The 57,671-nt window shown below is 41.8% G+C and carries 52 protein-coding genes and 1 pseudogene (1 of these 53 running past the window's edge); all 53 read right to left on the reverse strand.

What is annotated here, in order from left to right:
- Positions 1-657 (reverse strand): annotated as a pseudogene (locus RDW05_RS00005) (glycosyltransferase family 2 protein); the annotation flags it as partial.
- A gap of 9 nt (positions 658-666) precedes the next feature.
- Positions 667-1,686, reverse strand: a complete 1,020-nt coding sequence (gene rfbB / locus RDW05_RS00015; RefSeq protein WP_374110986.1) for a dTDP-glucose 4,6-dehydratase — start codon at positions 1,684-1,686, stop codon at positions 667-669.
- Between the two features lie 3 nt (positions 1,687-1,689).
- The gene (gene rfbD, locus RDW05_RS00020) at positions 1,690-2,586 is read right to left on the reverse strand and encodes a dTDP-4-dehydrorhamnose reductase (protein ID WP_307977379.1); all 897 of its coding nucleotides are present in this window, start codon (positions 2,584-2,586) and stop codon (positions 1,690-1,692) included.
- Positions 2,587-2,635: 49 nt separating this feature from the next.
- The gene (rfbC, locus tag RDW05_RS00025) at positions 2,636-3,181 is read right to left on the reverse strand and encodes a dTDP-4-dehydrorhamnose 3,5-epimerase (RefSeq protein ID WP_307977380.1); all 546 of its coding nucleotides are present in this window, start codon (positions 3,179-3,181) and stop codon (positions 2,636-2,638) included.
- A 15-nt stretch (positions 3,182-3,196) separates the two neighbouring features.
- Positions 3,197-4,075 (reverse strand): glucose-1-phosphate thymidylyltransferase RfbA, encoded by an 879-nt coding sequence (rfbA, locus tag RDW05_RS00030; protein WP_307977381.1) that lies wholly within the window; start codon positions 4,073-4,075, stop codon positions 3,197-3,199.
- A 344-nt stretch (positions 4,076-4,419) separates the two neighbouring features.
- Positions 4,420-5,916, reverse strand: coding sequence for an AAA family ATPase (locus tag RDW05_RS00035; protein WP_307977382.1), 1,497 nt, complete (start codon positions 5,914-5,916; stop codon positions 4,420-4,422).
- Positions 5,917-5,952: 36 nt separating this feature from the next.
- Positions 5,953-6,978 (reverse strand): glycosyltransferase, encoded by a 1,026-nt coding sequence (locus RDW05_RS00040; RefSeq protein WP_307977383.1) that lies wholly within the window; start codon positions 6,976-6,978, stop codon positions 5,953-5,955.
- Positions 6,979-7,004: 26 nt separating this feature from the next.
- Positions 7,005-8,582: a phosphoethanolamine transferase gene (locus RDW05_RS00045; RefSeq protein ID WP_307977384.1), complete on the reverse strand. Its 1,578-nt coding sequence runs from the start codon at positions 8,580-8,582 to the stop codon at positions 7,005-7,007.
- Between the two features lie 175 nt (positions 8,583-8,757).
- Positions 8,758-9,849: a hypothetical protein gene (locus RDW05_RS00050; protein ID WP_307977385.1), complete on the reverse strand. Its 1,092-nt coding sequence runs from the start codon at positions 9,847-9,849 to the stop codon at positions 8,758-8,760.
- 425 nt (positions 9,850-10,274) lie between these two features.
- On the reverse strand, positions 10,275-11,222 hold the full coding sequence (locus RDW05_RS00055) for an MBOAT family O-acyltransferase (RefSeq protein ID WP_307977386.1): 948 nt from the start codon (positions 11,220-11,222) through the stop codon (positions 10,275-10,277).
- A 178-nt stretch (positions 11,223-11,400) separates the two neighbouring features.
- Complete coding sequence (locus RDW05_RS00060) at positions 11,401-11,952, reverse strand: hypothetical protein (RefSeq protein WP_307977387.1); 552 nt, start codon at positions 11,950-11,952, stop codon at positions 11,401-11,403.
- Positions 11,942-13,222 carry an ATP-binding protein gene (locus RDW05_RS00065; protein ID WP_307977388.1) on the reverse strand — a complete coding sequence of 427 codons (1,281 nt, stop codon included), beginning with the start codon at positions 13,220-13,222 and terminating at the stop codon, positions 11,942-11,944. Before RDW05_RS00065 ends, RDW05_RS00060 begins: the two co-directional genes overlap by 11 nt.
- A gap of 25 nt (positions 13,223-13,247) precedes the next feature.
- Positions 13,248-14,429 carry a glycosyltransferase gene (locus RDW05_RS00070; protein ID WP_307977389.1) on the reverse strand — a complete coding sequence of 394 codons (1,182 nt, stop codon included), beginning with the start codon at positions 14,427-14,429 and terminating at the stop codon, positions 13,248-13,250.
- Positions 14,430-14,450: 21 nt separating this feature from the next.
- Entirely contained in the window at positions 14,451-15,578 is a 1,128-nt protein-coding gene (locus RDW05_RS00075; RefSeq protein WP_307977390.1) for a glycosyltransferase, read from the reverse strand.
- Positions 15,579-15,589: 11 nt separating this feature from the next.
- Positions 15,590-16,348 carry a glycosyltransferase family 2 protein gene (locus RDW05_RS00080; protein WP_307977391.1) on the reverse strand — a complete coding sequence of 253 codons (759 nt, stop codon included), beginning with the start codon at positions 16,346-16,348 and terminating at the stop codon, positions 15,590-15,592.
- Between the two features lie 359 nt (positions 16,349-16,707).
- The gene (locus RDW05_RS00085) at positions 16,708-18,516 is read right to left on the reverse strand and encodes an LTA synthase family protein (protein WP_307977392.1); all 1,809 of its coding nucleotides are present in this window, start codon (positions 18,514-18,516) and stop codon (positions 16,708-16,710) included.
- A gap of 525 nt (positions 18,517-19,041) precedes the next feature.
- Positions 19,042-19,719, reverse strand: a complete 678-nt coding sequence (locus tag RDW05_RS00090) for an RloB family protein (protein ID WP_307977393.1) — start codon at positions 19,717-19,719, stop codon at positions 19,042-19,044.
- Complete coding sequence (locus tag RDW05_RS00095; protein WP_374110988.1) at positions 19,710-20,918, reverse strand: ATP/GTP-binding protein; 1,209 nt, start codon at positions 20,916-20,918, stop codon at positions 19,710-19,712. Before RDW05_RS00095 ends, RDW05_RS00090 begins: the two co-directional genes overlap by 10 nt.
- Positions 20,919-21,199: 281 nt before the next feature.
- Positions 21,200-22,558 carry an MATE family efflux transporter gene (locus tag RDW05_RS00100; protein ID WP_307977395.1) on the reverse strand — a complete coding sequence of 453 codons (1,359 nt, stop codon included), beginning with the start codon at positions 22,556-22,558 and terminating at the stop codon, positions 21,200-21,202.
- A 145-nt stretch (positions 22,559-22,703) separates the two neighbouring features.
- Complete coding sequence (locus tag RDW05_RS00105; RefSeq protein ID WP_307977396.1) at positions 22,704-24,596, reverse strand: ABC-F family ATP-binding cassette domain-containing protein; 1,893 nt, start codon at positions 24,594-24,596, stop codon at positions 22,704-22,706.
- Between the two features lie 99 nt (positions 24,597-24,695).
- Positions 24,696-24,965 carry a barstar family protein gene (locus tag RDW05_RS00110; protein WP_307977397.1) on the reverse strand — a complete coding sequence of 90 codons (270 nt, stop codon included), beginning with the start codon at positions 24,963-24,965 and terminating at the stop codon, positions 24,696-24,698.
- 10 nt (positions 24,966-24,975) lie between these two features.
- On the reverse strand, positions 24,976-25,506 hold the full coding sequence (locus RDW05_RS00115; RefSeq protein WP_304098010.1) for a ribonuclease domain-containing protein: 531 nt from the start codon (positions 25,504-25,506) through the stop codon (positions 24,976-24,978).
- A gap of 15 nt (positions 25,507-25,521) precedes the next feature.
- Positions 25,522-25,992, reverse strand: a complete 471-nt coding sequence (locus RDW05_RS00120) for a hypothetical protein (RefSeq protein ID WP_307977398.1) — start codon at positions 25,990-25,992, stop codon at positions 25,522-25,524.
- Positions 25,989-26,444, reverse strand: a complete 456-nt coding sequence (locus RDW05_RS00125; protein WP_307977490.1) for a DUF3990 domain-containing protein — start codon at positions 26,442-26,444, stop codon at positions 25,989-25,991. Before RDW05_RS00125 ends, RDW05_RS00120 begins: the two co-directional genes overlap by 4 nt.
- A gap of 529 nt (positions 26,445-26,973) precedes the next feature.
- Positions 26,974-28,560, reverse strand: coding sequence for an FAD-dependent oxidoreductase (locus RDW05_RS00130; protein WP_374110989.1), 1,587 nt, complete (start codon positions 28,558-28,560; stop codon positions 26,974-26,976).
- Positions 28,561-28,595: 35 nt separating this feature from the next.
- Positions 28,596-29,270, reverse strand: coding sequence for a 4Fe-4S dicluster domain-containing protein (locus RDW05_RS00135; protein ID WP_276706372.1), 675 nt, complete (start codon positions 29,268-29,270; stop codon positions 28,596-28,598).
- 569 nt (positions 29,271-29,839) lie between these two features.
- Complete coding sequence (locus RDW05_RS00140) at positions 29,840-30,676, reverse strand: FAD/NAD(P)-binding protein (RefSeq protein WP_307977400.1); 837 nt, start codon at positions 30,674-30,676, stop codon at positions 29,840-29,842.
- Positions 30,669-31,727 carry a 4Fe-4S dicluster domain-containing protein gene (locus RDW05_RS00145; RefSeq protein WP_307977401.1) on the reverse strand — a complete coding sequence of 353 codons (1,059 nt, stop codon included), beginning with the start codon at positions 31,725-31,727 and terminating at the stop codon, positions 30,669-30,671. Before RDW05_RS00145 ends, RDW05_RS00140 begins: the two co-directional genes overlap by 8 nt.
- Positions 31,720-32,709 (reverse strand): 4Fe-4S dicluster domain-containing protein, encoded by a 990-nt coding sequence (locus tag RDW05_RS00150; RefSeq protein ID WP_307977402.1) that lies wholly within the window; start codon positions 32,707-32,709, stop codon positions 31,720-31,722. The genes RDW05_RS00145 and RDW05_RS00150 overlap by 8 nt, the downstream gene beginning before the upstream one ends.
- Positions 32,697-33,134, reverse strand: coding sequence for a hydrogenase iron-sulfur subunit (locus tag RDW05_RS00155; protein ID WP_021719456.1), 438 nt, complete (start codon positions 33,132-33,134; stop codon positions 32,697-32,699). The genes RDW05_RS00150 and RDW05_RS00155 overlap by 13 nt, the downstream gene beginning before the upstream one ends.
- Complete coding sequence (locus RDW05_RS00160; protein ID WP_307977403.1) at positions 33,128-35,116, reverse strand: CoB--CoM heterodisulfide reductase iron-sulfur subunit A family protein; 1,989 nt, start codon at positions 35,114-35,116, stop codon at positions 33,128-33,130. The genes RDW05_RS00155 and RDW05_RS00160 overlap by 7 nt, the downstream gene beginning before the upstream one ends.
- Positions 35,117-35,127: 11 nt before the next feature.
- Positions 35,128-35,517 (reverse strand): 4Fe-4S dicluster domain-containing protein, encoded by a 390-nt coding sequence (locus tag RDW05_RS00165; RefSeq protein ID WP_307977404.1) that lies wholly within the window; start codon positions 35,515-35,517, stop codon positions 35,128-35,130.
- Positions 35,517-36,320: a CoB--CoM heterodisulfide reductase iron-sulfur subunit B family protein gene (locus RDW05_RS00170; protein ID WP_304134309.1), complete on the reverse strand. Its 804-nt coding sequence runs from the start codon at positions 36,318-36,320 to the stop codon at positions 35,517-35,519. Before RDW05_RS00170 ends, RDW05_RS00165 begins: the two co-directional genes overlap by 1 nt.
- A gap of 244 nt (positions 36,321-36,564) precedes the next feature.
- Positions 36,565-37,620, reverse strand: a complete 1,056-nt coding sequence (locus tag RDW05_RS00175) for a WYL domain-containing protein (RefSeq protein WP_307977405.1) — start codon at positions 37,618-37,620, stop codon at positions 36,565-36,567.
- A gap of 78 nt (positions 37,621-37,698) precedes the next feature.
- Positions 37,699-38,961, reverse strand: coding sequence for an MBL fold metallo-hydrolase (locus RDW05_RS00180; RefSeq protein ID WP_307977406.1), 1,263 nt, complete (start codon positions 38,959-38,961; stop codon positions 37,699-37,701).
- 19 nt (positions 38,962-38,980) lie between these two features.
- Positions 38,981-39,298, reverse strand: a complete 318-nt coding sequence (locus RDW05_RS00185; RefSeq protein WP_307977407.1) for a cytoplasmic protein — start codon at positions 39,296-39,298, stop codon at positions 38,981-38,983.
- 172 nt (positions 39,299-39,470) lie between these two features.
- Positions 39,471-40,211: a hypothetical protein gene (locus RDW05_RS00190; protein WP_307977408.1), complete on the reverse strand. Its 741-nt coding sequence runs from the start codon at positions 40,209-40,211 to the stop codon at positions 39,471-39,473.
- Positions 40,212-40,598: 387 nt separating this feature from the next.
- Positions 40,599-41,792: a hypothetical protein gene (locus RDW05_RS00195; RefSeq protein WP_307977409.1), complete on the reverse strand. Its 1,194-nt coding sequence runs from the start codon at positions 41,790-41,792 to the stop codon at positions 40,599-40,601.
- 83 nt (positions 41,793-41,875) lie between these two features.
- A complete protein-coding gene (dnaB, locus tag RDW05_RS00200; RefSeq protein WP_307977410.1) occupies positions 41,876-43,237 on the reverse strand; it encodes a replicative DNA helicase in 1,362 nt (453 codons plus the stop codon).
- Positions 43,230-43,754, reverse strand: a complete 525-nt coding sequence (locus RDW05_RS00205; RefSeq protein WP_307977411.1) for a hypothetical protein — start codon at positions 43,752-43,754, stop codon at positions 43,230-43,232. Before RDW05_RS00205 ends, dnaB begins: the two co-directional genes overlap by 8 nt.
- 573 nt (positions 43,755-44,327) lie before the next feature.
- Positions 44,328-44,999: a hypothetical protein gene (locus tag RDW05_RS00210; RefSeq protein ID WP_293724966.1), complete on the reverse strand. Its 672-nt coding sequence runs from the start codon at positions 44,997-44,999 to the stop codon at positions 44,328-44,330.
- Between the two features lie 293 nt (positions 45,000-45,292).
- Positions 45,293-46,879, reverse strand: a complete 1,587-nt coding sequence (locus RDW05_RS00215) for an AAA family ATPase (protein WP_374110990.1) — start codon at positions 46,877-46,879, stop codon at positions 45,293-45,295.
- 223 nt (positions 46,880-47,102) lie between these two features.
- Positions 47,103-48,506 (reverse strand): sodium:alanine symporter family protein, encoded by a 1,404-nt coding sequence (locus tag RDW05_RS00220; protein ID WP_293827747.1) that lies wholly within the window; start codon positions 48,504-48,506, stop codon positions 47,103-47,105.
- 154 nt (positions 48,507-48,660) lie between these two features.
- Positions 48,661-49,305 carry a hypothetical protein gene (locus RDW05_RS00225; RefSeq protein ID WP_307977413.1) on the reverse strand — a complete coding sequence of 215 codons (645 nt, stop codon included), beginning with the start codon at positions 49,303-49,305 and terminating at the stop codon, positions 48,661-48,663.
- 2 nt (positions 49,306-49,307) lie between these two features.
- Entirely contained in the window at positions 49,308-50,354 is a 1,047-nt protein-coding gene (locus RDW05_RS00230; protein ID WP_021719467.1) for a glycosyltransferase family 9 protein, read from the reverse strand.
- A complete protein-coding gene (gene waaC / locus RDW05_RS00235; protein WP_307977414.1) occupies positions 50,354-51,397 on the reverse strand; it encodes a lipopolysaccharide heptosyltransferase I in 1,044 nt (347 codons plus the stop codon). The genes RDW05_RS00230 and waaC overlap by 1 nt, the downstream gene beginning before the upstream one ends.
- Before the next feature lie 2 nt (positions 51,398-51,399).
- The gene (gene gmhB / locus RDW05_RS00240; protein WP_307977415.1) at positions 51,400-51,906 is read right to left on the reverse strand and encodes a D-glycero-beta-D-manno-heptose 1,7-bisphosphate 7-phosphatase; all 507 of its coding nucleotides are present in this window, start codon (positions 51,904-51,906) and stop codon (positions 51,400-51,402) included.
- Positions 51,896-52,870 carry an ADP-glyceromanno-heptose 6-epimerase gene (rfaD, locus tag RDW05_RS00245; protein WP_009145598.1) on the reverse strand — a complete coding sequence of 325 codons (975 nt, stop codon included), beginning with the start codon at positions 52,868-52,870 and terminating at the stop codon, positions 51,896-51,898. The genes gmhB and rfaD overlap by 11 nt, the downstream gene beginning before the upstream one ends.
- A complete protein-coding gene (rfaE1, locus tag RDW05_RS00250) occupies positions 52,867-54,357 on the reverse strand; it encodes a D-glycero-beta-D-manno-heptose-7-phosphate kinase (protein ID WP_374110987.1) in 1,491 nt (496 codons plus the stop codon). The genes rfaD and rfaE1 overlap by 4 nt, the downstream gene beginning before the upstream one ends.
- The gene (locus RDW05_RS00255; protein WP_304276814.1) at positions 54,347-54,910 is read right to left on the reverse strand and encodes an SIS domain-containing protein; all 564 of its coding nucleotides are present in this window, start codon (positions 54,908-54,910) and stop codon (positions 54,347-54,349) included. The genes rfaE1 and RDW05_RS00255 overlap by 11 nt, the downstream gene beginning before the upstream one ends.
- An 11-nt stretch (positions 54,911-54,921) precedes the next feature.
- Positions 54,922-56,400: an OstA-like protein gene (locus tag RDW05_RS00260; RefSeq protein WP_307977416.1), complete on the reverse strand. Its 1,479-nt coding sequence runs from the start codon at positions 56,398-56,400 to the stop codon at positions 54,922-54,924.
- A 123-nt stretch (positions 56,401-56,523) separates the two neighbouring features.
- Positions 56,524-57,453, reverse strand: coding sequence for a hypothetical protein (locus tag RDW05_RS00265; protein ID WP_307977417.1), 930 nt, complete (start codon positions 57,451-57,453; stop codon positions 56,524-56,526).
- Between the two features lie 197 nt (positions 57,454-57,650).
- Positions 57,651-57,671: the end of a type IV secretory system conjugative DNA transfer family protein gene (locus tag RDW05_RS00270; RefSeq protein ID WP_307977418.1), read on the reverse strand. The gene runs 1,299 nt beyond the window's last position; 21 of the gene's 1,320 nt are visible here — the last part of the coding sequence; its start codon lies off the right edge, out of view — the gene reads right to left on this strand; it ends in the stop codon at positions 57,651-57,653.

Consider the following 57,671-nt stretch of genomic DNA (forward strand, 5'->3'; position numbering starts at 1 on the left):
TGGAATTTTATTATAGCAGCTTTGTCATATTGAGCTTTTGTTGACCTTGAATTTTCTCTAATACGATATTTAAATAAAATTTCTGGTATACGATATACTTTAGTCCCATTTTCAATAAGTGATAACCAAAAATCATAATCTTCCGTTGAATTTCTCACATATTCTTTATAGCCACCAACTTTTATCCAATCAGTACGCTTAAAAAGAGCTGTAGCAAAAATACAATTATCCTTTAACATATTTGCTATTGTAAATTCTGGTAAATCCCAATATCCTGTTTTAACACCAATAAACTCAGCTTTACAATAAACAATACCTATTTTATTATCTTTAGTAATGATATCAACGGCTTTCTCTATATAAGTTTTTTCAATAATATCATCACTATCAACAGGAAGTATATACTCCCCTGTTGCTTTAGTTATGCCGTCATTGCGAGCAGCTACTACCCCCCCCATTTTCTTTTTCTATATATACAATTCTATTATCTTTAGATAGATATTTTTTACAAATTTCTTTGCTATTATCTGTACTACCATCATTTATCAATATGATTTCTAAATTCCGATAGCTTTGATTTATTATAGATTCTATAGTCTCCGCTACAAACGCTTCTGAATTATATACAGGTACTATAACACTTACTAATGGTTTCATAACTAATATTTACCTATTTCCATACATCTTCTCATAGTACTTTTTGTACTCACCATTAATGATATCCTTCCACCACTTCTGGTTTTCCAGATACCACTTAATCGTCTTCTTAATACCGTCAGCAAACTTCGTCTCTGGCAACCAGCCAAGTTCGTTATGAATCTTCGTCGGATCGATTGCGTAACGCATATCATGTCCTTTTCTATCAGTTACGTGCGTAATCAAGCTCTCCGGCTTACCCAGTTCCTTACAGATGAGCTTCACGATATCAATATTGCGCATTTCGTTATGACCGCCAATGTTATAAACCTCGCCTACTCTCCCCTTATGAATGATCAAGTCAATCGCCTTGCAATGGTCTTCAACATAAAGCCAGTCACGCACGTTCAATCCTTCACCGTACACAGGTAGAGGCTTATCTGCTAAAGCATTCGCAATCATCAAAGGGATAAGCTTTTCAGGAAAATGATACGGACCATAGTTATTACTGCAACGAGAAATTGTCACTGGCAGGCCGTAGGTTCTTTGGTACGCCATTACCAGCAAATCTGCGCCAGCCTTTGAGCTACTGTACGGCGAGCTAGTATGAATAGGCGTTTCTTCCGTAAAGAACAGGTCTGGTCTGTCAAGCGGCAAATCGCCATATACCTCATCAGTAGATACCTGATGGTAACGCTTAATACCATACTTACGACAAGCATCCATAAGCGTTGCCGTGCCCATGATATTTGTCTGCAAGAAAATACCAGGATCTTCAATTGAGCGGTCGACATGAAACTCTGCCGCGAAATTTACCACTATATCAGGATGCTCTTCTTCAAAAAGCTTATTCACTGCTACTATGTCGCAAATATCTGCTTTGACAAAACGAAAGTTTTTGTTGTCCATGGCAGGTGCAAGTGTGGACAAATTGCCTGCATAGGTCAGCTTATCTAGGCAGATAATACGATAGTCTGGATACTTCGCCAGCATGTGAAAAATAAAGTTGCTGCCAATGAAGCCAGCACCACCAGTTACAATTATATTCATAATTTATTCCTCAATTTCCTTTAAATATCTTCTCAAAGCATCTTTCCAGTCAGGTAGTGGTTCAAACCCTTTTTCTAGTAGCTTGCTTTTATTCAATCTGCTGTTGAACGGCCTCTTCGCCTTACTCAATCTATACTCCTCAGTTGTCACAGGCACAACCCTCGTTGCATATTCTACCTGCTTAAAAATCTCGCAGGCAAAATCATACCAGGAAATATAGCCACCCTCATTTGTCGCATGGTAGTAGCCATATTTTTCTGTCTCTATCATGTCGACTAAAAGTCTTGCCAAGTCAAACGTATAAGTCGGTGTGCCAATCTGATCATTTACTACACGCAAGGTATCGAACTTCTTGCCTACGCTTAGCATTGTCTTAATAAAATTGTTGCCGTTCTTGCCAAATACCCAAGCAATGCGCACGATAAAGTATTTCTCCAAAGTTTCAGCTACTGCTAATTCTCCTCGTAGCTTACTCTCTCCATAGATATTTAGGGGAGCATACTTCTTGCAATCTGGCTGCCATGGCGCTATACCCTGTCCATTGAAGACATAATCTGTACTAATGTACATCATCTTACAGGAACACTTTTTGCAGGCTTCTGCAATATTTTTTGTACCATCTACATTAATAGCAAAAACCTTTTCCCTGTTCTCTTCTTCCTCTGCTGCATCCACAGCAGTCCAGGCAGCACAGTGAATCACTGCCTCTGGTTTGATTTCAGAAATCACCTTGTTCACTGCCTCTGTATTAGTAATATCCAACTGTATATATTGATAAGGCAGATTAATATTTTCCTTTGGCTGGATATCACTGCCAAAAGCCTCGTGACCACGCTTCGCCAACTCGTTCATCACATCATAACCAAGCTGTCCACCTACACCTGTAACAAAAACCTTCATTTTGCATACTCCATTTGCAATAGTTAATTAAAAAGCAGTGGTATCCTTATTAAAATACTTCTCCTAATTCCTTCAAAAACGGATTTTTCTCATCCTTCGCAGAAAGAATAGGCTTCTCAATACCCCACTCAACTCCAATATCTGGATCATTCCAGCGAATACCACCATCTGCTTCAGGAGCATAATAATTGTCTGCCTTATACAGAAATTCAACTTCATCCGTCAGCGTCACAAAGCCATGCCCAAAACCACGTGGAATTAAAAGCTGCTTTTTATTCTCAGCGCTTAAAATAACTGCTTCCCACTGCTTATACGTCGGACTGTTATGTCGTAAGTCAACAGCTACATCTAGCACTGCACCACGTACACAACGTACTAATTTTGCCTGTGCCTTATCACCCTTTTGAAAATGGATGCCACGCAGAGTTCCCTTTACTGTGCTCAAGGAATGGTTATCCTGTACAAAGTTATAGAACAAACCAGCTTCTTCCATTTTTTTCTGACTCCAGCTCTCCATGAAAAAGCCTCTATTGTCGCCAAAAACATCAGGAGTAATAATGACTACACCTGCTAATTTAGTGTTTTCTATCTTCATATTTACAGCACTTCCTTAGTATTGAATTTTCCCGTCTGCCACCTTTTGCAGATACTGCCCATAAGGAGACTTGCCATAAGCCTTTGCAGACTCAAGCAGTTGCTCCTTAGTGATCCACCCATTATTATAAGAAATCTCTTCCAATACTGCAATAGGAATTCCAGCGTTCTCCTGCACTGCTTTAACAAAATCTGCCGCTTCGTTAAGGCTGGCAACGGTTCCCGTATCAAGCCAAGCATATCCACGACCGAGAGTTACAACAGAAAGTTTATCGTTTTCTAAATAAATTTTATTCAAGTCAGTAATTTCCAACTCACCACGAGCAGAGGGCTTCAAGCTCTTTGCATACTCGCAAACTTTTTCGTCGTAGAAGTAAAGTCCAGTTACTGCATAATTACTCTTAGGCTGCACAGGCTTTTCTTCCAAAGATACTGCCTTACCATTTTCATCGAATTCTACTACGCCAAAGCGCTCCGGATCATTGACATAATAGCCAAAAACTGTTGCAACTTCAGCATTCGCCACAGCCTTTTGCAGATGCTGCGTCATGCCTGCGCCATAGAAAATGTTGTCGCCAAGAATCATAGCGCACTTGTCCCCAGCAATAAATTCTTCACCAAGAATAAACGCCTGCGCCAAACCATCAGGAGAAGGCTGCACCTTATAGCTCAAATTGATGCCATATCTGCTGCCATCGCCAAGAAGACGCTCAAAGTTTGGTAAATCTTGCGGTGTAGAGATAATCAGTATATCCTTAATGCCAGCGAGCATCAAGGTCGACAGCGGATAAAAAATCATCGGCTTGTCATAGATAGGTAAAAGCTGTTTGCTTGTTACCATGGTTATTGGATATAAACGTGTGCCGGATCCTCCGGCGAGAATGATACCTTTCATAATTAGAAGTCACTCCTCATATAATATATGTAAGGAAAATACACCAAACCAGTAATACATATTCTGTTCTTCGATAGCTAATGTTAAAATATTCTTAGTAAATTATCGCAAAGGCAATCTCTTATCTCTCCTATATAATATACTCTAAATGCTACCGATAGTTAAATACTAATATTTTATCTTTACTATAGCAATATCTTAAATAGAATTCTATAGTTTTTATCGTAATATCTGAACCACAACTGTGAACTAAATCAAGTGAACTTTTTTAAACCAAACAACAAATTAGAACTAATAGTATTTTATTTACTATAATGACGACAATAAAAACATTCTAAGATTTTTCATTGTGCTATTGTTTCACTTTTAGGAAGATGTATTTTTATTTTATCAACAATTACCTCCATCTCTTCTTGATACTCCTCACACCAAGTAGCTAAAAATGCACTTCTAATTATATTTTCATTTATAGCTACTAATTTCTTACCAATTTGAGAAAACAAGTTATGATGATCCATAGTAGTATTAGCTACATCCTTAATGATATTCTCAATTTTTTTAGAGTCTTCATAGACCAAACCACATCTAATTGCTATTTTCGAGGAACACTTATCTAAAATATCTTTGATACCATAAAATATAAATATTTCCGGTGCTTCTCCTGGCAACTTAAAAATTAAATCAGTTTCACTTTCTTCATATCTGGAATCGCCATCTAATATACAAATAGATTTAATCTTATTACTAGGATCTTGATTATGATATTTATTAGCTTGTACTGCACCATTTTCTCCATTCATTGGGTAAATATCAATACTATTTAATGCAATATTCTCTGTATGTCTAAATACATGTAACAACCAATCCTTAGCAAAGTCATCTTCAACATAAATAATTAATTGAGCCTTAGACTCACCGTTAAATGTTCTTAATGACTCAATTGTAAGTTTTCCTTGTGCTGCTTTTCCATTTATAGATGCCCAAATAGCACTACTAGGCAATGATTTAATAGCATATTCTGAATGTGTTGTAAATATAACTTGAAGTTTCTTTCTCCTTGCAACATTAATTAAATAGTCTACCAACCTACAAATTACCAATGGATGTAATCCATTCTCAATTTCTTCAATTAAAATCAAACTTTGAGAGCTTGCTCCTTCTATACTCATTATCATTTTTATAATGCTAGACTCGCCAGCACCAAAATGAAATTCTGAATAACTTTTCCCCTTATCAGTTTTACCAGAAAGCAAAGTAATGTTCCCATGATTATTAGGCTTGATAACAATAAATTCACTCACGTCTTTTCCTAAGACTTTCGTAATTGCATTAGCTGTTTCTGGGCTTAAATTGCGAGATTCTTTATCTGAAAAATGAACATTTTGCGTAGCAAATTTAGATAAATCTTTTCTTTCAACCGCTGGTATGGTTCTAGAAACTCCAAAAAATAAAACTTCTCTTTGAAGTGATTTTCTATTCCACTTTTTACTTATATATGATGCGGATCTTTTCACCAAATCATTTTTACTTACATCTCTATCTATTGCCCAGTATGAAATTGACCAATTTTCCATTTCTTCATCTAATTGAAGATTCTTAGTGAAAAATTGTCTCGGAGCAATTGAACTATATAGTATTGCGCTAGCACCTAAAATAGTAGTCTTTCCTCCACCATTAGGCCCAATTAAAGCTGTAACAGGAAAATCAAATTTGATAGTTTGATCTTCAAAAGCTCGACACCTATTAATATTTATCTTTTTAAGATATTTTCCATAATTATCATTTTGAACTTTATTTTGCAAATCCTTTATAATCGAATCACTAATTCCACTTTTATACATAAGCTCTCCTCCTTTTGTATTTTTACAAAGTTTATTTTATATATCTTTTAATATTAATTGTATCGTATTGAAAAATGTATATTTAATCTTTGTTTTTCTTTCACCTTCTTCTGCTAGCATTATCCTACTTTTCTCGTTTTTTAAATAATAATCTATTAATTTCACCATATAATCTGCATTATTACTCATAATGAAATCTTCATTATTGTTTATATCAATCCCCTTCAGATCTTCTTCATCTGTAATAAGTAGTCTTCCCAAAACCATAATATCAAAGTTTCTCGTGTTAAAGCTATGATGCTTTTCAATATTAATATTTAAGCAAATCTTACTGTCAATATACACTTGCGCTAACTGTTCTGGTGTTAAATATTCATTCTTAACATACTTATATAATATCGGATGTTTTCTTCTGAACTTAAATGCTCCTATTAATCGCTGTAAAAAATTTCCATTATGCCAAAAATGTCCCGCACAAAATAAAATTCTATTATTTTTATAACAGTAGTCTGCTATTTTATCAAGATATGCAAGACGCTTTTCAGAAGCCAAGCATACAAATGAAATATCGTATTGCGGCTCTCTATTTATTACATTATAAAGATGATATGATGTTCCTATTGGCGTATAATTAACCGTAATACCCCATTTTTGTTTTGCATATTTAATATCATTGTATTCAAATGAGTAGATGTTTCTAAATTTTTCTAGTCCTTGTATTTCTTTTAAGTCACGCATTGTATCAACGAACAAGATATTCTTATCCTCGTTCTCTGATAATACACGTAACAACTCTTTACTTTCCTCAGGAAAATTTATAAACAAAAAACTATCATATTCTTTTCTAACAGTCTCTAAATATCTACTTTGTTTTGCATTAATATTATCTCGATATCCTAAAATATTCTTCTTATATGCTTTTCTATATAAAATATTGTCATCATCGCAATCATGCAATTCGAAAAACTCTATTATAACACCTTGTTCTTTAGCATAATTCAAGAAGCCATTTCTATATAATTTTAAATGATACTTAGATAATATGACTAATATTTTTTTCATTGAATCATTGTCCTTTTCTTCTACTATTATTCCTCAGAGATTTCTCTTCTTCCATAAGAAGTTCTAAAGCGTTCTTTAGAATTATCATATTCCTTGCTCCATATTATATTGTTTTTTTCCTCAAACTTTTTTAGTTTAATATCCATTAATCCTAACATAGTATTGAAAATCAAATCATTAGTGAAATATCTATTGTTAGATTTTTTTATTTTATCATAAGTTTCGTGCTGTTCATTCTCAAATGATTTAGATAGATAAACAGCAAATGGTATCCTAGTCATCTGTGGAATATAATTATTACTATCATGTTGTAAGTTTTTATCAATACCTTCTCCATGATCAGAAAAATATACTATACTTTTCAAATTGTCTATATTAGATAGTTTTTGAAATATATTCTTTAAAACGCTATCTGTGTACAATATACTATTATCATAATAATCTATATAACTTTTATCTCTACTATCATTGAAAATAGCATAACTAGCAGGATACCTTAACTTATAACTATTATGGCTTCCCATTAAATGAATCACTATTAACATTTTCTTAGTAAAATGAATAGAATCTATTGCTGGTAAAATTTTTTCATCATAGTAATCTGGTAAATCTAAATACCTACCATCTTTTAAATGTCCAACTTTATCTCGAATCCAAACCTGTTGCTTAGAATCTGCTGCTATTGACGTAATTGGCGTATCTGCTAACCCATATTGCACTTGATTGCTTAACCAAACTGTATCATAACCCGCAGCATTAGCCGCCTCTATTATTGAAACTGCTTTTTTTAATTCCACGCTATTATACTGATTTTTTGCCGTCAATGCATATGTTAAAGCACTAACTGTATCATTAGCACATGACCATGCATTATTAAACTGAACAAAATTTTTATTGTTTTTCATGCTAGAAAACCACGGTGTAGTATTTCTACTATAGCCATAACAACCCATATGATCCCTAGTAGCTGATTCACCTATAATCAATACATAAACACCATCTTCACCACTATTAGTTACGCCTTCTAATTGCTTTAAATTTTCTTGCCTTTCTTTTCTTGCCTGTAAATATTCATTATAGGTATTGGAATAAATCCAAGTATCATAAACTATATTAGTGACTAAATTTTCTCTGCATCTATACAACAAGCTCATATTCAAAAGGAAAAAAATCATAACTATACTCGTTCTTTTATATCGTGTAAGTTTTTCTTCTTTCACAACTTTCACTAACAAAATAATCACTACGAATATAATCGAAACAATAAAAATGTTTGTCAAAGAAGTATGGTCTGATATATAATTCTGTGCTTCCATTGGATTAGTTTGTAAAATAGCCATACATGATTCTACACTGATCCAAGAATTTGCAGCTACATAATATCCCCAGCATATCAATATAGGTATACTACTTCCCAAAATAAGTAATATATCTATTCCAAAGGTATAACCCCCCCACATGTTTTTTAACAAATTAATTGTTAACATTATTAATTGTATAATGCATCCTGAAAATGCTATCCATGTTAAACATTCCTTCCCTTCTATTGGGTTAACAAGCTTAACAGAAAATATAATAATGAATATTGATACACAGATAGTCATAAACAAAAAAATACATTGATAATATTTTTTTAAATCTTTATAAAATGTACTTCCCAATATAGTGAGAGCACACGAAATAATTGGCAATAGCAAGTGCTTAATATTTAAATCATTAAATTTAATATAAAGAATATAAGTAATGATACTATATATAATTACACAAAAAAAATTGCATCTATTGTTTACCATTTTTTAACTTTTCCTCCGGTATATATTGTTTCTTTATTTCTCTACCATACTTTTCCCTATCCTCTAGCATTTGCTCTAAATGCTCCTCTACATTTTCCTTGGTCACTAAATCATATAGTTTGTTCTTAAGATTTTGATTTTCTTCTTCTCTCCCACTCAACACATTTGCAACCATTTCTTCAAACATCGCACTAGCATGAGATGTTTCTCCCCAAAAATAATTGTTAGTAGTATAGAAGTTGATAATACTAAAATCATAAAAATCACCTATATTAGTCAATGCATACTTAAATTCATTGAGATTTCTTATATCATCACTTAAATATGTAGTTATATGCGTAGGTGTCATAAACAATACTAGCTTAATATGGTTATTATCACAAATTGATTTAATTTCCATCAATTCCGCAACAGTTTCTTTAATTCGTTTATTTTTTTCTGGATAAAATGTCGGCTTAGAAAATCGCTCATCATTAACATATTTATTCCAATCAATTTTTTGCTCTTTATATTCTCCAACAATACTTCCATCTATATCTATTTTATACATACACTTCGGTTCATTTAATCTGCCAAATATATAACGAACAGTATCATTAGTCGGTTTTCTAAACAATAAGGCCAATTTATATTTTATATTGTCACTGTAGCTTCCATACCCAATAAAATTAATATTTCCATGAACCTCTTCTGGTAACCGCTTATACGAAAAGTCATCTATACCTATATATATTGTTTTAGGTATAATCCCATTACTTACCAAAGTCTTCAAATCTCTTACATAATCATTAGGCACTCCAGCAGAATACGCTAAATTATAAGTAGTATTCGAAAACGTCTTTGGATTTAATCCTTTACTTCTACTGGAACCAAATATGAAAGTATCATACTTTCCCTTGCCTTCATATAATAAATAATCAATTTTAGCATACCTTTCATTCACATAACAATATCTATATTTACTAAAATCTTTTTCAAAAATCCCATATAAGTCATATTTATAATTTATAGCAGCATTAGTGCCTAATATCAAAAGCGCTAGTATAAAAAATATACTTAAAAATTTTTTACTATTCATCTTCTATCCCTTCAACTCAGAACTGAAAATACAAAAATGCACTCAACTTATTCAACTGTGATACAGCATATACGAATCCTAAAGCTAGTACTACAGCTGTAACCGCCTTAGGTTTAAAGTGCTCTTTCATCCAATCCTCTGTACTGTAATAAACTATACTGATAATCAAAAATAAAATAATCCATAATACATCATTAGAGGAAAAAAGAAAATCTTTATTATAAGGCAAATTGGGCAACCATTTTACTACAATTTTACTGTATGGATAACAAAACGACGATAAATCTCCCATCGCCTTTATGATATTAAATGCTTGCTCAAAACTCTCTGCTCTGAAAAATATCCAAGCCAAGTTTACAACATTGAAAGTTAATAACCAGTTAACAACTTTAGGAAGGCTGAGCTTAGTTTTTCTCCACAGATGATTAATACAAATACAGCATCCATGAATCCCCCCAAATTACAAATGTCCAACCTGCTCCATGCCATAAACCACCCAATAACATCGTTAGCATAATATTGCGCATATGATGCCCATTTCGATTACCTCCAAGAGGAATATATAAATAATTTTTCAAAAAAGCTGATAAGGTAATGTGCCAACGTCGCCAAAAATCAATAATACTACAAGCCTTATAAGGTGCGTTAAAGTTTATAGGTAAGTTATAATTCAACATCAAAGCAATACCTACTGCCATCTCTGAGTAACCGGAGAAGTCAAAATACAGTTGTAAAGTATATGCTAATGATCCACCCCATGCTTCTAAAATTGAAAGGTGCTCTGAATGCTCAAATACTAAATTTGCTACATTGCTCATCCAGTCAGCTATAACAACTTTTTTAAATAAACCTATAACAAACCAAGTAACACCCTTAGCAAAGTTATCAAAATTAAATTTATATCTGCTTTCCTCAGAAAACTGCGGTATCATATCCTTATGATAGATAATCGGTCCTGCAATCAAATGTGGAAAGATTGTTACAAATAACAAATAATCACTTTTTGAATATGCAGTAGTTTCACCTTTATATGCATCTACAAGGTAAGCTGTCTGTGTGAAAGTAAAAAAAGATATACCTAGAGGTAAAACTATATCTAAATGAGGAAATGATGTATCCAATAATGCATTGGCATTATCTAAGAAAAAGTCTGCATACTTATAATAAGCTAAAAACAATAAATTGAATGCAATTCCAGTTATCAGCCAAGCTTTTTTCTTTGTTTCTACTATTCTACGTCCAACAAAAAAATTTACTGCAATTGATACCAAGAGAATTGGTAAATTTCTTATATCCCAATAAGAATAAAATGCTACAGAAGCTAAAATCAAGAAATACTTAGCGTATATACTACCTATCTTTTTGGCAATCAAATAGTATAACAATAACGTTATAGGTAAAAAAATAAAAATAAACTCGTATGAATTAAATAACAAAATTATCTCTCCTAGCTGATTTTAATAAATAGCTGAATTCCTGCCATTATAAAAATCTGTCCAAATCATCATCTTCTAATTTGCTAAACTTAAAGCAATACATAATCCTATCTTGCTATTTGAACTTTGAAATATATTCCTCAAACTTTTCCACATTATATGTATGCACTTTTCTAAAATATACTCTAGCATATCGACTAATACCAAAACGAACTAACTCTTTTCCACCTAATTCCATTATTCTGTCATTAATATAATCTTTTGATTTATTACTTTTAGATGGATTTTTTTCTTCATTATACACCAAAATAAAATCCAAGCATTGGCGTAACTGACTGATATGGTTATCAGTAATATCACAAAGCATTAACAAGCTATCTTGAATTTTACTATAAATCCCTAAGCGTACTTCTTTCTTAGCAAGGCTGCCATTTTTAAATTCAATAAACACATTACAATTTGCCTTTGACAATAAAGCATCAACTGATGTTAAGCTCTCATCTTGACACCCAATCCTTTGCAAATACTGCTCCTTAACATTATCAAAATCAATTACAGGTACTTTGAGTTCTGTCATGTACTCAGAATTCCCATCATCGTATGATGTTTCCGTCAAAGTTGACTGATTCTCAGTAAATATTTCAATATTATCCCAATCATTTATCATCAGCATACCTCAAATTCTCTAGCACCTGCAAAGGTCTTGCTAACTTAGCATAAATCTCTTCCAAATTCCCTGTTACTCTCTTCACAAAAGATTCTTCATGGACATTGTAAGACAAATAATATTCGCACTTGTCATCTATACCATACTTTTCAGCAAAAACTTCAATGGCTTGCAAAAAATATGGACTGTGAGTATTAAGCAGAATATGCAGATTAAATTCTTTTTGCAGCATTACAATCAACTCAGCAAACAGCAACTGCCACTCTGGATGCAAATGGATTTCAGGCTCATCTAAAATGATAAGGCTACCGTCTTTAATGGCACCACTTAAAAGTAAAGTCTGTAAAATAACAAACGTCTTTAACCCAGTCGATAAATTAGCAACCTTGAAAGCAGTTTTCATATTATCCTGCTGATACATAAGATCATTATTATTTTTGAAGAAAGTTCTGCCCCTACAAGCGCCATGTACCTTATCAATAATCTTCTGCAGACGCTCTTCTATTACTATTTTGTCTACTAAATTATTGCTTTCTACCTGCTTATAAATCAAGTCTCCAAGCTTATCCTTATGTCTGTAAAATTTTCCATTACTATAAAAAAAAGTAGCCAAAAAGCCATGACTCGGACGCTCATCCAAGATAAACGGATCATCTAAATAAATAGCATCAGAAAAAATATCTATTTGTTTATTGACAAAAACCACAATATTATCGTCGAACTTCACAGAAGATACCTTCTGTTTAATTGTCAGATCAATTTCTCCATTAGTATTTTCTAATATATTGTTAATTTGCTGATTGAATTCCTCACTAAAATTTTTCTGAACTAAAATTTTTAAATAGTTATCATTTGCAACGCTAAGAACGCGTAATATATTATTTATACTAGGTTCTAATCTACTATAATTATTCTCAATGACACTGGTTTTTAAATTTAATTCATCAGCCAATACCTGTATTATTTTTTCCTTATTAAATTCGTTTTTTATATCATTTAATTTAGTTGCCAACGCATTGCCATCAACCTGAGGGAACCCCATATTAGAACCACTAATTTCTTGTAAAAAAGTAAATATACTTCTCTGCAAGCTGTCTATGCGTTCTTCTTCAACCTTTTTTGCAACATCAACAAACGAATTAAATATAGCATACAAAGCCTTGCCAACTGTACTCTTACCAGTATTATTTTCACCAGCAATAACCGTTATGCCATTAATAGCCACATCCGCTTCTTTAATTTTGCCGATATTAGATATTTTAATTCGCATTTCTAGCAGTTCCTTTCATAGACAATTATTTTTCTTTAATCACTTTTTCCATCAGCTCTTCCCACTGATCCCAGATTTTTTCAGGTGCAAATTGTGCCATATCTGCTTTCGCAGCCTTACCCATTTGTACACGTAGCTCCTTATCGCCCATAAGCTTATCAAGTGCCTGTGCTAGTGGTTCTACACCGTCATCGCATAAGAATCCAGTTTCTCCATCCTTAATTAACTCGTTTACAGCCGGACAATTTTTATAACCAACAGAGGGCAGTCCAACACTCATGCCTTCTGCTAATGCCATACCAAAGCCTTCAAAAGCACTTGGGAATGCAAAAATATCTGCTTCACGCAGCTTTTCAGGAACTTTATCAGTTGCACCCTTTATAAAAATTCTATCAGATAAATTAGCTGAACTAATCATATGCTCTAATTCTTTATAATAAGTAGCCCTGTCCTTTGCTCCCCACAATTCAAGAATCCAATTTGGATACTTAGCAGCAAGCTTTGTAAATGCCTGAACAAGTAAATGCGGACGTTTATGATTCTTTGTCAATCTCCCCACAAAAATAACCTTATACTGCTTTTTATCTGCTACTAAGTCAGCACTAAAAACAAACTGCGGGATAGCATTACCAATAGTAATTGTTTTTACATCAAGCAGATGATTTTTTATATGCTGCTCAAATGAAGGCATAAGTACCTGACAAATCGTACTTTTCTCCAATGCCGGAAGCTCTTTTACAGGATAGATATGAAAATAATCTTCTGGATCTCCATGAGACATAGTAATAACAGGAATATCACACTTTACATCACATAACAATAGTTTACTTGCCGCAGGTTGATAGCTTACGATTATATCTGGTTTTATAATCTCAAGATAATACTTAAGATTATCCAATAAATTATTTTCTTCAAACCAACTATTAACTGTACGTGCCGGACGCTTCCCTAAAACACGTAAACACTCACGCACAGCCTTCAAATATATGGGAAATTTTATAATACTACCGTCTTGATTAAGCTTCAGATTGTAGCAATGAACCTGCTCCACTACAGGATAAAAAAACACCCCCGCTCTTTCATCACTATATATAAGGCTGACATCATGTCCTCTCTTAACCATTTCATTAGCAAAGGCACTTGTTACCTTAGCTAATCCCCCACTATCATTAACCATCTTTGTAAAATTAGCTAATAAAATCTTCATATTTCCCATCCTCTACACAATTTATCTTAAAATTGCCTTCACTAAATTCTCATGACTATAAGCCTTATTTGCTTCCACAAGTCCCTGCTTATACTGCTCATGCTTTTCAGGATAGCTATTCACAAACGCTTCTAGTTGCCTTATAAAAGCAGGAATACTATCCAGCGCGACAGCCTCGCCAACATTATATGCCTGCAAAACCTCCGGATTCATTTCCGGTGACTGCAAAATCGGCTTATAAAAACCAATAGCAGTAAACAACATCGCACTCCAATGATAGCGATAACGCTCTGCAGCATAAGGCGCTATTATAACATCAACCCCAAGCAACGCCTTTTGCCACTCTTCACCAATCAGATTCTTATGCCAAAATTCAATACCAGGAACATCCCTGTATTCACTGATAATCTTTTCAAACTCTTCGCTGTCCTCTGTACGTGCCGTCGCTCCCTGCATAATCAGCTTTACAGGAACAGTAAACTTAGCACGCTTAAATGCATCTAAAAAGAAGCGTACATTCTTTTCACGACGATATTGACCAAAAAAACCCAGGGTCAATGGCTCCTTATAAGTCAAATTTTTATCTACAGGCAAATCCTGTGGCTTAAACACCGGTGGGGCAATCAGGTCTACATTTTTCAAGCCATCATTTACAAAATCATTACGCAAAGTAATAACCTTCAGATGAATATTAGGATAGCGTTCACAACGCTTTGCCTGTTTCACAAAATTAGCTTTTTCCTGAGGGTTAATACCATGGAAAATAATATATACAGGTATCTTGCTGTTCTTTAAGTCAGTATCTAAAATTGCGCGCAAATATCTGTAGGTTGCTGTAGGAATAATGATAGCATCATAATTATTTTCGCTGCTTTTTTTATAAGCAGAATTAAACCACTTTCTGCGCCTGCTTTCACGCTTTACAGATAACCACAGCTTTTGAAACTTATTAGCGCCGGCATAGGTTACAACCTCTCCGCCTTCAAGGTAATCTACCTTAGCATTGTATTTTATTTTAAACGGAAAGTTTTCCGGCACCAGCATTACCGGTTCGTGCCCTTGGTTATTCAGCTCATCAACCAAGATACGGTCAAACTCAACTTCATGACCTGCCGGCATAATAATACTTTCTAAAATCGCTATTTTCATTTTATCACATCCTATAGCTTGCCATTGCTCTTATATAAATAATACAATTTCACATATTTCGTCATAGTATAAAAATAATGATCTACAGACAAAATCCAACCAAGGCGACCATCTTTAAAACCGCCATTTAAGAAGTATACCTTTATAAATGCCCATAACGGACGACAAACTATATCCCTAAAAAAGCTTACTCCCTTACCAGCCTTTTTGTATTTTTCAGCAGCAAGAGTAGTATAATTATTAAATTTATTAAAATACTGCTGCCAATTATCGTACGTATAATGGTACATATGGCCTTGCATTTTTTTATTAGGATAGGGAGTGATAATTGCCGGATGCACATATCCCTCAACATAAGAGTCCTTAGCAGGCATTACACGGCATACATAGTCAGGACGCAAAACACCATGTTCTGCTTTATCATAATGAAATTTATTAATACGTTTTATCCAATAGGCAACCTGCTCATTTTTCACAACAGCTGCTTCAATCTCTTTTGCTAACTCCGGTGTGCAACGTTCATCTGCATCTATAAAAAATATCCAGGGGAACTTTGCTTGCTGAATTGCAAAAGTCTGCTGCCCTCCCCAATCGCCATTCATACTACGATGAATAACACGAGCGCCCAAACTTTCAGCAATCTCTTGTGTTTTATCTGTACTGCCATCATCTATAACCAAAATATCCTCGGCAAAGCTACAACTGGTAATGCAGTCCCCAATATTCTTTTCTTCATTTTTTGCTAAAATTAAAACGCTTATCTTGGCCATTCAGGTCACCTTTCCTTATATACTATTTTAGATTTTCATCGCTATCCTTATCAGATGAAAAATACTTCCTTCATCTGATAAAAAATTTACTTGCCTAAGTAATATTTTTTCATTTTAATAATATTCACTAATTACTGTCAGAATGCTTCATCATAAGTCTTTCTTGTGTTAATTATCAATAACTCTCTCTATTAACGAACATTAGTATCTTAAAATATTCGTATTTGTAATTTTATACAAAACAATAAGTGTTTTTATGACTTTTTTATTGAAAGCTCTTTTTTATTATACCATATCTGCTATCATATGTGTTAACAACAAGGCCATAGACCGCAATAAATTACGTCTATGGCCTTTTTTTACTTCACCGCATCACCCTTAAGCACACGCCAAGCACCCACTCCGCGCACACTGTTGATATAATCCGTTATTTTTTTATCAGCACTGCTATCTTGCGTATAAATCTTGCCATCTGCAGCGTAAAGCCTGTGATTAAACACTACATCTTGATTGTCAAACATATTTGATTGCAATGCAGCATAAGTAAAGCCAACGGGTCCAATAATCTCTGCTAAAGTTCCTGCCAACTGCATATGATCACCAACAGACTTATCATTAAACCATGCTTGCTGCACACCGGCACCATAAAAAATACACGGTATGGACGACAAAGTGCGCGTATCCTGTTCCTTAGCAAAGCTGAAGCGCTCCGAGTGGTCACCGGTAATCACAAAAAGCGTATCACTATACATGCTTTGCGCCTGCTTTACAAAATCACCCATCGTTTTATCCGCATACCAGATATGACCAAGCTCGGTAAGCGTTTTTTCATCATTGGCGATATCTGCAGGCAGCTTGCTCTTAACCTTTGCTCTTGGGAAGCCCATACCATCCACATCAATGCTGTAAGGAGGATGATTACTTGTTGTTAATACCACATGGAAAACCTTTTCCTGCTCTTTTTCCTTACTCATATAAGCTTCAATCTGCTTAAACAAAACAGCATCCGAACAGCCCCAGGCATTACCGCTATTATCACTGAACTCATCTGCACAATGGAATTCATCAAAGCTTTGCGCTTTAGTAAATTTGCCGATATTTTGCCATCCGGAAAAACCACCATACCAAAAAACAGTTTTATAGCCAAGCTGCTTCATAATATAACCAATACCGGTAGCATACTTGCCATTAAAGCTGTTTGCCTGATAGTTTTCATATAAACCCATATCAGGAATACCGCTTACCAAACCATTAACAGCAGAAATGGTTCCGCTGCCATGCGGCAGCATAGTAGCAATGTGAGCAGCGTCAACGGAATTTTGCAAAGCCAGCATATTATCAACTAATCCCAAATCCTTGTACTTTGGTAAAAATGGCCAATTACCGAAGCTTTCGCCAACTATAAGCACAATATTACGTGGCTGCTTAGCAAGCTTAGGCTGTTTAACAGTATGCATAAAAGCCTTATCAATGCTATCCGCAGCTTTGTTACCACCGCTTGCAGCAATTTTTTCACGCAGCTGTGCTACCGTAATATTAATATTTGTCACTTTATCAATTTTACGCTTCATATCACGCACACGATATAAGGCCTGTCCATCATCCAAAATTGCTTCATTCAAAAGATTGGATTTTAAGCGTGCAGCACTTTCCCAATTAATGGAATGAGCATAGTTAAAAGCACCGCCATAACGCACAAATACGCATAAAACCGCAAGAACAGGTAACGTCAATACGGCAGTCAGTTTTTTATGCTGTACAGCTTCAAAGGATTTTCCAGGCAGTTTGCTTAACCATATACGCAGGCCATAAGCCAAAGCAATGCCAAAAACAAGAGCTAACGGAAAACGCCACAATAATTGGTACTCTTTAACTGCAGTTACAAAGATTGCATAAATATCATCATGCGCACCATTGATAAGCATCATATTAAAAGCTGCATTAAAAATTTTGTAATACGGTATGCGAGTCATAAAGCAAAGTGCAAAGAAAACTAAGTTCACAGCGTGCCATCCAAAACGTAGCTTGTCTGCCGGCCATTTTTTCAAGATAAGCTTCGGCAGTGTTGCAAACACAAAGCCAATCAAAGCTATCATACCCGCAGTCTTTAAGCTTAAGCGCAGTCCCAACAGCAAAGCCATCGGAATATCGCTATAATCTCCATTCAATTGTCCGCTATAAATAGCAATAAACGCTATACGAAATACCGTAAAAACCAAGCACCAATAAATAAATGCCTTGAGATCCTGTTGCAGGTTCTCAAAAAATCTTGCGTAAGAATTCATATAAATCTTTCATCTCCCCATATTTTATGCAAATATAACTAATTATACCATACTTTCGCTTAGCATCTGCTTATGATTTAGAAGAATTCTATTTTTTAATTAGAATAAGCAAATGATTCATTCGTCAAGAAAAATGTAATTTATTGCACTTTTTCCTACGAAAAAATGCAATTTTTGACATTTTTTCTAACGAATATTGTATGCGCACATTTTTCTATTCTAAAGCTACATTCCGAATGCAAAATAAGGAATTGGGAAACTTAACTACAATCCTCAAAACAGATATTTTCATTAAGAAATAAATTAAATTACTACTAAATCTCACCACTTGCCTCTCTCCAATGCCAATCGCACTAAAAATCCCCTTGACAAATCAATGGCAAGGGGATAATACTGTATAAACTTATATTATTTCAGATACGGAAGCAGCTTTTCTATTAGGCGATATACTTCTGTTCCGGGCGTTGATTGAGAAGCCTTCTTGCCTTTATTGATATTGGCAAGCTTCTTGGCATTGCTAATAGCCTGCTCCATATAAGGTTCCAAAAGCTGGTACATATCAGATCTGTTTTTCTTATATTCACTTGTGTTTAATTTAGCCAGGCATGAACTGAGCTTTGCCCAATATTCCTGACGATGTAAATTTGAGTGAATAAACGAGAAATGCAGCAGGAACCATAGTTCAATGCATTGATTTGACCAAAGCGCGTGATAAGTAGTTTCTTCGTTACTATAAGTATGGCAAAGGTCGACAACCTTATCAATGTTTTGCGCAGGAAAATCGTCAGTATCATAGATAATCCATACGTGCTTATAGATATTGGAGCTTTTGGCAACTTTTTGCTTTACTTTCTGTAAAAGGTTGAGAGTATTATCACCTACACCGATGATATCTAACTGCACTCTGCCACGATATTTGCTGTTGATAGTGTTTTTGACACCTTGGAAGTAAGCCGGCTCTGTGCTTATACCTTCGGTAGTTATAAGATGATACTCAGGTTGAATCTTTTTAGGTGTGTCACGTCTGGGCTTAAGCCAGGATTTCTTCAAGTCGCCTTTTTTCGGAGGTTTTAAGCTCATTGCCATTCACCATCCTTCAGCATATTCTGCAAGTATGGGTCTGCACCGTAACGTCCTTCAAGATACTGCTTATCATAAGCTGCAGTATTGTTGATACGCTCGTTGTTTTCTTTGCGGATCTCATAAAGTGAGTACAGCTCACTGCTGTGGTTATCTCCTTCAGCGGCAAACCAAATCTCATCACGGCGGTAAACAGTGTTTTTCATAGTTGCTATATCGTGAGAGGTGAAGATTAATTGCGCTCCATGCGTATTTAGCTTAGGATTTTTAAACAGAGCTATAATGTAACGCAGCAGCTTCGGATGAAGCTTGGCATCTAATTCGTCAATAACTGCTAGCCGGCCTTCTGCTAAAGCCATCAGTAGTATTGGCAATGCAGCAATGAGCTTTTTAGTACCATCGGATTCATCTTTATAGGATAACTCGTAGGTTTTTCCATGCAGCGTCCTTTGCATGATAAGTTGCTTACTATCGTTGTCGTAGCGATAGCCGTTGATATCAATACCCATATCATTTAAAGCACTGATAATTTGCCGGCGTATGGTTTTGTTATCAGACAGCATTATCTGTAATTCAGCTTCAGGATTAGCATAGCTGCGGATAATGCAGCTTTCAAACCATTTTTGAGCGTCATTGATGGCAGGAATATCATAGTTGATTGCTAAGAACGATAAGTAGGGCATCTTTGGATTTACATCTCTATTTATTGATGCTTTATTTATACTGGAGCCTAAAGTAATAACTTTTTCTTCACGGTCAAAAACATGGGCAGTGCGTTTGCCGCCTATTTTTTTTCTGTCCAGTGCTTCGGCCATGATTTCATCATGAAGCATAGAAAGGTAATAGCGATACTCATAGCCATTGGTACGGAAGTAAAGCAGGAATTCTGTAGGCTCACTAGAGGTTTTTTCATCAAACAGGAAGGGCGTGCAAGATACTTTTTGCTGTACTATAAGCTTAGTACGAGTTTTTTCCATATCGTAGATGGGTTTTACCACGGTGGAGATAAGGCAGGTTAAAGCCTGCAGCATATTTGTTTTACCGCCGCCGTTAGGTCCATAGATAGCTGCTACAGGTAAAAGATTACTCGCTGGCTTGCAGTAAATAATATTTTCGGCAAACTCAGGCAGATTAGCTGCCTGCATATCAAAAACTGTTTCATCTTTATATGATTTGAAATTTTTAAATGAAAATTGACAGAGCATGAAATCAACTCCTTTCATGCTCATTGTAACATTAAAAACGCCAAAAATCAATTTTATAAGCCTGTTTAGAAAATATTTTACTGAAAACGGCATATAAAATTTCAAATTTGCTTTTTTACCTGCTACTAGAAGTGCGTTTAGGCGTTTTTCACCCAAAGTCTAAACTATTTGCATTGTTTAATATTCTATCATTTTCCCTAACAAACATCATACGCGTACATTATTCTACTATACAACTACATTTAAAGCATAAAATAAGGAGCAGCTTGGCCGCTCCTCAATCATTCTTCATCCTTCTTTATCCTGCGCTGCAGCAAAACAAGACGCAACGACAAAACAACAGCACTGCAGATTACACCGATATCCAGGCTCTGCCAATAAGCAAAGGCACCATTATCGAACTTGTAATCCAAAAGCAGGCCCACCGGCAGGCAGATTGCCCAATAGGCCAGCATGCTGCACCAAAACGTAGCATTAACGTCCTTGTAGCCACGTAAAATACCCTGAATCGGCGCCGCTATTGCGTCGCCTCCCTGCCACATAATAGCGTAGATAATAAACACCTTCACCAGCTCAATAACGTGCGGATTCGTTGTATAAATGAGCGCAATATACTCGCGTGCCACCAGCTCCAGCGCCATATAAACCATAGCGATAAAAAGGCTCATCTCCAAGCCCAGCGCCGTATAATCACGCGCTCCCTGATAGTTTTTCGCACCATATTCAACGCCCACCACGATCGTCAGCGCCAGCGAGAAGCTCATGGGGAACATATAAATTAGCGAAGAGAAGTTAAGTGCCGCCTGATGCGCAGCAATAACCTCTGTACCGAATTTGGCAATAAACAGCGCCACAACGCCAAAAATGCTTGTTTCCATAAAAATGGCCACGCCCATAGGCACGCCAATGCGCAGATATTCCGCTACCAGCTGCTTAGCAGGACGCACAAAGCCAAGCACATCATACTGCTTGAACGGTTGCAGCTTCGACACCACCACCGCGAACATCACCAAAAGCAGCCAAAAGGTGATTCCCGTTGCAACGCCGGCGCCAATGCCGCCCAGGCGCGGTAAGCCCAGCTTGCCGAAAATCAGCACATAGTTCAGGCAAGCATTCACCGGCAGCGCCAAAAGATAAATCTTCATTGAAAGCTTAGTATAACCCAAAGTATCTACAAGACTGCGCAGCGGCGTGATGAGAAAGAACGGCAAGACACCTATGCCCAAGCCGGCCATATACCAAAGCGCGATGTGATAAACCTCCGGTGCCAGGCCCATGCCCTGCAAAAACGACGGCAGAAAGATAACACCGCCGACAATTATCAGCACGGAAAAGGCTACGGCCAACAGCATGCCATGTCGTACTACTGTAGAGATTTTTTCTTTTTCACCTGCACCCAAAAGGTTGGCAATCAACGGCATCGCCGCCAGCAAAATGCCTGCAAAGCAAGTCTGCACCGGCATCCAGATATTACCGCCAATCGCAGCGCCGGCCAAATCAGCATCGCCAGCCTGACCGGACATACTGGCATCAAAAAAGTTCATGCCCATAATCGCAATCTGCGTGCCGATAATCGGCAGCATCACGCTCAGCAGACGCTTAATCTTGTCCTTATAATCCTTGTGTAAAATTTTTAGCATATCCTTACTCCCATTTTCCCTAATATAACAAAAGCCACACGGCTGCAAACACAGTCGTGTGGCGAAAAGATGACTATTGAATCAGAAAAAATCCACAACAATTTTTCAAATTTCATTTTAACAATAAGCAGCCTGCTTGTCAAGCTCAGTCTTCTGCTTCTGCCAATTCGGAAAGATATGCCCAGCGGTCCACCATCTCCTCCAGCTTTTGCTGCACTGCCTCCTGCTGCTTCGTTAAATCAGCCAGACGGGTAAAGTCACTGCCGCATTGGTTGATTTCCGCACCCAGCATTTTCAGCTCTGCCTCGCTGCGTGCAATCTCCTGGTCAAGACGCTCCAGCTCCAGGCGCTCGCCATAAGTCATTTTCTTCTTCGCAGGCTCTTCGGCAGGCTTTGCTGCAGCCACCGGCTTAGCCTTTGCAGGCTGCGCCTGCTGTGCGCTTTCCTCCTGCAGAGCTTCTGCATAATCGCTGTAGCCGCCGATATAAGGCTTAATGCTGCCATCCTGCTCCAATGCGAAAATCTTTTGCGCAAAGCGGTCGAGGAAGTAACGGTCATGGGACACGGCGATAACCGCACCGGCAAAGCTGTCGAGATAATCCTCCAAAACAGAAAGCGTAGGGATATCCAGATCATTCGTCGGTTCGTCCAAAAGCAGTACGTTCGGTGCCGTCATCAGCACGCGCAACAGATACAGACGGCGTTTTTCACCGCCACTGAGCTTGGACACCGGCACCCATTGCAGCTCCGGCGGGAAGAGGAAGCGTTCCAGCATCTGCGCCGCACTTATACGCTGACCGTCGGCCGTTTCAATATAATTATTCGCTTCCTTAATATATTCCAGTACACGCATATTGCTGTCCGGAAACTCGCTGTGCTGTGCAAAATAACCAATCTTCACAGTCTGGCCCACGCGCATTTCGCCGCTCGTAGGCTGCAGCTTACCGGCGATAATATCCATCAGCGTTGATTTGCCTGCGCCGTTAGGACCGACGATACCGATGCGGTCGTTACGCAGCAAGATATAGCTGAAATCCTTGATATAATCCTTGCCGTCCCACACCATGCCGATATCTTCCAGCTCAATAATAGTTTTGCCAAGACGACTGCTAACGGAGGACATCTCCAGATTCGCTTCCGTCTTGACGTTCTTTACTTCCGCTTCAATCTGAGCAAAGCGCTCCACGCGGTCCTTCTTTTTGGTACGACGTGCTTCCGCGCCACGACTGATCCATGCCAGCTCACGACGATAGATGTTGCGCAGCTTTTGCGCAGCAGAGGCCTCCGCAATACGGCGTTCCTCACGCTTTTGCAAAAACAGGCTGTAGTTACCGACATAAACATAGCCCTTGCCTCCATCTATCTCCAAAGTGCGGTTAACTACACGGTCAAAGAAATAACGGTCATGGGTTACCATCAGCAAAGCGCCCTTGCGCGCCAACAGCTTTTGCTCCAGCCAGGCAACAGTAGCGTTATCCATATGGTTGGTAGGCTCGTCTAAAATCAGCAGATCCGACGGACGCACCAGCACGCCTGCCAAGGCCACACGCTTGCGCTGGCCGCCGCTCAGCTCGCCCATCTGCTGCTGCAGATTAGTGATACCAAGCTGCGTAAGCACAGCCTTCGCTTCGCTTTCCAACTGCCAGGCGTATTTATCATCCATCTGCTGCTGCAAATCAAGCAAATGCTTCTGCAGCTTTTTTTTATCAGGCTCCGCTGCAGACTGCTCCACCGCAGTTTCGTAATCGCGCAACAGCACCATCAGTGGGGAATCACCTTTAAAAACCTGCTCCAATACAGTTGCATCTGCCTCAAACGGCGGGTCCTGCGGCAGATATTCCATCACTACGCCGCCTGGAATCGTCAGCTTGCCGTCACCGGCCTCATGACTGGCAATCATGCGCAGCAAGGTACTTTTACCAGTGCCATTGACACCGATAATACCATACTTGTCGCCCTCTTCTACGTTAAAGGTAATATTTTCAAACAACAATCTGTCGCCATAGCTGTACGACAAATCCTCTGCACTTAAAATCATTTTACTTATCTCCCTGTAAAAAATTTACACTCTAAAATTATAACACGCCTGCGGATAAAAGTAAAAAGGACGAACCGCCAAGGCCCGTCCTTCGTATTGCTATTTCACTGTTACCTGTAAATTTTTGTTTTCCTCCGCTGCGTCCTGCAATACCTGCAGCAGCTGCTCGCCATACCAGCCCAGCTTTTCATTATCCGTAACGTTGGCAGGCACAATGATCTGCGTCGGCTCGGCAATTTCTGTCAGGCAATCATACAACGCGTCTAAATTGGCACCATAGTACACAGGTAATGCCAGCGCGCTGCGCAGATATTTATGCAGCGCAGACACAGATGTCATGCGCTCAAGGTCTAATGTGATTGTTCTCATAATAATCTCCTTATTTTCCGTAAAGCTTGCTGAAGGACTTGTAGTGATCACCGGTATAGTAAATCAGACCATCGTTGGAAAAGACAATTCGCTTCGCGTTACGATTGCCTTTCACATAATCAATGTCGCATTCCTTCCAGTTGCGGCCGTTTTTCTTAGGCAGCTTGCCTTCGTAATTGCCGTAGCGGTCGCCGCCGATGGATTTACCCGGCGCAACCTTGTCGAGTGTGCCTTTTGTCTGCCAGCCCAGCTTTTTGGCTTCGTTTTTCGTAATATAGTTGTGCGGCAGACGCTTATATTCGTTGATATAGGCAGCAACGTGCTCCTTATCGGTGTAGGCAGCGCTTTCGCTGATTTTGATTTTGCCGCTGTTGGCCTTGACGTTGGCCGCAGTGTTCTGGCCATTGTTGCTCTTGGTTGTATTAACAGTTGTTGTCTGGGTTGTCTGTTTATCGTTGGTCTTAGGGCTATTACTGCCGCAGCCGGCAATTATGCTGACGCTAAGCAGCATCGCCAGGAAGAACGCTAAAAGTTTTTGCATAAGGATGCTCCTTTCTTAAAAACCACCATCATTATAAGCTCTTGCGATTACATACGAAGGCTCATAATAGGCGCTGGCATTATAATTATCAATCACTTCGCAAATAGGATTATTATATACCCGCCGCATGCCCTGAACGTAATCTTCATCAGGCTGCAATGTAGCAAGAATAAGACGCGTATATACCTTGCCCATCGCAGTAGCCGCCGGAATCTGCTCGCATAAATTCTTATCAACCGCAGTGATATCAAAAGTACCCTGCTGCAGGTTATACTCTGTAATCCAATCAGCTTCAACCTGCATGGGATTAACGCTGTGCAGCACGTTAGCCACGCTGATTAAATGACGCAGCTCAGCCTCTCCTATGGTATTAACTACATAAGCGTTATGTTGCTTTAGCTTACGGGCCACACGCTCCACCATATAACACATAAAGTACAAATCATTTTTTGTTATTTCTTCGTCAGGAAAGTAAAGGTTTGTCATAATGCATAACTCCTTACAAACTGCAGCGTTGCCAGAGCACGCTCTGTGCAATAAACAATCTGGTGAGTGGGATATTTAAATTTTACCAACACCCAAAAGGCTTCTTTGGTAATACTGCCATCTACGTAGCTTTCAATATAATCCCAAATCGTATCATCCGCCATTGGCCCTTCCACAATATCATAATGGTGTTCAATGCCACGCCTGCAGGCAACAACAAATTCCAGCCATTCATCAGTCATAGTAGTAAATTTTAGGATATTCAGTGTGCTGTCAGGTTCATAGCTATAGATATTCACTACATGCTTATTACGCTTAGTCAAAGCCCAACGCTGCGCTTGTTTTTCTAAATTGGTACAATAAAAGCCGTAGCCAAAATCTTTATAAAAGCCATTAGTTAATACTTGAGGATTTTTTACAATGACGTTACTGCCATGGTAAAGGGTAAGCATATCTGCCACGCTAAAACCTCCTTATTCTATACTTTCACTTAGCATATAAATCAATTATAAACGCTCAGAATTATCATTGCTTTCTTCTCATTATATCATATACAAAAAATCGGCGCACCATATCATGATACGCCGCACAACCAAAAGTTCACAAGTAATTCCTTGAAAAAAACTATGCTTTATGTTATATTATAGATAAAGAAGACAACCGCCCACAAGGTGGGTTGCCGCTTAAATTAGGTTTGAAAAACCGCCTTGTAGCTGCAAATTACAGAGGCGGTTTTTCTATGTCTAGACTATCTGCTGTACTGAAAGATAAAAGTCAGCAATGCCAGAATGAACATGCCAAAAGCCATCAGGTCTTTGAAATCATAGTTCCTCATAGACATCACCTCGATTCTCTTAGAGAATTTCGGCAATGCCACCCCGTAAACGGTTGTCTTAAAACATATTTTAACATATAAAACAAAACATACAACGAACAAACTGTGAAGTTTGCCGTTGTATGTTTTTTATTTCTCTTCTGTTTTTACCTTACATCTCTGCCATGAGTATAAACCGGCAGCAACTTCGGCGACAGCTCGCCCTGCACGCCAGCAGCCTTTTCTTCCTCAGCGTAGCGACGTACATGCTCCAGGCTCAGCTTGCCCAGCTTGACGCTCTTCGCTGCTTCGGCAGCCTTAGTACCAGCAATGCGGCCAAAGACGATGATATCTAGCAGGCTGTTGCCCATCAAACGGTTAGTACCGTGAATGCCGCCAACAGCTTCACCGGCAACAAACAATCCCGGCAGCTTAGTTTCCGCATCCTTGTCAATAAGAATACCGCCGTTTTGGTAATGCAGCGTCGGATAAATCAAAATCGGTTCCTTGCGCAGGTCAATGCCGAACTTAGCATACATGCGCAGCATACCCGGAATGCGTTTGGCAATCGTGCCTTCGCCGTGCAGCATTTCAATCAGCGGTGTGTCGAGCCACAGCGCCACGCCGTCGAGCGCCTTCACGCCCTTGCCGCGGGCAGTACACTCACGAATAATAGACGCAGCCGCCACATCACGGGTTTCCAGCGGATGCATAAAGATTTCGCCTTCGCTGTTTACGAGCTGCGCACCAATCGAGCGCACCTTTTCGGTAACCAGCGCACCATAAATCTGCGCCGGATAAGCAACACCCGTCGGATGATATTGAATAGCATCCGCATAAATCAGCGGCGCACCGGCACGGTATGCCATAACAAGGCCGTCAGCAGTTGCACCGTAATGATTAGATGTCGGGAAACCCTGATAATGCAAGCGTCCTGCACCACCGGTTGCCATGATTACGCATTTTGCGCGTACAACCTTGTACTCCTGCGCGTCAAAATCCCACAGCACCGCACCGGCAGTTTTGCCCTCTTCGTCGAGCAGCAGCTCGACTGCGGGTGAAAACTCCAGCACAGGAATACGGCGGTTCTGCACCTCGTCACGCAGCACACGCATGATTTCAGCACCGGTGTAATCGGCGCAAGCATGCATACGCTTACGGCTCGTGCCGCCGCCATGCGTCGTCACCATAGTGCCGTCCTGTTCCTTGTCAAACATTACGCCCAGCTTGCTCAGCCAGTCAATCGCCAACGGTCCGTTGGTTACCAGTTCTTCCAACAGCTCGGGAATATTTTTGTAGTGACCGCCGCCAAAGGCATCCAGATAATGCTGCGCCGGGGAATCGTTGCCCTTATCCGCAGCCTGAATACCACCTTCGGCCATCATGGTGTTGGCATCGCCCATACGCAGCTTGGTAACTACGAGGACGTTTGCACCGCCGTTATGTGCTTCCAACGCAGCGGAAGCACCGGCGCCGCCGCCACCGATAACCAGAACATCAACGTCATAGTCCACTTTTTCCAAATCAAGCTCCACATCCTGCAGACGGCTTTTGCCCTCCAGCAGCTGTGCCAATTCTACCGGCACCTTCTGTCCCTTGTTGGGACCAACCTCCAAAACCTTGAAGCCCTTTGAGCTGTAGTCCGGATGGAACTCCTTCAGCAGCTCTTCCTTTTCATCTGCCGTAAAGCGTTCGATAGAAGCGTGCAGACGTTGGGCACGGGTAGCTTCAACCTTAGCCATAGATTTTAACATATCTTCAGTAAATGCACTCACCTTGCCGCACCTCCTTATTTTTCAATCTCACGCTTGTTATACAGGTCTTTGATTTCGTCCAAAGGCATATTTTTCAGCTTTTCCAGCAGCGTTACATAATCGCCGTTTTCAATTTCGGCAACACGTTTAGCCAGATGCTCGCACTTCGGCGCAATATATTTGCCCGTCAGGCGACGGCACAGCAGGCCGACAGCGCTGTGGCTGATTTGCGCCGGGCAGCGGGATGCGCAGATATTGCAGCCAACGCAGTCAAAGGAAGCATGTGCTGCCTTCTCATATTCGCCGCGCTGAGCGTAAGCAATATACTGCATAACATTCAGGCCCTGCGGACAGCCCTTCGTGCAGGCATTGCAGCCGATGCAGCTGAAAATTTCCGGATACAGTTGACCGACAATATTATCGCTTGCCTTAATCTCTTCGATATTAAAGGTGCGCTTGTTAATCGGGAAGGAATCAATCTTGCCAACGCACATGCCTTCCTCAACCTTCGTCTGGCAGGAAAGCACAACCTTCAGCTCCGTACTGCCCTTCAGGCGATAAATTACTGCACAGGCTCCGCAAAAGCCGCTGCGGCAGCCGCAGCCGCGCACCAGCTTAAAGCCTGCATATTCCATGGCATCCATAATGGTCAGGGTTGCCGGGACACTGTACTTTTTGCCCAGCAGGTAAACAGTTACCATTTCTTCCATATTTTTGCTCCTTATATTTTCTTCTCCAAAAAATGTATTTCAGAATTACAACGCTAAAATCCGCTATAAACGAAATAGTTTCATTACGAGCCATTAATATATCGTGGATTGCTTCTGATAGAAACGATATATTTATGGTGACGCCCCCTTCCGCCTCGCTACGCTCGGCACCTTCCCCAAGGGGCAGGCAAGACTAATAGCTTTTTCGTTAAACTTCATTAGCACATTCTTGGTTCCCCCTCGGGGGAACTGTCGCGCTAGCGACTAAAGGGGGCATGCATAGCAATTTTAGCAAATAAGTGCTTGGAAGCACAGGAACAAGGGTACGTAACTTTCTGTTACCATCTGACAAATTTTACCGAAGTTCCGTCTTGCTTCCGCACGAAATTTGCGTTATGCCAAAAGGCATAGGAAAATTGCTTCTGACTGGAACGATATATTTATGGCGAGGCACAAAATTTATTTATGACTGGCAAGAGTGCGTCAGATGCGAGTAAAAGCGACGACGGCGTACTGGAGGTACGTCGAGGAGCTTTTGGGAAGCAGATGGCGTGCTATCGCCGGTCATATCAATATTCGTCCGGCATCTCGTCCAGCTCATCGCAAGTAAATACCGGCCCGTCCTTGCACACATACTTCTTGCCGATATTGCAGCGACCGCACTTGCCCACGCCGCACTTCATGCGCAGCTCCAGCGTCGTATAAACCTGCTTCTTCTCAAAGCCCATCTCAATCAACACCGCCAGGCACAGCTTAATCATAATCGGCGGACCGCACAGCAGCACCGTCTTATCCGGCGTAAACTTCAGGTCCTTCAGGAAGTTCGGCACAAAGCCTACATTGCCCGTCCAGCCCTCCTGCGCACGGTCAATCGTCAGATGCACGCGCGTATTCTTTTGCGACGGCCACACATTCGTCAGCTCATCGTAACGCACAAAATCTTCCTTACTGCGTGCGCCGTAAACAACATCAATACTGCCGTAATCGTCACGCTTATCCAACATATAATTGATGACACTGCGCAGCGGCGCCAAACCGATACCACCGGCAATAAACAGTAAATCCTTGCCCTTCAATTTATCCTCGACAGGAAAATGATTGCCGTAAGGTCCGCGTACCGCTATCTGCTGACCGGGTTCAATATCAAAATGCAAAAAGTTCGTAATCGAGCCGCAGCGTTTAATGCTGAACTCCATATATTTTTCGTTCGTCGGAGAGGAGGTAATGGAAAAAATCGCCTCACCCTTACCGGGAACAGAAAGAATAGCGCATTGTCCCGGCAGATGCTCAAACAGCTTACCACCGCCGATTTTCTCCACGCGGAAGGTTTTTACATCAGCTGTTTCCGTGCAGATATCCATCACCACGCCAATCTGCGGAATCAAGGTATCCTGACAATTACACATCCTGCTTCACCTCCGCTTTTTCCAAGGCCTTGGCAACCTTGACAATATTCAGCTGCACCGGACACTTTTGCAGGCAACGTCCGCAGCCGACGCAAGCATATTCACCCTCATTGTTTTCAGGGAAATATACCAGCTTATGCATATAACGCTGGCGGAAGCGCTCCACCTTCGTCTTACGCGGGCTGCCATGCGCCATCAGCGTAAAATCCTTCGCCATGCAGCTGTCCCAGCAGCGATAGCGTTGCGTGCGCTCTTCCGTCTCCTGATAATCGCGGATATCATAGCAATGACAGGTGGGACACACATAGGTGCAGGTGCAGCAGGACAAGCAGCCTGCAGCCAGCTGCTCCCAGATTTTGCTGTTGAATATCTTCAGCTCATCCTCAGTCAGCTCGTCATTTACCTCGAAATCATGCAAAGGCAGTACACTCAAAATTTTCTGCGTCTGCTCCTTTTGTTCGCCGACTGCTTTTGCAGAAGCAGCTTCCGCCTCAGCCAGCACACCGCCATCAACAAGCTGCGCTGTCAGCTCCTCGCCCTTGGCAGTCACAGCCTGCCAGCAAAGCTCCTCGCCTGCCAGCCAGGTCTGCACATCCGTCTCCGGAGCGCCTGCGTCAATGCCAAAGGCATGGCAGAAGCAAGTTTCTTCGGGAGCACTGCAGCCTAAGCCGATAAGCACACATTGCTCGCGTCTTGTTTTGTAATATGTATCAACAGGCGCTTTCAAAAACACCTTATCCAAAATTTTAAAGCTGCGCGCATCGCAGGCACGCACGCCCATGACGATAGTCACGCCGGCAGGCGGAATATTTTGCTCTAGCGCCAGCTCCTTGCCGCTCGTCTTAAAGGTCAGCAGATTTTCTACCTGCGGAAAGAAAACATCCTTCACGCTACGGTTTGTCAGCGGCGCATCCAGTGCAACCTCCGCATCCTCGCGATACGGTGCAAAGTCCACATGACCGCTCTTGTTCTTGCAGGGCAGCAGTAGCGTACCGATATTTTGTAAGGCTGCATATAACTTCGGCAGCTTCTCCTTTGCTATCTTATACATGCTGCTCCCTCCCTTCTACCGCACTGTTGGCCTCGGGATCATTCTGCTTAAAGCTTACCTGCGGTGCAGGTGTTTCACTGTCCGCACCGGCCTGATACTGGCCGAAGAAGCTGTTGATATCCTTCATAAACTTCATATTCAGCAGCTCCAGATGAATTCCCTGCGGACAAACGCGCGCACATTCACCGCAGCCGGTGCAGCGACCCGCAACGTGGAAGGCACGGATGATATGATACATCTGCTCTTCAACATCGTCGGCATACGCCTTCCCTGCTACCGGAGTATCTGGCTTATCAAAAATGCATTGCTCACAGCTGCACGCCGGGCAGATATCACGGCAGGCATTGCAGCGGATGCACTTGGAAAGCTCGCTTTGCCAAAAGGAGAAGCGCTCCTCGGGGTTCATCGCTTCAATCTCCTTGACCTTAGCGAATTTATCGCCGGTGAACTGCGGTACAGGCAGCGGCTCGGCCAGCTCCTCGTCCGCAATTTTATAAGCTGCGCCCTTGCACATCAGACATTTGTTCAGCAGCACGTCAGCCTTTGCCAGACGCTTTTCGCCATAGGCAGTGTTGACAACAACCTCGTCACCGTCCACGCTCACGCTGATGATGCCCTTAACGCCGGCAGCCTTAATCTTGTTGATATCCAGCATCCCGCTGCAGGGAGTGCCGATGGCGTAAACAAGCTCACGCTTAATACGGTTATCCTTCAGCAGCTGGTTTACTCCGTATGTATCACAGGGCTTTAAGAAAACTGCTGTCTTCTTTCCTGCATGGCTTGTTTCGATTAAATATTTGCAGAGATTGGCAGGGCAGAACTCGTTATAGACAAGCTTGTCGCATTCGTCCGCACTGCTTACGGCTGCAGGTGTGTTATCGTAAAAGAATTCGCCTGCCTGCCATGCCAGCACACGCTCTACTGTGCCCTCTGCCAACAGCTCAGCTGCACGCTTCTGCAGCAGCTTTTCTATTTTTTGCATCGCAAATCCCTCAACTTTACATTCTCACCCAATGCCGCAATATGCTCGGCAAAATCGTTCATCACCTGTGCAAAGCGTGCGCCCTCGGCCGCACTAACCCATTCCACACGGAAGCGTTCACCAGCCACTCCCAGATAATCAAGCATACTGAGCAGCAGCGTCATACGACGACGCGCATAATAGTTGCCGGTAGAATAATGGCAGTCACCGGGGTGACAGCCGCACATGATTACACCGTCCGCGCCACGCTGAAAAGCGCGCAGGATAAAGAGCGGATTCACTCTGCAGGAGCAGGGAACCTTGATGATTTTGATATTAGCAGGATAATGCTTGCGAGCCGTTCCGGCGCCGTCAGCACCGGCATAGCTGCACCAGTTGCAGCAGAAGGCCACGATTTTCGGTTCAAAATTTTTCTTCTCTAGCATAATGCATCCACCTCTGCCAGAATTTGTTGATTAGTAAAGCCCTGCAAATCCATAGCACCGCAGGGGCAGGCTACCGTGCAGGCACCGCAGCCCTGGCACAGCGCATTGTTTACCACAGCAACGGTGCGTGTTTCGCGCACGCCCAGCTTAGTGATAACCTGCTTGCTCTCGCCAGTAATCGCACCATAGGGGCAGACATGCGTGCAAGCCAGACAGCCGCTGCAAATGCTTGTATCGCACTGCGCAGTGCAGGGGTTCGTCAGCAGCTTATCCTTCGCCAGCAGGCCGACCACCTTAACAGCCGCTGCACCGGCCTGTGAAACAGTTTCCGGAATATCCTTCGGTCCCTGGCACATACCGCTCAGGAAAATGCCTGCTGTCGGACTTTCAACCGGACGCAGCTTCGGATGCGCCTCTACGTAAAAGTCATCGTTGTCAATGCTGGCAGTCAGCATCGTCGCCAGCTTGCGCGCATCGGGAGAAGGCTGTACAGCCGTTGCCAGCACTACTAAATCAGGATTCAGCATCAGCTTGCGGCCGCTGTTCAAATCGCTGGCAAAAACCGTCAGCTTGCCATCGCCGTCAACAACAACCTTGCCTACCTGACCGCGTACATAATGCACACCGTACTCCTCCACTGCACGGCGTTGGAACTCGTCAAAGCCCTTGCCCGGAGTACGTACATCTATATAAAATACAGTTACATCCACATCAGGATATTTTTCGCGGATATACATCGCATGCTTGGCATTATACATGCAGCAGATTTTGCTGCAGTAGCTCTTGCCGCGACCGCTCACATCACGCGAGCCTACGCAGGAAACGATAATAACCTTCTTCGGCTCCTTGCCGGTAGACGGACAAACAAGATGTCCTTCGGTCGGACCAGCCGCATTCGTCAGACGCTCCAGCTCCAGTGAGGTGATAACATCCTTGCTGGCACCGTAGCCATATTCGCCAAACTTATCGAGAGAAATCGTTTTAAAGCCTGTTGCCAATACAATTGCACCGTATTTTTCCGTGATCAGCTCATCGGTCTGCGTATAATCAATTGCTCCTGCCGGACAAACCTTGGAGCAGATACCGCATTTACCTGTCTTGAACTTGATGCAGGCCTCACGGTCGATAACAGGCACCTTAGGAATGGCCTGCGCAAAGGGAATATAGATTGCGCCGCGATTCTTCAGTCCCATATCGAATTCACTCGGAGTTTTGCGGGACGAACATTTTTCGGTACAGATGCCGCAGCCGCTGCACATATCAGCCTTCACGCTGCGTGCCTTTTTGCGGATGGTCACATCGAAATTACCCACGAAACCGCTTACGCTTTCTACCTCGCTATAGGTATAGAGCGTAATATTTTCATGGTTTGCTGCATCCACCATCTTCGGTGTCAGGATGCAGGCAGAGCAGTCGAGTGTTGGGAAGGTTTTGTCAAGCTGCGCCATACGGCCGCCGATTGTCGGCTCCTTCTCCACAATGTCTACCTTGTAGCCTGCCTCGGCAATATCCAGCGCCGTCTGAATACCGGCAATACCGCCGCCGATAACCAGTGCGCGCTTCACCACCTGGCTTTCACTAGGCTTCAGCGCTCCGTTAAAGCGCACCTTGGCAATTGCTGCCTTGGCTAATTTAATCGCCTTCGCTGTCGCTTCGGCCTTATCCTTCAGCACCCAGGAGCACTGCTCACGGATGTTGGCAATCTCCACCATGTAGGGATTGATGCCAACTCCCTCCGCACATTTGCGGAAGGTTGCCTCATGCATACGCGGCGAGCAGCTGCAGACAACAAGTCTGTCCAGCTTATAATCAGCCACAGCCTTGCGAATAAGCTCCTGGCCCTGCTCGGAGCACATATATTTATAATCGATGGCATAAGCAACGTCCGGAATTTGGCGCACTGCCTCTACCACCTGGGCAACATCTACCGTGCCGGCGATGTTGCTGCCACACCAACAAACAAAAACACCAATCTTTTGCACGTAGCTTCCCCCTATTTATTGTATTTTCTAAAGGCTGCAACCAAAAGCTGCTGCGGCATATCGCTAGGATAATGCTCCACGCTTTCGGCAGGCAGCTTATTTTTGCCCTGCTGACGAATCTGCAGCAGGCGCAACGCCTCCATAACGCGCGCCGGACTCACGCCACGTGGGCAGCGCTCCTCGCACGCCATGCAGGACAGACATTGCCACGGTGCATCAGCCTCCAGCAGCTCGGATGCATAACCGCTGTTTAAATCCCAAACTACGCGGTGGGGCAGCAAATCCATTTTAGACGCAGCTTCACAGTTCGCACTGCAGCGACCGCACTGCATACAGCGGCTCACGTCGGTAACAGCAAGGCGCAGAATATCCTCTGTCAATTGCTTTTCATCAACAGCCATTATTCCGCACCTCCTTCGCTCTCCGCAACACCAAGCGCTTCAGCAAGAAGCTCCGTAAAGTAGCGTGTCGGCAGGCTGCCTGCGGCACCATTGGCCGTCAGGTTATACGCACACAGCGGGCAGGCAGTAACCAGCTCCTGCGCACCACAGCTTGCAGCATTATTCTTAATTTCGCTGACGAGCTGCTCGCACTGCGCCTTATCCTTCAGCGCCAGATAACCGCCGCAGCATTCGTTGCGCATGCTGTAAATAACAGGCTCCGCACCCAGCGCTTTAATAAAGGCTTCCATAACAGTTGGACTCTCTACGTCATCGAGGGCCAAAACCGCTCCCGGTCTGAGCAGCAAACAGCCATAATAAGCGCCAACCCTGCGTTCCTTCAAAGGATGACTCACCAGCTGCGCCAGCTTTTCCCAACCGATTTCATCACGCAAAACCTCCAGGTAATGCAAAACCCGTGTTTCACCGGCATAAGGCTCTTTCAATTGCAGATAATTATTCACCTTTTGGCGAATCTCCGCATTCGTTGCCATATCATGGTTCACACGTTTGATGACATGGTAGCACGCACTGCACAGCGTCACCAGAACGCCGCCGTTTTCACGCGCTGCCACAAGCGCACGCACCGCACTCAAACGCTCGGCAATAGCATCAGGCGCCATAGGGTAAACCGCGCCGCAGCACTGCCATTCCGGAAGCTCCACCAGCGGAAAGCCCAACACCTCAGCACAGCGTCGTGCTGCCATATCCAGCTGCTTCGCCTTCGTTGACAGCGTACAGCCAGGATAATAATTATAAATCATCGTCTTTCCCTCCTTCGCAAAGGACATAAAACAACCTTGACCAAAAAATTGCTTTATTACGTATCTATTCTACATTAATTCAGAAAATACTGCTAGTAGGAAAAGAAAATTTTCTTGCTTGTCGGCAGTGCGTATCATCAAGGCATTTTATTGGTATAAGCATGTAAACGCGCAAATTATTCACAGCAAAAAAGCACCATCTGCGCTGCAAAAATGCAGTACAAACGATGCTTTATTGATAACATTATTTAGCTTCGCTGTTATACAGCTCAAGCTGCTTTTGCAAATATTCCCTATACGCCGAACGTACATTGTCGGGGCCAGTTATAATTACATCGCCGTCAAAACCTGCCACCCAGCCCAAAAAGCCCTCGTCAGACTGCACATCAACGCTCGTAGAAAAATATTCCTTATCATCCGGGCAGTCGTACATGTTAATCCTATTACCAAACCTTGCCATAATATCAAGGCGGCATTTCTGCCTGCAGTGTAGACTAACCCGCTGCGTCGCACCATAACGCATATTAATATGCTCGCGCAGATAATCACGGATATTTTTGCCAGAATCCGTAAGCATTTTGTAATCTGTGCTATCTGTCAGCTTCTTCGCCGCTTTTCCCTGCACCTGCACATTTACCATACGCGACAGGCGGTAATGACTGAAATTTTTGTACTCACCCGTGCAGCCAATGACATAATAATCATCATTCATTGGCACGAAATAATACGGACTCACAAAATATTCCATTCCCTCATGGCTCAAATCCTTCTGCTGGGGATTGGGCACAAACTTATAGTTATATTGGAAGCTAATCTGCTTTTTATCCCTAATCGCCTCCATAATCTTATCAAAGTTATACTTCGTCTTACTTAGAGCCACATTCAGACTTGCATCACAAATAACAGTCTCCTTCAGGAACTTCCTGTCGGAAGGTGTACCCAACTGAAAAATCTTATTCACGAGCTTTTTCGCATCCTCCGCTGTCAAAAAGCGGGCTGAAGCAACTGCGTCTGCCAACATCTTGAGCTGGTCACACCCGAACGGCTTATTCTCATAATTTAGATACTTGCCATCGTTATGGTTTTCACAGGCTTCCAACTTGTAACCACACGCCTCAATAGTCTGCAAATCGCGCATAATCGACTTGCGGTCCGGCTCATGATCGCACACACCGTCCTCCAGCAGCTTCGCAATAATCTGCGTAATGTTCAGCGGATGCTGCTCATCCGTGTTCTGCATATATTCAAACACGCGCAATAAACGGCATTTGTTAAGATATTTTGCGTTCTGCTCTGCCATGCTATCAACCTCACTTCCAATGAAACGCTCTGCGTAGATACTCTCTATTCTTCATAATATACGTAACTGCTAAGAAAATCAATACTGTCTGTACCTGATTTCCGCCTGCTCTGAATGAATTATCGCCACATACTCGCGTGGATTCACAAACCTGATAATCTCCTCCACTACCTCTTTTGACGCGTGCCCGCTCGTATGCAGCTGCACAGTATTGCAGGCAGCACAGGCCCCAGCCAGCTTCGCATTATAATACTCTGCATCTTTGTCCTTAATATAGCCTGACCATTGGGAGTAAATCACGAGCGGCTGCAGGTCGCTATATTTCGCCGCCAGCCTTTGCAGCTTCTCCGCAGCCTGTGTTCCGCTCAGAAAAATCAGCGCGCCACGTTCACGCAGCTTTTTTTCCTGCAACTCGTAGGCTGTTTTATCCTGTAACGCTTCCTTGTCCAGCAGCAGGCTGTACATTCCCGGCAATCTGACCTGCCTGTCCTGTTGCCAATTATTCAGATAGGCATACAAATCCAGCTTATATTGATAATAACTCTTCACCTGCTCCAGCATATATCTGCTTGCCAGCACAATTTTATGCGCATCCCGTGCAGCACGATAAAAATTGCGAAGGCGGATAAAATTCGTCGACGAACAGATGCAAAAGACCAGCTTATGCTGTGACAGCAACGCACACTCCTGCTGAAAAAGCTCACTTTCCGTCAGCATGCCCTGCTCCTCACGCGTCAAGTTCGTGCCTTCGGTAATCAGAATATCCACAGGCTTAGAACGCAGCCCCAAGCCCAAGACATAATGCAGCAGTAGCTTTTTAAGCTTCTCGCCCATAAAGCCATGCGTGCGGAAATCGCCCATGTGCAAAATACGCTTATCCGGCGTTTCAATCAGAAACATCATCGCCGCCTCTGCCGAATGGTCGATGGTGTAAGGCGTAACTTTAATATCGCCAACCTGCACAGCCTGCTGAGGCCAGAGCACATGATTACGCGTTTTGTCTTCCAAAATCTCAATCTGCTTCTTGTACTGCGCATCGTGCTTCGCCAAAGCGTGGTAAATATTGAGCAGCGCATAGCGGCACATCTGGCTCATGTACAGTGGAATCCCCGGCAGAATTTTATTGAAGCGGCCGATGTGATCTCCATGATAATGCGTGAAGAATACCGCATCGTATTGCGGCTCGCCAGAAGTCAGGCCTTCGACCTCCAGCGCTTCTTTATGCTTGCTGCCAGGCAGATTCTCGCCAAAATCAATGCAAATCTTCGTTGTGTCTGTGCTAATTAAAGTAACGCAGCCGCCAATCTGGTCGGCATGAAGAAATTTTATGTTAGTAGACATCTTTATCGCTCCCCATCTTTTAATCATAAACCTTATCAGGCTCTATTCCCCAAAACCAATATGCATTCATCTTCTTCAAAAATTCTTCTGTCAACGGATAGCCTGCACCCTCGCCTATAACAGCATCTATGCCACAATACGGACACAGCGCAGTTAAGCCAAAATCAACCCATTCTAGCTCTTTGGTGTCAAAAACTTTAAGGCAATGAAAACAGCCACATCTTTTATCATGTTCAATCAGTCTTCTGTTAAACATACAATATTCATGCGCTGCGATATAATCAGGCTCACATTTTTGTTCTGAATCATCATTTATATGAAAATTTATCTTTTGCATTTTATCTCCATCCTTCCTAACAAAAACATTTTAGCAGTTACATCAACTATGCTGTTTTAAAAGAACTTTGTAAGGATAGTATACGATAAGCGGTATGGCAAAAATGGTATAGCTAAGGTTTATTTTTAGGTAAGAAAAAAGCTGCGGCACAAGCCGCAGCTTTGAAGGAATATTACATTTTACTAAAAGCTTCTGCTAAAATTTCTTTAAACTTGTGACAGTCATTTTCACGTATGCAATCATCTTCACGCATATCGTATCTAGGATATATTTTTGGTTTTTTCTTCGGATTTACATCTATAAACAAAAATGCACATTCAATTTTGTTGAGTTTCTCTCCGCACCAATCAGTATCCAGGTATACACCTAATTCTTTTTGAGATTTAAGTAGGCACTCTAAATCTTCTCTCACTTCATTTATAATCTCATTTTTTATTTTATTAAAATCCTCTTCATGTTTTCTGATATTTGCTAAACTCTTATTTTGATATTTACATTCTAAAATTAATACATTTCCATGTTTGTCAATTATTACTAAATCTTGTCTACCACAGCATATCGCATTTTTCTTTCTATAATGATCAGGTATCGCATACTCTGTACACAAACACTTATACTCCGAAGTACAATCATTATTTAGAGAATTAGCTAATTGATATTGGCAAGTTTTTTCATCTGTTGGCATATCACTTAATTTCAATTCATTTATCTTATTCCTTATCCTATCCAATTTTCCTACACTACGACTACCAATTTCTGTTATTTCAGATACAGGATTTTTACCATTATAATATACTCTAATTTTATTTCCACCATTTAATGGTACGACAAATACACCTTTTAATTTAGCAACTTCTAAAATTCCTTCTATCTTTAAAGCTTTGGCAAATTTTGTTTTGATTTCTCTGGCCATCTTTAAAACCTCCAATCACAACTAAGATACTCACATATTCTCCGCAATCAACTGAAACTCCTGCAATCCCTCTCCCTCACGCCTGCACGTGAACAGTTTATTTATGCTTCTTGCATTCATTATAACAAGCAGGCTAGGGCAAAAATAGCAGCTCACTAAATATGTTTTGTGCTATTTTGCTTTCAAAGAACCTTATGATAATAGTATACGATAACAGATATGTCAAAAATGCCACAGCTAAAGTTTATTTTTGGCGAAAAAAAGCTGCGGCACAAGCCGCAGCGAGTTGATAAATTTACGGATTTCTTATTTTTACCGTATACCATAAAATTCATTGGAACGAAAACGCTAGAGCGCCTACCACAGAAAGCCAAAAATAAACTGATACTATTTTACAATACATCCTGCTGAAAGATTGTATTTCACAGGTTTAACATAGTATAATTTTGATTTTGTTCTATTTTTATTCATTATTTCAATTATATTACTCATCGCAAGCAATGGATGAATATTAGTATCATCAAACAAAATAATACCCTTAACCTTTTTAGTTACTTTAGTTACATTTCTCTTTGCAAATAAATATATATAATCATAATTACGATAATTTTTATCAGTAGGACTACTAATATCAAATATTTTTTTTACACATAAATCATACATGAAGTTAGCATAGAAGAAAATCTCCGTTAATGCACCTACCATCTGATTTTTTGTTTTCAGTTCATAAATTGTTAACTCATCTCCGTCAACAGAATTTAATGACCATAAATCAAGAAATCCACCAGAAAATATTCTGGTGCCTTTAGACACAAATCCTTCAAATAAGCTAACAGGAAATTGTCTACCTATACATTCAGCATCATTTACATACAATTTCAATTTGCCATCCGACATTTGTTGTTCAACAAAATACTCCTTGGAAATCTTAGATTTATCATCATATTCTGCAATTGAAGATATTCTTTTAGGCTCACACCGAGGTATATTATTTAAAAATAAATTATTCTTTAAATATCTATCAAAACATTTGCACAAGCACTCTAAATCAGCATCTAATTCAAACCATCCTGAACCCTTTACCTTAGCATATTGTTCAGAAAACCTTAATACTCTGTATAAAAAGCGTCCAAAATGGCATCTATTTTTATCTGATATATTCCAAAATAACTTATGGAACAAGCAATCGGTCAACTCATTCATTGACAACTTACCCAAAACTAATTTATCAATCCACTTCTCATTTTCCACAATTGTAGTTTTTTCAGCAAAATCATCATCTTGATCCATAGATTTTGATAAACTCCTCAATTCCTTATCTAATCCAGAAACACATAATTTTATATTTAAGTTTTCATTAGCAGCTCTAATGGCTAACACCCAACCTTCAAAGCAAGCATTATTATCTTGCATATTAGTTACTTGACCAGACTGATTATTTATTATTCCAGTTGCTTCTAGAAGAAGAGTCATAGTTAAATTATTTTTTCCATCAAAATCTATGGATATTTCTTTAGGAAAATCCTTCATCAATACATCTAATTCTTCTTTCAAAATTTTGACTGCATCTTGATTAGCCATCTTTAAAACCTCCTCACAACTAAGATACTTACATATTCTCCACCATCACCGCAAACTCCTATCAACATTTCACTTTTATTAATTTAACAAGCCTCATCTCTTTTACTAAGCCCCACAAACTTCGTACACTTCTTATCGAAAAACAAATTAACCGTATCAACAGGTCCATTACGATGCTTGGCGATAATCAACTCTGTATGCTTTTTCTCCGTATCTGGCTTATAATAATCCTCCCGATAAAGAAAAGCAACAATGTCTGCGTCCTGCTCCAACGAACCAGATTCACGCAAATCACTCAACATCGGGCGCTGCACAGCACGTTGCTCCACACTGCGGCTCAACTGCGACAATGACAGCACAGGAACATTCAATTCACGTGCCAGAGCCTTCAATGAACGCGAAATTTCCGAAACCTCCTGTTGACGGTTATCAGAATGACTGCTCTTACTGCTGCCCTGCATCAATTGCAGATAATCGACAACAATTAAATCCAGTCCATGCTCTGCTTTCAGTCGGCGTGCACGGCTGCGCATCTCCATAACAGTAATAAATGGTGTATCATCAATGTAAATCTTTGCCTTGCTTATCATGTCACATGCACCCCACAGTGCTTCCCAATCTCTGTCGCTCATCTCACCCATGCGCAAACGCTGGCTATCAATTCCCGCTTCCGCACAAATCATACGCTTGACGAGTTCTCCTTCATTCATCTCCAAACTGAAAAAAGCCACGCTGCGCGGTTCGCCGCCAATCTTCTTATGCGCACGCAAAGCGACATTTTGCACAATGTTGAGTGCTAATGCTGTTTTTCCCATAGAAGGCCGTGCTGCTAAAATAATAAAATCAGACGGATTCAGACCGCTTGTAAGCTTATCTAAATCAGTAAAGCCTGAAGGCAAGCCCGTCAAGCCACCTTTATTGTTAATGAGCTTTTCAATATTCTGCACAGTCGTCATGAGCACCTCATTAATCGGCGTAAAATCTGTTTTCTTATTGCGATTGGAAATTTCCAGAATACGCCTTTCTGCCGTGTCCAGTAAAGTGCCAACATCTTCATTCGCTTCATAACCCCTCGCTGCAATCTCTGTAGCAACACGCACGAGCTGACGCAATACAGACTTTTCGGCAACAATGTCCGCATGATACTTAACATTCGCTGCAGTCACTACAACGTTCGCCAAGCTTGTGATATAAGCAAGGCCTCCAATATCTCCAAGCTTATTGTCGCGCTTCAAGATTTCTGTCACTGTAACCATATCCACGGCTTCATGCTTATTGTATAATTCAAGCATTGCCTCAAAAATAACACGATGTGCTTCACGATAAAAATCAATATTTGTCAAAATCTCGCTCACTTGTATGATAGCTTCTTTGTCAATAAGCATTGCACCCAATACGGCCTGCTCTGCTTCTATATTTTGCGGAGGTACTCTTTTCTCAAGCATAAATCCCACACTCCCCATCTCCCACACTTCTCACATCATCTTTATCCTTATAAATCTTATCATTAACCAAAAATCCGCCTTTTGGCAGCATAAACTCCCGCGCCAAAAATTCCACTACCTTTGCAGAATTTAACAACCTCTTAGAGCCATAAATCACAACCTTCTTCTGCTGCACTTCATAAAGTATCCTGCCACGCGAAAAACAATCAAACTCACAGTCAACAAACTCCGGATATTTTTTCAATACATCCTCATACCAGATATCCATGTGAAAGACATTATAATCTATCTGTAAATCATCTGTATTCGTCTGCTCATCATAATCCTGCCCCATCTCCACCACAGCATACTTTGCATCAAGCAATGGAGCTTTATAAATGATAAACTTACCCTTGCCTACGTGCCAATAAATCCCTATAAACGAATCAAGCAAATCTAGCGGAATAAGTTGCTTCAATGTTACAGGTTGTAAATCTTCTACCGTTCCTTCTACACGTCCTAAACCTTTAATCAGCATTGCGCAACCTCCTTGAGCTATTTTCTGCAATAAATTTTTATAGCTTCATTTTAGCGCAACAGCTGTGGCAAAAATGGTGCGATGTAACGTATATAATGTTTGCTTATTTTCGGTAAACAAAACGCAATCCGCAAAATAACAAAAGCCAGACGCAGGATGACTTGCCCATCCCACGTCCAGCAGTTATAATAAAGTCCTCTGCAAAACAACTTCTGTATATCATGTAAACCAAAGATTAGCTATTTACGCTTAACGTAACTACGAATAACGATTATCGTGTTTAGTCGCTTGGTGTTTGGCAGTATAATAATATGCATCTAGCATATTTATTATATCATCAAGCAAGTTGCGATTTTTATCCTAGCTCTGCACTTTTAACGACCAATAATCATAGCATAGGTATCTTAACCTCTCCGCCAAGACAGCTTAATATAGCCAAAATTTCTTTGTTTCCCATAATTTAGGAAGAAATATGGTTGCAATCTATAAATCAAAAGCTGTTTGCAGTTAGCTTTACTATCAATATTTAATTGCTTGCAGACATAAACAAATTACGCCTACGTATAAACAAGTTTATTTATTTTGCAGCTTCTCCAGATGTGTGTAAATATAATCAAGATCAGCAGTAACAGGGAAAGCAGGCACAGCCTTGTTATCTATCCTGCTTGTGAGCGCAGCTGCTTCAATCGCATCACTCAACTCACTCGTCAGCTCTAAAAGACGGTCATATTCAGTTTTAGCAGCCTGTACCGCTTCAAGTATAGGCGTTTTAACATGCGTTACTGTATATTCTGCTATCAGCTTCTCATTATTACGGCTAAAGGCAAGCTTTTGAACCTCGTCCTTTTCCGTTTCGCCCATATTTGCAATACAATCGTATAATGTAAGCGTCTTACGCAAATCATTAGCATAAATAACTGCTGCATCATAACTGTAAGCATTAGCACCAATCTTTAAACTAAGCTTAGTCTTAGCAATCGCTTCCGCCAAAAGTCTGCGGCAATCTGCCAAATAATTATAAACAGCAATCAGTTTTGGCAATGCATAACCTTTGGTATTATATGATTTTAATACCTTTACTTCATCCTTATAGATTTGCTGCTCCGTAGGAAAAAGGTAGTTTAATTCGCTACGTTTATAAACTTCCTTATTCACTAGAAACTTATTGGGATTAGCAGCTGCTGTTGTTTTAGTGTTAACAGGTGTTTTTATAATCTCCAAGTCATCACCAACAATATCAGTCATAAGTTTGCCAATCTGTTTTTGATATTGAAATGCCTTTTTTAAGTTCATGTTTTGCACCCTCTCTTATCTCATACATATAAAACTTCTACCAACAACTCAGTATTTGTCTTACTTCTTGCATTCATTATAACAAGCAGGCTAGGGCAAAAATAGTAGTTCACTAAATATGTTTTGTGCTATTTAGTTTTCAAGGAACTTTGTGAGAATAGTATACGATAAGTGATATGGTAAAAACAGTATAGCTAAAGTTTACTTTTGCAAGAAAAAAGCTGCGGCATAAGCCGCAGCGAAAATCACTTTTTCATCTCTTCAATCAAACATTGATGTTTTTTATTCTTCTTATCGTAATTAATGCCTACCAACAAAATATTTCCTGTGTACTGCACAAGTGACTCAGGATATTTCTTCTCTTTTATCTGTGCAAGCGCAGCTTCAGCAGATTGATTCCATTTAAGCTCTACCAATAGCGCAGGATAGCCTTCAGCATACTCTGCTTTCGGTAAAAACACAAAGTCAGCAAACCCTCTACCAGTTGGCAGCTCTCTAATTGGCTTAAAATAATACTCCATAGCACTCAGATAAGCTATCGCCAGAACACTGCTAAGAGAGTTTTCATCGTTATATTGAATAACAGACGCATATTCCTGATGAATTTTCTCAACATATTCCGCTACTGCTTCTGCATCCATATCCAACGTAGCATTTAAAAGAGCTTTTGAAGCACGTTGAAAATCAACTAACTCATTCCACTTTTTTCGCTTTACTGCTGCCAAAAACTCCTCGCGAATTTCTTCGTTAGGAATAAACGCCACCTTGAGCTTCTGGTTATAAGCAAGATAGCCAAGATGAATCAAAAGTGTCAGCACATCATCACGATCTGTAAAGTTAACCATATCGTTTTGGAAAGTTTTAGCATTGACGCTAACAATATCTCCTGACAGCATCTCTATTATAGCAGCCTTTAAGCCATCAAAGTCCATATTAATCAATGGAACTATCATTGCATAAGTTCCTGTCTGTGACCAATAACTTTGAAATTCCTTGCGCAGCATCACGCTGACAACTGCTTTAGGATTATATATATGCTCATTGCCTAAAAAATAACCATCATACCAACGCTTTACTTCTGTAAAATCAACATTGTATTTTGCGCACAATCCCTGTACTTCTGCTTCCGTAAAGCCAAAATAGGAAGCTAAACCGCCAGGTGCAAGCATAGTAAATTCTTCAAAGTTATTTAATGCGGACTGTGTTTTAATTTTCTTAATCGGCAAAATCCCTGTAAGATAAGCTAATGCAAGATATTTTTCCGGTTCTGCTCCTTTGAACAAACCTCGCAAAAAATTAATATATTCTTCCTGAACAGCAGTATTTGTGGCTTCATCACGCACCAAAACATCCCATTCATCAATAATAATAATAAATTTCTGCTTTAAGGCAGCATTTATTTTGGAAAGCGCACCATAAAGATGCTGAACATCCGCAAACTCTATCTCCGGATATAATTTTTTCAATTCACCAATGACATTTTTGTTTATATAACTAACTGTATTCTCTGCTGACCCAGCGTCCATCATACACCACTGAATATCAAGATGAATCACATCATATTTATTCAAGTATTTAGAAAAATTTTTGTCATTGCTAATCTCATAACCAGCAAACACCTTCTTAGAATCAGCCCCTCTGCTATAATATGCTGTCAGCATATCTGCAGTGGTTGATTTACCAAAACGCCGCGGACGGCTGTTGCAGATAAGAGCCTGTTTCGTACTTAGCACTTTATTAGTATAAGCCAGCATACCAGTTTTATCTATATATATTTCTGAAGCAACTGCTACCTGAAACGCACTATTATCAGGATTTACAAATCTGCCCATCATGCCCTCCTAAAAATTTTTCTTACTTATGATTTTATCATTCACTATGATAATTAGCAAGCAAAGCTTTTATCACTATTTTACGGTGAAAATGACATCGCGATGTTGTTTTCACCGAAGTTTTTATATTTATGTCCCACTTCTCTGTCACCGATAAGCCAATTAACTTTACAAGAAAAAAAGAGCTGCTACGAAATCTCGTAACAGCTCCAAGAAACAAATATTAATCCTGCCAGTAGTCCAGCTTTTGAGTCAGACCAATCTTGCTGGCCTTAAACTCAGGATTCTTACCGGCATTGCGCTGCTCAGTGTAATCATCCAGCGCACGCAGAGCAGGACCGCCCAGAATGCAGATAACCGGCAAGTTGATAATTGCCATGAAGCCCATGGTAACATCCGCCAGATCCCACATGGTGCCCATGCTGGAGCCCGCACCGATGAAAATCAGTACGCAAGCCAGAATGCGGTAGCACAGGGTAAAGGTTTTGCCAGGAACATGCTTCAGAACATAAGCAAAAGCATTATCTACATAATACAGGTTGCCCAGCAGAGTAGTGAAGGCAAACAGTACCATGGATACAGTGATAAACAGCTTAGCATAATCGCCCATGCTTGCTGCCAGAGCTGCCTGTACATAGGGCGCACCGGCAAGCTCTTTGGTCGGCTCGATGCCGGAGCTCAGGCACATGAAAGCGGTAGCGGTGCAAATCAGCAGAGTATCAATAAATACGGACAGCATCTGAACCAGACCTTGCTTAACCGGGTGAGAAACGTCAGCTGCAGCAGCAGCGTTCGGCGCAGAACCAACACCTGCTTCGTTGCTGTACAGACCGCGTTTGATACCGAACATCATGCAGCTGCCGGCAAAGCCACCGAAAATTGCAGTGAAGTCAAATGCTTCAGCAAAAATTCTTCCTACAACACCGGGAACCAGGTTGATATGCATAATAGTCAGGATAAATGCTACAGAAATGTAGATAACACCCATCAAAGGAACTAAAGTAGAGGTTGCTTTGATAACGCGCTTGCCACCGCCCAGCAGGCAATAGCCTACGAGCACAGCCTCTACAGCACCGATAATCCAAGGAGTAGTATCCGGATTATAGAAGCTCAAAGCAGCAAAGGTGGATTGCAGATTGTAGGAGCACAGCATGTTAAAGCCGCAGCCATATGTTACAATCAAGGCCACAGCAAAGAGCACTGCCAGACCGCGGCTGCCCAAAGCAGCTTCGATGTAATATGCAGGGCCGCCGTAGCTGCCGTGCGGACCACGTTTCTTGTAAATCTGTGCCAGGGTGCTTTCGATAAAAGCAGAAGCGCCGCCGACAACAGCAATAACCCACATCCAGAACACAGCACCATAACCGCCGAGGCAGATAGCTGTGGAAATGCCGATAATATTACCGGTACCTACACGGGACGCAGTAGATACCATCAAAGCCTGGAAGGATGATACCGCACCGGATTCAACAGGCTTCTCCAAAATAACACGAATAGTTTCCTTAAACATACGCGCCTGCACCAGACGAGTACGCAAAGTGTAGTACAGGCCTACACCGATGAGCATGATAATCAGCAAATAACTATACATAAAATTGCTGATTGCTCCAATAATTTCTCCGAACATAAATGTGGCTCCCCCTTTTTTAGTTTGTTTGTTAATTATAACATATTTATTTGCTTTTCCAAAATTCAGAAAGGACGATAGCCTGTAAAGCTAACACTTTAGCACGATATAATAAATCAATTAAGTAATTTTGATAACCTCGCATTCTGCTGCTCTAGTTTAAGCCTTGCAAGCATTCCTTAAGACTCGCATAGCACGGATGCTCCAAATCAAAGGCTCCTGCCAGAGCCGCCTCGCCCAAGCGCATGCCCACATACCTTTCTGTTCCTGCCAGATAGGTGTACAGTAAATGCCTGCTATAATTCACTAATCTGTTTTCTCTCCCACGGCAGCAATTTACTGACTGCAAATATTCCGCACTCATATTATACAGATTATAATAATCACTGCACTCCGAGCTTTCCAGCCGCAGCGACTGCAGCAGCATATCCTCAAGATAACCCTTTTGCCAACGTTTAGTAGCTTTTTTGCCGGGAAAGAAAAAGTGCGTGCAATACTCCACTCCTCTAAAGAAAGTATTGTCACGCACTGCAAAAAATTTCTGCATTCGGCGTTCGCGCTCATCAGCCGCGTCGGCAAAGAATACTGCCTTCTGCACTATTTCTCTGCCTTCCAGCTGTATAAGGCGTTTAGTCAGCAAGTCTAACTTATCGATACTCTGATAATTTACAATCTGCATGTTAGGCAAGCTGATACCCTGCTTAAATAAATGCTGGAGATAAGCGTGCATAAACTGCGCCATCTCCACTCTTTCACACAGCAATAAAACCTCTCCGGTAATAATGCTTTGCTTACTCAAAATTATTTCTCCTTTTGCTGCAGCATCTGTTCAGCAGCCTGCACTACCTGCTCCACCGTCAGACGTGTCATACATTGCATATCATCACACTTATGCTTCATGCCACCTGCACAACCAGGGCAGGGCGGCAACGCTGTCACAATAGTTGCATCCTTGGTATAAGGACCGTACAGCTTCGGACTGGACGGACCGTACATCGCTACGATAGGCACCTTCTGGCTGATTGCTACGTGCATCGGGCCGCTGTCGTTGGTGATAATCAGGCTGCAGCGACGCATTGCCGCCGCCAGCTCGCCAATACGGAAGCTGCCAGTTGCTACCACAGGAGTCGTCTTCATAAAGCTGACTGCCTCCTGCACCATTTCTTCGTCCATCGTACCGCCGAAGAATACAGGCTTATAGCCCTTTTCCGCAAGAATATCTGCTACCTTGGCAAAGCGCTCCGGCGCCCAGCGCTTTGTAACAACAGCACTGCCGATATTAAAGCCTACCAGCTTATCGGTAGCGAACACGCCGTGCTCACGCCAGAATTCCTCTGCATGCTGCTGATATTCCTCGCTCGGAAAAATCTCCAGACCGTTATGCTCCAGCTTTTGTACGCCAAGCTGCGTCAGCACATCAAGATACATATCAGCCGCATGAATTTTGCGGTTGAGCGGTGTAAACACATCCCAAAGCGGTTTGAACAAAGTGTGTGTTGTACCGCAACGCAATTTCACTTTGGTAAAAGCATCAATAAAGCTGCAACGCTCATTCGGATGCAGGTTAATCAGCACATCAAAATCCATCTTGCTCAGACGACGGGCGCAGGCCATCAGCGCCAGCAGGCTGTTGTCCTTGCCCTTCTTATCAATCGTGATAACCTCATCTAAATACGGATTATGCAGTACTACATCCTTCAGCTTCTCATCTGCCAGAAAAGTAATATGCGCATCCGGTGCTGCCTTACGCAGCGCATGGATGAAAGGCGTGGTCAGCGTCAGGTCTCCCAGATGCATCAAAAATGTTACCAATATTTTTTTGCCATTTAATTCTACAGCTTGTGCCATCAGCCTTTTGCCACCTTTTCCTGATAAATTTTATAGACCATATCCGGCGTTATATCATGCATACAATGCCAGTTATCACATTTTTTCTTCAAGCAGCCTGCACACTTAGCCGGTGAAAGCAGTACCGTGGAATTTTTGCTGCCATACGGGCCTGTGCGGTCAGCCTTCGTCGGTCCGTACATTGCCACAAGAGGCTTTTTCAAAGCCGCTGCAAAATGCAGCGGGCCGGTATCCGCACTGATGTAGAAGCTGCAGCCCTTAATCAGCGCCGCCAGCTCACGCAGGCTCGTCTGTCCCGTCAAGTCAATAACCAACGAGCTTGCTGTGCCTTCAGCAATCTTCTGTCCCTTGACTGCATCATCCGGACCGCCTGCCAGCACTACAGCAGTACCGTCAGCCGTCAGCTTTTTCGCCAGCTCGATATAATGCTCTACGGGCCATTCCTTCGTCCACCAGCGCGCACCGGGGACAATAACAACGTAATCGCCGCCCTGCCAGCCTGCCTCCTGCAGCTTATGCTGCACCGAAGCTGTTTCCTTGCTCAAATCCGGCATCGGGAATTCCACATCGTCCAAAGAATCAACCTTAGCACCAAGATAACGCGCCACGTCAAGATAACGCTCAATAACATGGTCCTTGCTATGACTGCCGCCAATTGCCTTGCTGATAAAACCACTGCCCTCGCGCATTTCACAATAGCCGATGCGGTTATCGCAGCCGCTGATAGCAGCCAACACCGCACTTTTGAAAAGGCCCTGCATATCTATCACCAGGTCAAAATGCTTGCTGTGCAGCAAAGAGCGCATTTCGCAAAAATATTTCAGCTTATCACTGAAGCCCAGCTTATTAAATTTTACCTTATCAAAATAAAGCACCTCGTCAATCACCGGCGGGTCCGGTACAAAGCCCGCAAACTGCGGATGTACCAGCCAGGTGATTTTCGCCTTGGGATAACGCTTGCGCAACGCCGCCGCAAAGGGCAGCGTATGCAGTATATCACCCAAAGAACTCATTTTGATTAACAGGATATTCTGATACTCCATTATCATCTCTCGCTTACAATATTTTTTACGAAATCCAACAGATTACCGCCCGTGAAAAGATATCCTTTCACATCGGCAGCCTCCGCTGCTTCCACATCGCGCTTGCTGTCGCCGACCAAGAAGCTCTGCTCCTTGTCGATATCATATTCTGCCAGCGCCCGCAGCAGCATTCCCGGTTTGGGCTTGCGACAATCGCACACACCGGTATATTCCGGCACGCTGCCCTCGGGATGATGCGGGCAGTAATAGATTTTCTCTATTTTACCGCCTGCCGCAGCAATTTCACGTTGCATATAAGCATGCAGCTCATTCATCTGCTCTACTGTATAATAACCGCGCGCAATACCGCTCTGGTTTGTTACAATAAAAATTTTATAGCCAAGCTGCGACAGATACGCCACAGCCTCGCGTGCACCTTCAATCCAGCGCAGGTCCTCAATTTTGTAGAGATAGGCTACATCAACATTGAGCACGCCATCTCTATCAAAAAATACCGCCTTAGCCTTCATAAACGTAATAACCGCCGGTCTTGTCGAGAAGCTGGCAATATTCCTCGGCAGCCTCTTCAATCGGAGTAAAGCCGCCGTCATAGCCTGCTGCCAAAAGGTTAGTATCATCTGCTTCGGTAAAGCTCTGGTATTTGCCCTTCAGCACTTCAGGGAACGGTACATATTCCAGCTCGCCGCTGCCAAAATGGTTCAGCACAGCCTTAGCCAGAGTATTGAACTGATGCGCATGGCCGGTACCGCAGTTGAAAATACCGCTGATTTCCGGATGATCCCAGAAATAGAAGTTTACCTTAACAACATCTTTTACATACACAAAGTCACGTGTATGCTCGCCCGGACCATAGCCAGCGTATTCACCGAACAGGCGCACCTTGTGCTCTGCCTTCCACTGATTGTACATTTGGTAAATCATGGAAGCCATTTTGCCCTTATGGTTTTCCTGCGGACCGTATACGTTAAAATAACGCAGGCCTACTACCTGGCTTTGTGCCTGCGGCAGCAGACGGCGCAGATAGTTGTCGAAGAACAGCTTGGAGAAAGCATAAACGTTCAGCGCTTCCTCACAGGCAGGCTCTTCACGGAAGCCATGCGCACCGCTGCCATAGGTAGAAGCAGAGGAAGCGTACATCATCTGAATCTTTCTGTCGAGGCAGAAATGCAGCACGTTTTTGGTATACTCAAAGTTGTTTTCCATCATGTATTTGCCGTTATATTCCATAGTATCGGAGCAAGCGCCCTCATGGAAGATAACGTCGATTTTTTCATGATTGAATTTGCCTGCCTTCAGTGCATCCATGAAAGCATACTTATCCATATAATCCTTAACCTTCAGGCCTTGGATATTTTTAAATTTAACCATGTTGGTCAGGTTATCAACAACAAGAATGTCATCAATACCACGGTCATTTAAGCCTTTAACAATATTACTGCCGATAAAGCCGGCACCACCAGTTACGATAATCATAATTTGCCCTCCTTAACCATTTTGGCAATTTTTTCCACCACACCGGTTGTGGAATAACCATCCTCAAATTCTATAATGCGCACTTCACCGGCATATTCACGTCCGGCAACCTCCTCAGGCTTGTAATCGCCGCCCTTGACGAGAATGTCGGGACGAATTTTTTCAATAAGCTCAGTCGGAGTATCCTGGTCGAACAGCACCACCGCATCTACACAGGCCAATGCAGCCAGCACACGCGCACGGTCCAGCTCATGCACCAAAGGTCTTGTTTCACCCTTCAGTCGGCGAACGGAAGCGTCCGTGTTCAGGCCCACAATCAAGTGCTTGCCAAGATTGCGTGCCTTCTCCAGATACGTTACATGTCCAACATGCAGAATATCAAAGCAGCCGTTGGTGAACACAATCTTTTCGCCGCATGCTCTCCAGGTTGCTGCCAGAGATGCAATCTCCTGCCAGCTCAGTGTGCGATAGCCACGGCCCTGTTTGCGTTCCTCCGTCAGTAGATCCTTCAAAAGCTCGTCACGGTGCACCGGATAAGTGCCAACCTTGGCCACAACAATTCCTGCAGCACGGTTTGCCATATAAACAGCATCAGCCAACGAAAGCTTGCCTGCAACACCTGCCAGAAGCGTAGCCGCCACCGTATCACCAGCACCGGAAACATCAAACACCTCAATGGCGGTAGCAGGGCTGTGCAGCACCTGCTCAGCATTAACCAGGCTCATACCGCGCTCACTGCGGGTAACAACTACATTCTTAATATGAAATTTTTCGCGTGCAGCCTGCGCCATGCTGACAACGGCTTCATCAGAGTTTTCACGCTGACAGCCTGCAGCCTCACACATTTCCTTTAGATTAGGCGTAATAAAATCGCAGCCGTCATACTTAGACCAGTCAGCTCCCTTAGGATCAATCAAAACCGGTATATCATAGGCCTTGCCCTGAGCAATTACCCATTGGCAAAAATCATCCGAGCAGACACCCTTGGCATAATCGGAAACAATAATGCCATCCAAGCCTTCATCAAGCAGTCCTGCCAGCCAATGACGCAGCTCAATGATTTCTTCCGGGAATAAATCGCCGGTTTCTTCAAAATCAAGTCGCAGCATCTGCTGATTGCCGCCCAAAACACGCAGCTTGGTAATGGTCTTGCGGCGTTTGCTTTTCACCAGTCCCTGATGATTGATGCCTGCATCATCCATCAGCTTTTCCAGCAGCAGACGGTTTTCATCATCACCTGTCACACCGCCCATAAAAACCTGACATTCCAGATGTGCCAGGTTGGCAGCAACGTTTGCCGCACCGCCCAGCACGGAATTTATCTTTGTAATACGTGTTACCGGTACAGGTGCTTCCGGCGAAATGCGTTTTACTTCGCCCTGGAAGTATCTGTCCAGCATCACATCGCCGATAACAGCAATGCGTACATTCTTAATTTGTTCTGCTAAAAAAGTTGTTACAGCTAAATCAGCCAAATTATTCACCATCCACCAGCTCACATAAAATGTGGCCTATCAAAATATGCATTTCCTGCGCACGGGCAGTAACCTTCACCGGCACAGCGATGCACTCGTCGCACAGCAGCTTCATTTTGCCGCCGCCCTCAGCCGTCATGCCTACGCAGAAAACACCCATGCTCTTGGCCAGCTCAACAGCTTCTACAACATTGGCGCTGTTGCCGCTAGTAGAAATGCCTACCAGCACATCACCGGGACGTGCAAGCGCCTGTACCTGACGCACGAACACCTTATCATAGCCGTAATCGTTGCCGACAGCAGTTAAAATGGAGGTATCCACCGTCAGTGCTATAGCAGGCAGACCGGCGCGTTCCTTTTGAAAACGGCCTACAAACTCGGCAGCCAGATGCTGGCTGTCAGCGGCACTGCCACCGTTGCCACAGAACAAAACCTTGTTGCCATTGGCCAACGCCTTTTTTACTTCTACAGCAATGCGCTCAATCTGTGCCAGAATCTCGCTGTTCATCACAGCATTTGCCACCTGCAGATGGTCCAGAAAGCGTTGCTTAATAATCTCTTTCATTTTCTACCTCATTACCAGTTAATAAAATCAAACTTAGCTTCAAAAGCACTGTCTTTATTATCAATATCTTTATGCTTATAAATCAAGGAAAGCTGCCAGCAGCAGAACTTATGCGTCCAGCTGTATCTTGTTTCATAGTTTTCCTTTTGGTCTAAATCATAACGGTTGACAATGGTAAAGCTGTTCTTGTCATCCATAATATACTGCAGACCATTACGCAGCTCTTTGGCCATATCAGGCTGATCGTAGGTGAATACATCTGTCGTAAAATCTTCACGATAATAGCCAACCCAGGTATTCCACTTCGGGCTGATTTTCTGGCCCAATGTTGCATAATAAACATTGGTAGACTGCAAAGAATCCTCTGCACTCTCACGTGTCCATTTCTTGCCAATCGTCAAATCCAAAGAAGTATTTTTGCTGTTGAACAGATAAATGCGGTCATGGTTAAGGAAGGCACCATATTCTGTATGCCAGCTCTTGCGTCCAGTATCATCATTTTTCCACAAACCACGCTCAAAGTAAGCACTGTAAGTCAAAGGCAGGCCAGGAGCGATATGATGAGTTTTATAATTAAAGCGTATATTGTTCTGCTTCTCTACCCATTCGTCATCGTCCTCATACCAGCCGTTTTCGTAGGTAACCTTAAAGTTACGCTCGTTATGCTCCAGGCCGTAAACAGGCTTATAGCCAGCCTTGCTGTAATAATTTATATCAGCATAAATTGTATCCTTGTCTCCTAACGGACGCTCATAGGAAAGATTGACATAAGTTCCCTTATCGCTGTCCTTGAAGCCGATATGCGGCAGGATACGTTCCTTGGATTTTTCCGTCAGGCTGTTTTCCCAATAATCACGGGAATAGATATGCTTACCGCGCACAAAAACCTTTACGTCGCGTGCTACCATTTTATCATGCGGATAAATTTCAAAGGTCTTAGCCTTGATTTCCAAACATTTAGGATGCTTTTCTGCCGGGCAGCGACTGGTAGAGCCACCCTCATCAAGAATCATTTTGTCCGGATAGATAGTAGCATGAGGCGCAGCAAAGAAATCCTTGCCGTTTTTACCGGTCAATTTTTTCATTTCACCGGTCTTATTGTTAAAGTTATAATGACCCCAGGCAGCCTGAGTTTCACTTTCTCCCTCTACCAGTTTGCCACCTTCTAATAACCAGATATCGCCAGTTTTCATATTGCCTTTTACCTGCGTTGTATAAATATCCTGGCCATTTTGTGATACCCTGATATTACCCTCGGCATGAAAATCGCCGCTGACAGTATCATATACTGCATGCTCACCTGTCAGGTGAATCGGCAGTCCCTGCTGCTTTTCTGCATCCTGCGTTTCGCGATGAGGCAATGCAACATTCGGCTCACTGACAGAAACCGGACTCAGCATACTGTCGCTGTTGCTGTTGCTAAACTGTTCTGCATAAACAGGCATGCACATGCCCAAAGCTAATGTGGTAGCTATAAAAGTCTTCTTCATACGAAAAAACTCCTTCTCTATAATTGCAAATAAAAAAATTCATAATAATCCACTTAACATTATACCATAAAAAAAGCAAAAGCTCACTCGAAAGAGTGAGCTTTTCACGTATAATTTTCGATTTTATTCCTGATATACTGCACCCTGCAGGGTAGTATCTGCAGCAGTTTGCACATAGGTTTCACAGCCAACCGGGATAGTTACACTGTTGCCCTTAACAAAGGCACCGCCAACCAGGCCTACAGGACCAAGAATAATCATACCGCCAATAGCGGCTCCGGCTGCACCGGCAATGCTTTCAGCCTTTTGTTTGGCCAGCTCGCCTACGGTAACAGGAATCTTAGTACCATCTATACCATAGATATAGGTAAAGTTGATATCAATACGGCCATCCTTACCAAAGATACCAGGCTGAACAACCTTTTTTACTTCACCGACACCGGTTGCTCCCTTCGGCAGCACCAGTACATCATTTACGTACAGGTTATCAGCAGCTTTGAAGTGCACTGTATCGCCCTGGCGACTCATTTTAGTGCTCAGCTCGGAAGTAAAAGTGATTTTCAAAACAGAATCCTTCGGCAAAGTTACATCCTGTACAGGCACATTACCATCTTCATAGGAAGCAAGCTTCAGCAGATTTTCCAGGCGTCCGCTCAAAGAACCGGTCTGGTTCTGACCATAGAGAAGCTTTTCAGTTGCTTCAATACGGTTTTTGGCTGCGCCACCGGACATGCTTTCATTCATCTTCCATTCTACTACATTAAGCTTAGTAGCAAAGGAAGCCTCTCCGTTATCAGGAGTACCTTCAAGGTAATCGTACATATTATCAACGCGGTTGATTATTGCATCACTTGTAATAGTGCCGTAAACGTCATCCTCAAGGCTGTCCATACGCTGCAGCAGAGAACCGCTTTGCTCCGTACCATAAAGCATTTTTTCCATGGCACCAATTTTTTCAGCCATGGGAACAGCAGCATCAGCTGCAAAGCCCGGGATTACCGTTGTAAAGCAAAAGATAAAGGTCAACAATAAAGTTGCAAGCTGTTTTTTCAATTTTCTTACCTCCAATCAGAGCTATATATTTTTATTATAGCACGAAAAGAAGATTTTCTAAAGGGAAAGCAGGTGAAATCCCTGTATTATTTTACGAACACAACAGCCATTTTACTCAAAAGCACATTATTGGGGGCAGTAAGAATGTTTTTTATAGTCAGATTTTCCTTGCAATAACAATATGTAAATCAAAAAAATTAGTGCACAAAGTCTATTCC

It is taken from the genome of uncultured Phascolarctobacterium sp. (genome assembly GCF_902463975.1).
Taxonomy (GTDB): domain Bacteria; phylum Bacillota; class Negativicutes; order Acidaminococcales; family Acidaminococcaceae; genus Phascolarctobacterium_A.

Coding starts and splice junctions, on each gene's coding strand:
- rfbC (WP_307977380.1), bottom strand. CDS start 3,181: ATGAAGATAGAAAACACTAAATTAGCAGGTGTAGTCATTATTACTCCT.
- RDW05_RS00050 (WP_307977385.1), bottom strand. CDS start 9,849: ATGAATAGTAAAAAATTTTTAAGTATATTTTTTATACTAGCGCTTTTG.
- dnaB (WP_307977410.1), bottom strand. CDS start 43,237: ATGCTTGAGAAAAGAGTACCTCCGCAAAATATAGAAGCAGAGCAGGCC.
- RDW05_RS00195 (WP_307977409.1), bottom strand. CDS start 41,792: ATGGCTAATCAAGATGCAGTCAAAATTTTGAAAGAAGAATTAGATGTA.
- RDW05_RS00130 (WP_374110989.1), bottom strand. CDS start 28,560: ATGTTAAAATCTATGGCTAAGGTTGAAGCTACCCGTGCCCAACGTCTG.
- RDW05_RS00165 (WP_307977404.1), bottom strand. CDS start 35,517: ATGGCTGTTGATGAAAAGCAATTGACAGAGGATATTCTGCGCCTTGCT.
- RDW05_RS00045 (WP_307977384.1), bottom strand. CDS start 8,582: ATGACTATCTGTGTATCAATATTCATTATTATATTTTCTGTTAAGCTT.
- RDW05_RS00215 (WP_374110990.1), bottom strand. CDS start 46,879: ATGGGCAGATTTGTAAATCCTGATAATAGTGCGTTTCAGGTAGCAGTT.
- RDW05_RS00065 (WP_307977388.1), bottom strand. CDS start 13,222: ATGCGAATTAAAATATCTAATATCGGCAAAATTAAAGAAGCGGATGTG.
- rfaD (WP_009145598.1), bottom strand. CDS start 52,870: ATGATTATCGTAACTGGTGGTGCCGGCTTTATCGGCAGTAATATTGTT.
- gmhB (WP_307977415.1), bottom strand. CDS start 51,906: ATGAAGGCTAAGGCGGTATTTTTTGATAGAGATGGCGTGCTCAATGTT.
- RDW05_RS00110 (WP_307977397.1), bottom strand. CDS start 24,965: ATGAGAACAATCACATTAGACCTTGAGCGCATGACATCTGTGTCTGCG.
- RDW05_RS00180 (WP_307977406.1), bottom strand. CDS start 38,961: ATGTCTACTAACATAAAATTTCTTCATGCCGACCAGATTGGCGGCTGC.
- RDW05_RS00145 (WP_307977401.1), bottom strand. CDS start 31,727: ATGTATAAGATAGCAAAGGAGAAGCTGCCGAAGTTATATGCAGCCTTA.
- RDW05_RS00230 (WP_021719467.1), bottom strand. CDS start 50,354: ATGGCACAAGCTGTAGAATTAAATGGCAAAAAAATATTGGTAACATTT.
- RDW05_RS00140 (WP_307977400.1), bottom strand. CDS start 30,676: ATGTGTAATTGTCAGGATACCTTGATTCCGCAGATTGGCGTGGTGATG.
- RDW05_RS00190 (WP_307977408.1), bottom strand. CDS start 40,211: ATGGCCAGAGAAATCAAAACAAAATTTGCCAAAGCTTTAAAGATAGAA.
- RDW05_RS00205 (WP_307977411.1), bottom strand. CDS start 43,754: ATGCTGATTAAAGGTTTAGGACGTGTAGAAGGAACGGTAGAAGATTTA.
- waaC (WP_307977414.1), bottom strand. CDS start 51,397: ATGGAGTATCAGAATATCCTGTTAATCAAAATGAGTTCTTTGGGTGAT.
- RDW05_RS00220 (WP_293827747.1), bottom strand. CDS start 48,506: ATGTTCGGAGAAATTATTGGAGCAATCAGCAATTTTATGTATAGTTAT.
- RDW05_RS00260 (WP_307977416.1), bottom strand. CDS start 56,400: ATGAAGAAGACTTTTATAGCTACCACATTAGCTTTGGGCATGTGCATG.
- RDW05_RS00185 (WP_307977407.1), bottom strand. CDS start 39,298: ATGCAAAAGATAAATTTTCATATAAATGATGATTCAGAACAAAAATGT.
- RDW05_RS00100 (WP_307977395.1), bottom strand. CDS start 22,558: ATGCTAAAAATTTTACACAAGGATTATAAGGACAAGATTAAGCGTCTG.
- rfaE1 (WP_374110987.1), bottom strand. CDS start 54,357: ATGGTGAATAATTTGGCTGATTTAGCTGTAACAACTTTTTTAGCAGAA.
- RDW05_RS00135 (WP_276706372.1), bottom strand. CDS start 29,270: ATGGAAGAAATGGTAACTGTTTACCTGCTGGGCAAAAAGTACAGTGTC.
- rfbA (WP_307977381.1), bottom strand. CDS start 4,075: ATGAAAGGTATCATTCTCGCCGGAGGATCCGGCACACGTTTATATCCA.
- RDW05_RS00170 (WP_304134309.1), bottom strand. CDS start 36,320: ATGATTTATAATTATTATCCTGGCTGTACGCTGTCAACGAAGGCGAAG.
- RDW05_RS00070 (WP_307977389.1), bottom strand. CDS start 14,429: ATGAAGATTTTATTAGCTAATTTTACAAAGATGGTTAATGATAGTGGG.
- RDW05_RS00105 (WP_307977396.1), bottom strand. CDS start 24,596: ATGATTTTAAGTGCAGAGGATTTGTCGTACAGCTATGGCGACAGATTG.
- RDW05_RS00210 (WP_293724966.1), bottom strand. CDS start 44,999: ATGACTGATATTGTTGGTGATGACTTGGAGATTATAAAAACACCTGTT.
- RDW05_RS00115 (WP_304098010.1), bottom strand. CDS start 25,506: ATGCAAAAACTTTTAGCGTTCTTCCTGGCGATGCTGCTTAGCGTCAGC.
- RDW05_RS00125 (WP_307977490.1), bottom strand. CDS start 26,444: ATGCTTACCCTTTACCATGGCAGTAACGTCATTGTAAAAAATCCTCAA.
- RDW05_RS00175 (WP_307977405.1), bottom strand. CDS start 37,620: ATGGCAGAGCAGAACGCAAAATATCTTAACAAATGCCGTTTATTGCGC.
- RDW05_RS00040 (WP_307977383.1), bottom strand. CDS start 6,978: ATGAAAAAAATATTAGTCATATTATCTAAGTATCATTTAAAATTATAT.
- RDW05_RS00155 (WP_021719456.1), bottom strand. CDS start 33,134: ATGCTAGAGAAGAAAAATTTTGAACCGAAAATCGTGGCCTTCTGCTGC.
- RDW05_RS00120 (WP_307977398.1), bottom strand. CDS start 25,992: ATGACAAACCTTTACTTTCCTGACGAAGAAATAACAAAAAATGATTTG.
- RDW05_RS00150 (WP_307977402.1), bottom strand. CDS start 32,709: ATGCAAAAAATAGAAAAGCTGCTGCAGAAGCGTGCAGCTGAGCTGTTG.
- RDW05_RS00255 (WP_304276814.1), bottom strand. CDS start 54,910: ATGAAAGAGATTATTAAGCAACGCTTTCTGGACCATCTGCAGGTGGCA.
- RDW05_RS00075 (WP_307977390.1), bottom strand. CDS start 15,578: ATGAAAATAGCGATTTTAGAAAGTATTATTATGCCGGCAGGTCATGAA.
- RDW05_RS00035 (WP_307977382.1), bottom strand. CDS start 5,916: ATGTATAAAAGTGGAATTAGTGATTCGATTATAAAGGATTTGCAAAAT.
- RDW05_RS00090 (WP_307977393.1), bottom strand. CDS start 19,719: ATGGCAATGAGCTTAAAACCTCCGAAAAAAGGCGACTTGAAGAAATCC.
- RDW05_RS00060 (WP_307977387.1), bottom strand. CDS start 11,952: ATGATAAATGATTGGGATAATATTGAAATATTTACTGAGAATCAGTCA.
- RDW05_RS00095 (WP_374110988.1), bottom strand. CDS start 20,918: ATGCTCTGTCAATTTTCATTTAAAAATTTCAAATCATATAAAGATGAA.
- rfbB (WP_374110986.1), bottom strand. CDS start 1,686: ATGAATATAATTGTAACTGGTGGTGCTGGCTTCATTGGCAGCAACTTT.
- rfbD (WP_307977379.1), bottom strand. CDS start 2,586: ATGAAGGTTTTTGTTACAGGTGTAGGTGGACAGCTTGGTTATGATGTG.
- RDW05_RS00080 (WP_307977391.1), bottom strand. CDS start 16,348: ATGGCCAAGATAAGCGTTTTAATTTTAGCAAAAAATGAAGAAAAGAAT.